Here is a 57,671-nt window from a genome sequence, read left to right as displayed (position 1 = left end):
AGTTCGGTGACTTTGATCTTGCGCACCTCTACATCAATACCATCTGCCTTGGCAATATCGATAATACTCTTTCTAGTAATACCATCTAGAATACGATCGCTCGTTGGTACCGTTAGTAAAGTATCGTTAATTCTTACAAAAATATTCATAGCGCCAGCTTCCTCAATATACTCATGCGTATTATCGTCGGTCCAGATGACTTGCTGATAACCTTTATCTTTAGCTAACTGTGTTGGGAAGAATTGCCCAGCATAATTACCACCTGCTTTTGCAAACCCAACACCGCCATTTGCAGATCGTGAGTATTTCTCTTCAATTAATACTTCGACACGTCCTGAGAAGTAAGGTCCTGAAGGAGCAAAAGCAATAACAAATTTATACGCATCTGCTGGTGAAGCATGGAAGCCTTGGCCAGTGGCTAGCATAAATGGTCTAATATATAAAGCACTACCTTCAGATGTAGGGATCCAGTCCTTTTCAACCTTTAGGAGCTCCTTAAGACCATTCATAAAGTACGCTTCTGGTATCTCTGGCATGGCTAAACGTTTCGCAGAAATATTCATACGTTTTATATTTTCATCTGGTCTAAAAAGGAATACACTACCATCAGCATCTTTGTAGGCTTTCATACCCTCAAAAATGGACTGGCCGTAGTGAAAAATCTTAGCAGAAGGATCTAGTACTATAGGCTGGTATGGAACGATCTTTGGCGTTTGCCATTTTCCATCTTCAAAATCACAAACAAACATGTGATCCGTGAAGACTTGTCCGAATGCTAAATTGTTGAAATCAACAGTATTTATCTTAGTTGATTCTGATTTTTCGATCTTTATTGCTTCTGTATAAGTAGTAGCCATTTTTCCGCCTTAATTTTGGGCAAAAATACGCAATCATAACCGTTAAAAAAAGGTAATATTTCCTTAAATTTCGTAAATTTGCAACTCCTTAAGAAATCAATTAAAATATCATAAATATGAAAAAATTAATCTGGCTTTTCGCACTAAGTTTAGCACTTGTATCCTGTAAAAATGAAACTAAAACTATTGAAACAGAAGTGGAGGCAGAAAGTGTTGCAGAGGACCTGGCTTATGCGTCGTTTGGTATGGAAATTAATGATGCCGATGCTTTAGAAACAGATCGTATGATGGAGCATTATAAAGGTCTAAAGGCTGGTGACACCGTAAACGCAAAAATGAGAGGTAAAATCGTTGATGTATGTTCTAAAAAAGGGTGTTGGATGACCTTAGACGCAGGTAATGACGAAACCATTATGGTACGATTTAAAGACTATGGATTTTTTATGCCATTAAATGCTGAAGGTGAAGTTGTTGTTAATGGTCTGGCTTTCGTTACAGAAACGTCTGTAGATGAGTTAAGACATTACGCGGAAGACGCAGGCAAGTCTAAAGAAGAAATCGAAGCGATTACAGAGCCAAAGTTTGAATATCGATTTGAAGCTGATGGTGTTCTATTACAACAGTAAACCGTTATTTGCTCTATTATTAGGAGCCTTATTTTTGGTTGGTTGTAAAAACAAAGAAGAGGTAAAAGCCCCTAAAAAAGAGAAAGTCGTTTATGAAATCTATCAGCCTTCTGAGATGGCTAATTTCATGAATGCTATGTACGCTTATAATGTGCAATTAAAACAACAAATTATCGAAGGGGAAACACCAACAATGATGCCCTTGGATTTAATGAAATTGCACAGTGCAGAAATGAGCAACGGACATGAGCGTAGTGCAGTTTGGAATAGTTTTGTCAACGTGTTTATCGAATCGCAGCAGTCGATAGCAGACACCTTATCTAATGTTGATTTGAAAGCACGATACAATGAGGCCATCAATAACTGTTTGGCCTGTCATAAGACAGAATGTACTGGTCCTATTCCAAAGATTAAGAAACTGCTGATTCAATAGGATTTGAAGCGTAAGATCATCACAACGTCAGACGGTTCAAAAACCATTCAGATCGAAGATTGGAATGAACAATACCATTCTATTCATGGTGCAATAAATGAAGCAAACCATGTTTTTATAAAGCATGGTTTGCTTTTTTTTAGTGAGCACAATATTGATGTCAGTCCGATTTCAATTTTAGAAATTGGTTTCGGAACAGGCTTAAATGCTTTTTTAACCTTCCTCAAGGCGGAAGATTTAAAATTAGCAATTGATTATGTTGGCGTGGAGGCCTATCCTATTTCTGAGGCTGAAGTAGATGCACTAAACTATACAGATTTAATTTCTAAAAATCACGAATCGCTTTTTAAAAACATGCATGCTTCAGACTGGAATATACCGCATGCCCTTTCTCCCAATTTTAATCTTGATAAACAACAGAAATACTTTAAGGATATTAAGGATCAATCTGCATTTGATATCATTTATTTTGATGCTTTCGGTGCTCGTGTACAACCAGAATTATGGACTGAAGGGATCTTTAAAATTATGATTAAAGCTCTAAAACCTAAGGGTGTTTTAGTAACCTATGCTGCAAAAGGGAGTGTAAGGCGTGCTATGCAAGCTGTTGATTTTGAAGTGGAACGTTTACCAGGACCTCCAGGAAAACGAGAAATGCTAAGAGCCATAAAACCTTAATAGGTATTTTAAGGGATTCACCAAGGTAAACTTCATTCTTTAAACGTTAAATCGAGATTAAAGTCCATTAGTTAGGCTTAGGCCTTTCGTACCTTTGTTAAAAATAGCAAGATGACGATTTTAATTACAGGTGCAACAGGATTAATAGGGAAGGAGATTGTAAAGCAATGTCATGCCGAGGGCCATAATGTTCATTATTTGACGACTTCAAAATCTAAGCTTGCTAATGAGCACAATTATAACGGGTTCTATTGGAATCCTGATGCTAAGGACATAGATCATACATGTTTTGAAGGCGTTTCAACAATCATCAATCTTGTAGGTGCCTCAATTTCAAAACGCTGGACGACAGAATATAAACAAGAAATTTTAGAGAGTCGTACCAAAACGGCCCAATTACTCATAGATACGATTAAGGCCAATAAGTACTCGATTGATCATGTGATATCAGCAAGCGCAATTGGTATATATCCAAGTAGTCTTACAAATTATTACACAGAGGAAAATGACACGGTTTCCGACTCTTTTTTAGGAGAGGTTGTGGAGCAATGGGAACAGGCTGTGGATGAATTTAAAACCTTAGGATGTAAACTTGCCAAGATTAGAATTGGCTTGGTATTATCTGATGATGGTGGTGCCTTACCAGAAATCGTAAAACCTGTAAAATTTGGTGCAGGTGCTGCTTTTGGTCATGGTAAGCAATGGCAAAGCTGGATTCATATCCAAGATTTAGCAGGAATCTTTCTGTATACCCTAAAATATAAGCTCGAAGGGATTTATAATGGTGTTGCACCGAATGCCGTTACCAATACGGAGTTGACAAAAATGGTGGCAAAAGTTATTGAGAGACCATTAATCTTACCAAATATTCCAAAGTTGGCTATGAAGCTTATGCTTGGAGAAATGCATATTTTACTTTTTGAAAGCCAACGCGTTAGTTCTCAGAAGATAGAAACTAAAGGCTATCATTTTAAGTTTGCAAATTTAAGGCCAGCACTTCAAGACCTTTTGCAGTAATTATAAGAGCTAATTTAGATGATGCTCGGCGACATAATCGCCCCAAGTTGCAATAGATTTTATTAAGGGTACGACGGTTTCACCAAAAGGTGTTAGTGAATATTCAACCTTTAAGGGTGGTTTACTAGTATATACTTCTCTTTTTATGAGGCCATCGGTTTCTAGGGACTTAAGTTGTAGGCTTAAAGTTCTTTCCGTTACAGTAGGCATTTCTTTTCTCAATTCATTGTAACGTAATTTTTTTTCAATTAAATGATAGAGAATTACTGTTTTCCACTTTCCACCAATAATACCCATAGTTAGGCTGGTACAGCAGGGATATTCATTACCTCGGAACTTTAAAGTTTTTGATTTTTTATCATTCATTTTATACTATCATTTTTGACCGTTATTGCAAAGGTAAATAACTATACTTAAGTTTGCAACTATAAAAAGTATAGTATAAAAATTTAAAAATATGAAATCAGTAAAAATTGATAAAAAAGAAATTCTAGATGCGTTTCAATTTAGACACGCTTGTAAAGAATTTGATGCAACTAAGTCGGTATCTGAGGAAGACATCAACTTTATTTTAAAAACAGCTAATTTATCACCAAGCTCGTTTGGATTTGAGCCATGGCATTTTGTAGTTGTGCAAAATAAAGAACTAAGAGAGCTCTTAAAACCTGTAGCTTGGGGTGCGCCATTAAAGTTAGATACTGCAAGCCATTTTGTTTTAGGATTAAGTATGAAAGCACCAATGGTTAAATGGGATGCTGACTACATTATGCGAATGATGAAAGATGTAAAGCAATTTCCAGAAGATGTAATTGAAATGTATTCTAAATTCTATCGCGAGTTTCAGGAAAGCGATTTTAATCTAGACACTGATAAAAAGTTATTTGACTGGTCATCCAAGCAGACCTATATTGCTTTAGCGAATATGATGACTTCAGCTGCACTTATTGGTATAGATAGTTGTCCTATCGAAGGATTTCATCAAGAAAAGGTGGAAGCGCTTTTAAAAGACCAATTTGATATTGATACCGATAAATATGGATTATCCTATATGGTAGCCTTCGGTTATAGAAAAGGTGAGCCAGCACATCCTAAATCAAGACGGCCTATTAATGAAATAATAACTTGGAAAAAATAAGATAAAATAGTTTCTGAAATTGCTAATGGAAGCGATACGGAATAATTATTACAATCATTCAGATGCAAGCTAATATTATTTAGATTAACCTCCTGGAGAAATCTAGGAGGTTTTTATTTTAAATAAACATTAGTGACCAACCGTGAAACTGTTGGATGTTCGCTACCACCTGAAGGCTCAATAGTGATATTTAAGGATTCTGCATGATCAATGTAGTTCATAGCCATTAATTGAGATGACTTAGAAATCACACCCATATTAATCATTTCACCCTCAACATCAGCCCACATTTGATAATCCTCATCATTGTTTAATTTTGGAAGTCTTTCAGTATTTACAACAACAGATTTTGTGGTGTGGTTAACATAACTAAGCATTTTTCCTTCTGGCATTAAGGCATTACCTTCAAGCACATATTGTTCAGTGTCTGGGTGCGATAATGTAGCGAATAACGTCTCTTTGGTATTTAAGGAATTATTTAATTTTTCGATGGTTCGGTTTAATTCTTCGTTACTACCCTCAACCGTATTTAACTGTTGCTGTACCTCATTAAGTTGGGTATACATCCAAAAACTACCTAGAAGTAATAAGCCTGCGATACTAGCGGCAACACCAAACAGATACTTCATTTTATTTTGAGATTTTAAGGTAATTACGGCATTATCACCTTTAGCATAAGCCATTAAGTTCGCCTTTACCTCGGTTGGAGGTGCAATTGCATTTTCTTGACCAATACGTTCAAAGTCTTTTTCTAGAGCTTCTAATTCTGCTTTTAAATCGTCATTCGTTGCTAAAAGATTTTCGAGCACAGTAGTTTGGTCAACATCGAGTTCACCAAGCAAATACTGCTCTAATAATCCATTTTCTAATATCGTCTTCTTATCCATCTTCACAACGCATTTAGTATTAGTGCTATTAACCCTATTATTTTAGAATAAGACTTTCGCAATTGCATTAAAGCTTGCCTCACATAAGATTTAAACGTACCAAGAGGCACATCCATAACTTGGTGTGCTTCACGGTGTGTTAAACCTTTAAAATAAACGAGCTCAATAGCATTTCTGTGGTGTGTCTCTAATTGAGATAGCGCACCTTTGAGTTCTAAAAATTCAGGGTCTATACCAATAGCCTCGTCTTCTTTTTCTTTATATACACTTAAATCCTCAGTTTGGATGAGTAAATCGGATTTTCTAAGCGCGTTTAACACTTTATTCTTTGCAATTCTATAAATCCAGGTATAAAACCTTCCTTTTTCTGGGTCATACTGACTCGATTTACCCCAAACGGTAATGAAGGTTTCTTGCAATAGATCTTGAGCCTTACCTTCATCTTTAACCATTTTTAAAATGACGCTATAAATAGCACCAGAATATTTGTCGTATAGTAGAGACAATGCATGCTCATCCTTCTTTTGTAGATTCTGAATAAGCAGTGTGTCGTTTTGCATGTGTGTTAAAGATTTCCCAAAAATAAGGGCATACTCATCTGTAGGCGATTGACTACTGTAAATATAATCGAAAGCACTTCAATAAAAGAATATAAGTGCACTTAATTGTATAACCAATAATTTAAAATTATGAAAAAGTTAGTTTTTATTTTAACAACGTTTGTAGCTTTATCGTTTAACCAAACTGCTACAGCACAAAACACAATTGTTGACGCTGCCGTTAGCAACGAAAATTTCACAACCTTAGTAGCCGCATTAAAAGCAGCAGATTTAGTTGGCGCTTTACAAGGAGATGGTCCTTTTACAGTATTTGCTCCAACAAATGATGCCTTCGCTAAAATTGATAAAAACGCATTAGCTAACCTATTAAAACCAGAAAACAAAAAAGCACTTACAGATATCTTAACTTATCATGTTGTACCTGCAAATTTAATGGCTAGCGATGTTGTTGCTGCACTTAAGAAAGGAAACGGTAAAGTTGAGGTAAAAGCCTTAAACGGAACGACGTTAACAGTAATGCAAAAAGATGGTAAGATTTGGTTGAAAGATCAAGCTGGTAATTATAGTGAAATTGTTGCGACTGATGTAAAAGGAAGCAATGGTGTAATCCACGTAATTGATACTGTAGTAATGCCTAGATAGTGAGTTTTAGTGTATTAATGGTTAGAATCATTACTACAGTGCTGTTAATCGACATTTTGGTTGATGTTGGTCGATTAATAGGGATAGCAATAAGATAAATATTGCTGTCGACATCCTCTTTCATAAATCAATTTTGATATAATGATTTAGGATGACCTCTCTGACATGAAAAGAAAAATTGCTATGATCAGAGAAAAAAGAAAAGCACTTACCGATTGGTAAGTGCTTTTTATATGAAGAACATTGAAGTCTTAAGCCTTATTCGCAACAAGTGTTACTTTTAATTCAATATCATCATTGATAAAGCTATCGCCTAGATTATCAAAGAATGATTTAGATCCATATTGAACGTTCCATTTAGAACGGTCGATGGTGAAAGTTTCGCTAGTTAATTTCATAATATCACCTTCCATTGCTGTTGTAACAGGGATACTAATGTTATTAGTCTTTTCTTTCATTGTAAGATTCCCAGAAAGCATAGTTTTTCCTTCAACAGTTGAGATTCCAGTTACTTCAAATTTTGCAGTTGGAAATTTTTCAACGTCAAAAAAGTCAGCACTCGTTAAGTGACCTCTTAATTTAGCGTTTCCTTCTTCCTCTGCAGGAATGTCTGTTACAACGATACTGCTCATGTCAATAGTGAAGTTTCCACTCTCTATCGCTCCATTATTAACACTAACGGATCCTTCAGATATTGAAATAGTACCATTGTGAGAACCTGTTGGTTTAAAGCCTTTCCACTCAATCATTGAGCTTTCAGTATTGGCGTTAAATGTAACTGCTGTAGCTTCTGCTACTGCGGCTTCAGTGGCCTCTGTTGTTTCTGCTTCTTTTGCTTTGTCGTTACCACAATTAGTAAATGTAACTAAGGCTACGACTGCAAAGATTTTTAAAAATGATGTTTTCATGTTAATGTGTTTTTGTTAAAAACGCAAAGTTAGGTATAAGTTATGCCTCAGAATGATAAAAAAATGTTAATGACATTTTGACATTATTTACAGAATGGCAGTACTTTTGCCAACACTAAATCGAAGATTTAAAAACACAACTCAAATGAGTAAAAAAGATAAAGCGAAAAAGGACGAAACTATAGATGTAAAAGATACGGCAACAGCTACTGCTGAGGCTGAGCAACAAGAAGAGGTTAAATCACCTGAAGAACAACTTCAGGATGAATTGGCTGCAGAGAAAGATAAATTTATGCGATTGTTTGCTGAGTTTGAAAACTACAAAAAGCGAACATCAAAAGAACGTATAGACCTTTTTAAAACTGCGAGTCAGGACGTCATGGTAGCCATGTTACCTGTGCTTGACGATTTTGAAAGAGCTTTAATGCATATTGAAGAAGACAAAGAAGCAGAGGAGTTAAGAAAAGGTGTATTACTTATTTATAATAAGCTCATAACAACTTTAGAGCAAAAAGGCCTTTCTAAAATAGAAGTGAATAAAGGTGATGCTTTTAATGCCGACGACCATGAAGCGGTAACACAAATACCAGCGCCTAGTGAGGATTTAAAAGGAAAGATTATTGATGTTGTAGAACGCGGTTACAAACTTGGTGAAAAGGTCATTCGTTTTCCAAAAGTGGTTATAGGACAATAAGAATTAAGAGATTTTCTCAATTTAGAATTTAAAAAGATTCCCGTTTTGGGATTTAAGTATGAAAGAAGATTATTACGATATATTAGGAATAAGTAAAGGCGCTTCAGAGTCTGAAATTAAGAAAGCTTATCGTAAAATGGCTTTAAAATATCATCCTGATAAGAATCCAGATGATAAGGATGCTGAAGAGAAGTTTAAAAAGGCAGCCGAAGCTTATGAAGTTTTGAGCAATCCTGATAAACGTTCGAGATACGATCAGTTTGGTCATCAAGCCTTCGAAGGTGGAGGTTTCGGTGGCGGTGGCATGAATATGGATGATATATTCAGTCAGTTTGGCGATATCTTTGGAGGTGCTTTTGGTGGTGGATTCAGTGGTTTTGGAGGTAGCCGTCAACGTGTAGTAAAAGGTAGTAATCTGCGTATTAGAGTTTCTCTTTCTTTAGAAGAAGTAGCGAATGGTGTTGAGAAGAAGATAAAAGTTAAACGCAAAAAGCATGCGCCTGGTACGACATATAAAACATGTACAACGTGTAATGGTACAGGACAGGTTACTAGAGTAACCAATACCATCTTGGGTCGTATGCAAACAGCAACGACATGTCAGACATGTAATGGCGCAGGCCAGATTATAGATAAAAAACCAGCTGATGCTGATGCACAGGGTTTAATTGTTTCTGAAGAAACTGTTTCTGTAAAAATACCAGCAGGTGTTGTAGATGGTATGCAACTTAAAGTTAACAGCAAGGGTAATGACGCTCCTGGTAATGGTATTTCTGGAGATCTACTGGTGTTGATTCAAGAAGAAGAGCATCCTACTTTAAAGCGTGAAGGTGATAATTTACATTACGATATGTATGTGAGCCTACCAGATGCAGTACTCGGGACGTCTAAAGAAATTGATACCGTAACTGGTAAAGTAAGAATAAAGATTGAAGCAGGTGTGCAATCTGGGAAGATATTAAGACTAAGAGGGAAAGGTATTCCAAGCATTAATGGTTATGGTAAAGGTGACTTACTAGTGCATGTAAATGTTTGGACGCCAAAGACTTTAAGTAAAAAACAAAAAGAGTTTTTTGAAGAGATGAAAAATGATGAACATTTTGAGCCGAAACCAGAAAGTTCAGATAAGTCATTTTTTGAAAAGGTTAAAGATATGTTCTCGTAAAAGACCCTCGTTAAATAAAAAATACTATCTTTGAATTATCGCTAATGCTAATTAGCGGTAATTTTTCTTTTTCATAGCAATTTTTTCCCATCCTTATTTCATTATAAGGGTGGGTTTTGTTTTTTAAGTCAAAGGTCAATAAATCTCTGTTTTTAAAGACTTTTTTGTCATCGATTTTTAGCTTAAAACTCTCCAACATTTAATATATTTACATTCTAACCTATTTTTAAAAACATTACTAAATGAACGACTTATTAGTTGCCAATTCAGTCTCAAAAAACTTTGGGAATTTTAAGGCACTAAATGAAGTATCTATTGCTGTACCTAAAGGCAGTATCTTCGGACTATTAGGGCCAAATGGTGCAGGTAAAACAACTTTGATAAGAATTATAAACCAGATTACTATGCCTGATGAAGGTGAGGTGCGCTTAGATGGTGAATTATTAAAGCCTGAACATATTAGGGATATTGGATACTTGCCAGAAGAAAGAGGATTGTATAAGTCGATGAAAGTAGGGGAGCAAGCATTGTATTTGGCACAACTTAAAGGGATGCAAAAAGCTGAAGCAAAGGAGCGTCTTAAGTACTGGTTTGAAAAACTAGAAATCGGAGATTGGTGGAATAAGAAAATACAAGAACTTAGTAAAGGCCAGGCTCAGAAAATTCAATTTATTGTGACGGTGTTGCACCGACCTAAGTTGCTCATATTTGACGAGCCCTTTTCGGGATTTGATCCTATTAATGCTAATTTAATTAAAGATGAGATTTTAAAATTAAGAGACGAAGGCGCAACTGTTATTTTCTCAACCCATAGAATGGAATCTGTAGAAGAGTTGTGTGATCACATTGCTTTAATACATAAGTCAAACAAGATTTTGGATGGTAAATTAAATGATATAAAGCGGAATTATAAATCGAATACATTCGAAGTTGGACTTCAATCTGGTAATAGCAAACAAGTACTCTCTGAGATAGAGCAAAGCTTTAACGTGTTACCAGCAACTTTCAAGAATCTGCACGACGATATTAAATTGAATATAAAAATAGATGAATCTACCTCGCCTAACGAGTTACTGTCGTTTCTAACTTCGAAGGCTGAAGTTCATCATTTTGTTGAGGTCATCCCTACAGCAAATGATATTTTTATTCAAACTGTAAAAAACAACTAAGAAATGAATCATTTACCCCTCATAATTAAGCGCGAATACTTAACGAAAGTTAAGAATAAGTCATTTATTATTATGACGTTTTTGAGTCCTTTGATAATGATTGCATTAATCGCTGTTGTTTCTTACCTGAGCCAGATTAACAGCAATAAAAAACGTACCATTTCAGTATTGGATGAAACCGGTTACCTCACGGACATTTTTGAAAGCACTGAAAATACAACCTATCTTAAGCTAAATGGTTTAAGCTTGGAGGACGCCAAGGAGCTCGTAAAAGAAAAAGAAGATTATGGCTTATTGCACATAGCTAAAGTTACATCTCTTGAAGCGATAAACGACAATGTAAAATTCTACTCTGAGGAATCTCCTTCATTAACTATTATTTCAGGCTTAGAACGTAAGATTGAAAAACGCTTACGAGAAATGAAATTGCAAAAGGATGGGGTTTCCTTAGATCAGATTGAAGCTTCAAAAACTAATATTGATATTGCACAAGAGAGTTTTGATGGTGAAAAGAGTTCTAAAGTGGACAATGTTGTGAAATTGGCTTTTGGTGGTATTGCAGGTTATTTACTATTCATGTTTATCATCATATATGGTAATATGATTATGCGCAGTGTCATTGAAGAAAAGACTAGCAGAATCATAGAGGTTATCATCTCTTCGGTAAAACCTATTCAATTGATGATGGGTAAAATAATAGGGACTTCATTAGCAGGTGTAACGCAGTTTGCTATTTGGGTAGTATTAGGTGGTGTTATGCTAACGGTAGTTTCGGCTATTTTTGGTATCGATATGTCTCAAGTGAATACACCACAACAAGATTTAATGAACCAGGCAATGACCCAGCAAGGTGCAGACCAAGCGCAGATGATGGCTGAAAATATAGTTTCTGCGATTACCAATTTACCTTTAGCAAATCTTGTAGTTGCTTTTATGTTCTTCTTTATAGGAGGTTATTTACTGTATAGTTCATTATACGCTGCAATTGGTGCAGCTGTTGATAACGAGACAGATACACAGCAGTTTATGTTGCCAATTCTTATGCCTTTAATTTTAGCAGTTTACGTTGGTGTATTTACAGTTATAGAAGATCCTCATGGAACGGTCTCAACAGTATTCTCGTTTATACCATTAACATCACCTGTAGTCATGTTGATGCGAATTCCTTTCGGCGTACCACTTTGGCAACAAGGCTTATCATTATTATTATTAATTGGCACCTTTATTTTTGCTGTATGGTTTGCGGCAAAGATATATAGGGTTGGGATACTTATGTATGGTAAAAAAGCCACCTATAAAGAACTGTTTAAGTGGTTAAAGTATTAGACTATTAGAAATGAAGGATATCCTTAATTACAAGCTGTCATTTTCAGACGATATTTCCATTACCGTAAAGGGAATATTGTTTGTCATACTTGTTATTGTTCTTACATCAATACTTCTAAAGATTATAAAACGGATTTTAACCAGAAACTTACCAAAAGAAGATCAACCTAAATTCGATACGGTCTTTTCCTATGGTAAGTGGATTGTCTATTTAGTTTTCTTGCTAATAACCTTGCATATTATTGGCTTTAATGTTACTGGAATTTTTGCAGCATCAGCAGCACTATTAATAGGTGTTGGTTTAGCTTTACAGACACTATTCCAAGATATCATTTCAGGAATATTTATTCTTATAGATCAGACCGTTCATGTTGGAGATATTATAGAACTAGACGGAAAAGTTGGTCGTGTTGAAGAAATTAAATTACGGACAACTAGAGCCGTAACTATAGATAATAAGGTTCTAGTAATACCAAACCACTTGTATCTGACCAATTCACTCTATAATTGGACTCAGAATGGTACGCTCACAAGAGAAAGTGTTGAGGTTGGTGTTGCTTATGGAAGTGACACGCAATTGGTTAAAAAGCTCTTATTAGAAGTTGCGAATTCGCATCCTGAAGTAATTCAAATACCTGAACCTGTCGTAGTCTTTACAGAGTTTGCAGATAGTGCACTAAACTTCAAACTCATTTTTACATTGAATGATAGTTTTAAAGCGACTTTTCCAAAAAGTGATATAAGATTTGAAATCGATCGTCTTTTTAGGGAAAATAATATTACGATTCCATTTCCGCAACGTGATGTTCATATTAAAAACCAATAATTGTTAAATGACTAATTGGCTTTCAAGATTTATACTTCTTACAGGTGTCTTTACCTTTAGCTGTATACATTTTGCCCAAGCCCAATTAACAGACCTCGCCAAATTAGAGTATTCTTTCATACCAAGCAGTAAATCAGAAGATCAATATACCAGATTAAGAGCTTCATTAAACTTTCCCATTAGAATTAAGGATAAAGATTATTTAATTGTTGGCGGTGAATACAATAGAATAATTCTAAACCTTGAAGACGAATATCCCTTCAATACTAATGAAATTAAAACCCTTCATATAATTGATTTTAGTTTAGGTTACACCTTTAAGTGTAAAAATGACTGGCGTTTGGGACTCAATATAAACCCAAGGATTGCCTCCACTTTAACGACTTCGATAACAGGTAATGACTTATTTTTAAATGGTGGTATATTTGCAATAAAGGATAGAACCTCTGCTACCGATATTGATCGTCCTTATCGTTTAGTTTTAGGTTTAACTTACAATACAACTGCAGGATTGCCCTTTCCATTGCCCTTTGTAAGTTACTATAGAAGAGTTAACAAGAATTGGTCTTTTAACTTAGGTGTACCAAAATCTAATTTGAAGTATTTTTTTGATGAAAAGAGCATGCTTCAGGTCTTTGCAGCACTAGATGGTTATTTTGCTAATATTCAACAACCTTTTGATGTCAATGGTCAACTCGTAGATAATATCTCACTTTCTCTTGCAGTTGCAGGAGTTGGGTACGAATATTGTTTTACAAAACATCTAGTGGCTTATACCTATTTAGGTTATACCTTTAGATTAAATAACGTATTAAGAAATGGTGATCGTGATGAAATATTTGGTTTAAATGAGCTGAATGCTTTTTATTTAAGATCAGGAATAAAATTTAAAATATAATTATGTCAAAAATATTAATAATTGAAGATGAGGCGGCTATAAGGCGTGTTTTAGTAAAGATACTATCTGAAGAAAACGATGCTTATGCTGTTGATGAAGCCGAAGATGGTTTGGCAGGTATAGAGAAAATTAAGAAAGACGATTTTGATCTCGTCCTCTGTGATATTAAAATGCCAAAAATGGATGGTGTAGAAGTTTTAGAGGCGATTAAGAAGTTAAAACCAGAAACTCCAGTGGTAATGATTTCTGGTCATGGAGATTTAGATACTGCGGTAAATACCATGCGTTTAGGTGCCTTTGATTATATATCAAAACCACCAGACCTTAACCGACTTTTAAATACGGTTAGAATTGCATTAGACCGTAAAGAGCTTGTTGTAGAGAACAAACGACTTAAAAAGAAAGTTAGCAAAAACTATGAAATGATTGGCGAAAGTGATGCTATCGATCGCATAAAAGATATGATCGATAAGGTGGCGCCTACAGATGCACGCGTGTTGATTACAGGTCCAAATGGAACTGGTAAGGAACTAGTTGCACATTGGCTTCATCAAAAGAGTGATCGTTCTAAAGGGCCAATGATAGAAGTTAATTGTGCTGCAATACCTTCAGAATTAATTGAAAGTGAATTATTCGGTCATGTTAAAGGAGCCTTTACGTCTGCAAATAAGGATAGAGCAGGTAAGTTCGAAGCTGCTAATGGAGGTACAATATTTTTGGATGAAATAGGAGATATGAGCCTATCGGCTCAAGCCAAGGTGTTACGAGCATTGCAGGAAAGTCGAATTCAGCGCGTAGGAAGTGACAAGGATATCAAAGTTGATGTTCGTGTTGTTGCTGCAACAAATAAAAATCTTAAGAAAGAGATTGAAGATGGTAAATTTAGGGAAGATTTATACCATCGACTTGCAGTAATATTAATCCAAGTGCCTGCCTTAAATGATCGTAGAGAAGATATTCCATTACTTATCGATTATTTTGCAAATAAAATTTCACAAGAACAAGGGACGGCAAAAAAATCATTTTCTGCAAAAGCCATTAAATTATTACAGAATTATGATTGGACAGGAAATATCAGAGAATTAAGAAATGTGGTAGAACGTTTAATCATATTAGGTGGAAAGGAAGTAAGCGAATCTGATGTAAAATCCTTCGCTTCAAAATAAATTAGACTATGGAACATATTAAAATAGGCGACTATAAAATTACGTCTCAGGTTAGTATTAAAGATTTACCAACTGCGGTGGACTTAGGTGCTGGGAAAAAGGAAATTGAAAAGGAACTTAGACAGGTTAGTGAAGATTTAGCCGAGATCCAGAATACCATGTACGCGCATGGAAAATATTCTGTTTTAATGTGTATACAAGGTATGGATACTGCCGGGAAAGACAGTCTTATACGAGAAGTCTTTAAAGAATTTAATGTAAGAGGAATAGTAGCACATAGTTTTAAAAAACCTACAGATTTAGAATTAAAACATGATTATTTATGGCGTCATTATTTGGCATTACCAGCTCGAGGAAAGTTTGGAATTTTTAATAGAACACATTACGAAAATGTCCTCGTTACGCGTGTTCATCCAAATTACCTTATTTATGAAAACATGCCAGATATCAATTCGGTTGATGACGTAACTGATGCTTTCTGGGATAGACGTTTTGAGGAAATAAATAATTTCGAAAAACATATCTCTGATAATGGAACGATTATCTTCAAATTCTTTTTAAATATTTCTAAAGATGAACAAAAAAATCGTCTATTAAGACGACTGAATAAGCCTAATAAGAACTGGAAATTTTCTGCAGATGATTTAAAAGAACGTAAGCTTTGGGATAAATATCAGGCGTGTTATGAAGATGTATTAAACCGCAGTTCTAAAGATCATGCGCCATGGTTTAATATCCCAGCAGATGATAAGCCGACGGCCAGATATATTGTAGCAAAGATTTTATATGATACCTTAAAAAACTACAGCGATATTAAGGAGCCAGAACTACCGGCAAAAGAAAAAGCAAATATCAGCTTATACAAACAACAACTTGAAAACGAATAACCATGCGAATTTTAAAATTCCTATTAGTATTTTTTCTTATTGGAACATATAGTCACGGACAAAGTGACGAAGATGTTGTAAGGACCATATATAGTACCTCCTTAACTAATGGTAAAAGTTATGATTGGTTAGATTACTTGTCGAATACAATTGGTGGACGATTATCAGGTTCTACTAATGCACAGCTTGCAGTAGAATATACCAAAGCGGAACTTGAAAAATTAGGTTTGGATAAAGTTTGGTTACAGCCCGTAATGGTACCAAAATGGGTAAGAGGTGAGAAGGAGCAAGCCTATTTTCAGACATCTAATTCGTTTGAGAGGGTTAATATTTGTGCTCTAGGTGGTTCAATTGCAACGCCAACTGGTGGTACAAAAGCTCAAGTTATTGAAGTTGGTACTTATAAGAATATTGAGGCACTAGGTGAAGAAAAGGTCAAAGGAAAGATTGTGTTTATTAATCGACCATTACAACCTGAGTTGATAAATACTTTTGAGGCTTATGGTGGTTGCTCCTCAGAACGGTATCGAGGGGCAGCAGAAGCCGCCAAGTATGGAGCTGTTGGTACTATAGTACGTTCTTTAAGTTCTCGACAAGACGATTATCCGCATACCGGAAGTATGAGTTACGGAGATTTACCTCTTGAGGATCGTATTCCTTCAGCTGCGATTAGCACAAATGATGCGGTTAAATTGAGCAGTGCCTTAAAACAATCGCCAGATTTATTGTTCTATTTTGAGCAGAGTTGCGAACAATTTGAGGATGCCTTGTCTTACAATGTCATTGGTGAGATTACAGGTTCTGAGTATCCAAATGAATATATTTTAGTAGGAGGACATCTTGACTCTTGGGATTTAGGCGATGGTGCTCATGACGATGGTGCTGGTGTAGTACAATCAATGGATGTTCTCCGATTGTTAAAAGAAAGTGGAATCAAACCCAAACGTAGTATTAGAGTGGTGCTTTTTATGAACGAAGAGAATGGATTGCGAGGAGCACGTAAATACGCAGAGGTTGCAAAGGAAAAAGGAGAGAATCATATTTTCGCGTTAGAAAGTGATGCAGGTGGATTTACACCACGTGGTTTTTCTTTTAATGCCAATGAAGCAAATTTTAATCAGGTCCTAAATTGGAAACCACTTTTTAAACCCTATTTCATACATTATTTTGAAATAGGAGGAAGTGGTGCGGACGTTAGACCGCTTCAAACTGAAAGTAATGTAGTTGCGGGATTAAGACCAGATTCTCAACGCTATTTTGATCATCACCATGCATCAAACGATACGTTTGAGCATGTTAATAAACGCGAACTTGAATTAGGTGCAGCGACTATGACCTCATTGGTTTATTTGTATGACAAGTATGGTGTCAATCCATTACCGGAACCAAGTAAAATTAAAGATTAATTCCATGAAATTTGTTTTCTCTCTAGTCTTCATTGTATGTGTAGCCCTTGGTTTTTCGCAAGAAGATAAGACATCATTACCGTATTATGAGATACCTGAATATTCTGAGACCTATACTGCAGGCACTGTCGCTTCTAGGATGATAGACGCCTTAGGATTTAGATTTTATTGGGCAACACATGAGCTTTCCGACGCGGACCTATCATACCAACCTAATAAAGAGGGCCGTACGACGTTAGAAACCATGATACATATTTTTGAACTTTCAAATGTGATTGTCAATTCTACCTTAAAGCAACCCAATAAAAGTTTAATGGATTCACTATCCTATGAAGAATTGCGCCAAAAAACGCTATTAAATTTAAAAACAGCTTCAGATATCTTAAAAAAGAGTGATGATATATCACAGTATAAAATAATTTTTGGGGAGCAAGAAATTCCTTTTTGGAATCAGATTAATGGGCCTATAGCGGATGCTATTTGGCATTGTGGACAGATTGTTATTTACAGACGGTCTTCAGGAAACCCTATTAATCCAAAGGTTAATCATTTTACAGGCAAGATCAGATCTTAGTCTTACTTTTTACGTGTGTAGTACTTGCCAGGTTTAAGTTTCTTCGTTTTTTGATTTTTAAAGTAAAATGGGATTGAGATACCATTTGACTTGTATAGTACTAAATGAAGATGTGGTATTGTCGTAAAACCAGTCATTCCTGAAATAGCAATAGGTTCACCAACCTTTACTTCATCTCCAACATCGACTAAAGCACCGTTTAAATTTAAATGTACGTAATGTGCCATAGTACCATCCTTATGTAGGATGTAGACTTTATTTCCCTTATCGACGCATTTTCTTGTTTTACAATATTCATCGGAATCTTCTTTTACAAAAAATACAATACCATCCCTAACTGCGGTTATGGTGTCTCCAATTTTAGTCCCGAAATCAATTGCGTATCTAGAATGTGGCTGGTTATGAGAAAACTTACCTCCAAAGGATTGAATAATCTTATAGCGCTTACCCTTAGGATAGGGTAAGGTGTATTTGTAATCTTGATCTATAATTGAGTTAGGATCACCAAAGCTCCCTTTAAAGGCAATATATTTTTTACTACTGATAGAACTTGTATCAGCAACTTTAGATGAGGGGATGACGACAGCACTGAAGAGTGTATCTCGATGTTTTAATAGTGCTCCAGATTTAGTTCTAATGTAATTCTTTGTGCTATCTAAGGCTGTAATCTTAATCTCAATTGGCGCGTAAAATGGATTGATATAATCAAGATAAACAGAATCATTTTCAAAACGCTTATTCATTTCAATAGTCTGTGCACCCAAATAGTAAATTGGAAGTGATAAAAAAATGAAGAAGAATAAAAGTTTCATAACCTAAAGAGTTCAGAAATAATATTTTGTTACATTTATTGAACTAAGTTAATCAATTTTATGCTTGGATTTTTAAAAGCCATTCATCCTGTTTTACCCGTTAAGCATATAGATAAGGCAATTGAATATTATTGCCAAAAATTAGGGTTTGAAATTGCGTTTAAAGATCCAACCGATCCTAACGGTTATGCTGGTTTAATTAGGGATGCTATTGAAATTCATATACAATGGCATGATGAACAATCATGGGAAAATGGCTTAGATAAACCAATGATTAGAATTTATGTTGAGAATATCGAAGCCCTTTATAAAGAATATAGTACCAAAGCGGTTTTTCATGATAGAACAGAGCTCAGAGAAATGCCTTGGGGCACTAAGGAATTTGCTTTTTATGACCTTTTCGGTAATGGACTTACTTTTTATAGAGATTTATAAACTAAGGTATTAATCTGATTTGAGTGTAGTGTCAATCCTATTTATTAATTCTACAGCACCGTTTTTATGAGCACTCACAAATCGGCTGTGGTTAGAACTTGCTAAAATTAAATTAGAGGCGACTCTATTGCGATAGTCTGTAGATTCTCCAAAAAATTCTCGCATTTCATCAGTAAACTGGCCTTGCATCCAATTAACAAACCAATCTTTAGATTTTAAATAATCGAGATTTTTCAATGTTTCGGATTTTATAAATTCATTACTCTGTTCAATTATTGTTGAACTTGATTTATAATATTGTATGATTACCAATTGTAGGCTATCTGCTTCATTCATATCAAATTGGTTGAATGATTTAAGCATTAAATACCCTTTATCTTGAATAGTTAAGGGCTGATATAATGTGGTTAGGCTACGGCATAGCAGGCATTCTTCAATGTTTGACTTAGAATATTCCTTATTTATAATTTTGTTACTGTATTTATTAATAGAATCATAGAACTTTATGATCTCAGTAGCAACTAATGTATCTGTTACCAAATCCGCGCGGACGGTTTTTAGAATGGTCTTAAGCTGTTTATCTTGTTTTTTTTCTTCGTTAAGGTTGTTTACATAAAGTGCAAGAAGGATACCCACCATTACCAAGAAAATTTCACCAAGGGCATAGAAAAAATATGACGTTACTTTATTGTCAAACAAGTTCTTTCGTATTTTTCTAAAAAGATTAATCATGGTTTTGGTTACTATCGTTGTTTTCCTTTTTTATTTTTAAATACTGCGTAATTAGTCGTACTCCAAGTCTTGCGAACAGGATTATTGCGATGACCAGAACAACATCAAAACCATCCATTACTCTCTAATTACTCTAATACCAACATAATTGCTTTTTACCATATCCTCAGAATTTTGGTCTGCGTGATCGTATGCACTGTAACCAAAAATACCATTTTGGAAATATTCAGCTACATTCCCACCAAGGTCATAAACTAATGCCTCACCTATTTTCGAAGCTTTAAAAGAACCAACTTCTTTAATTAGGTTAGGGTCATGCGTTGCAAGTTTTGATTTTAATTTTTCGAAGTCACTTTTAATTAAGTCATAACCTGCCCAATAGTTCAATGTATTTTCATTTTTAGCCACTTTACGAGCAGTTTTATGGAATGATTGACCTTCTTTTTGATTTGGTAAACGATACTTGTCACCAGTAAGATTTGAAAGCCAAGCCAAGTAATTTTGTGCTTCTTCTAAAGAAACGATGACAGGATAATTGGCATGGCTAGCATCATACTTATGGTCTTCTTTGAAGGATTTGTATTGAGCATTTGTGATCTCAAAACGACCTATCGCGATAGAATCTTTACCTACTGAAACGGTTTCAGGTATTAATTTACCATTAATTATTTCTCCATATAGGCCATCGGTTTTTTTAACGTCTTGTAACTTAATGATGTGTTCTAATGGACTGCCTTTTTTAAAGGCCTCATTGGTAGTGTTAGGTTTATTGAGTAAATAGGTTTCAATCCAAGTTATTTCTTCCTTCATTTTACGAAGTTGATGCGTTATTTTTCCTAGACCATGTGGTTGCCCAGGAAACCATAAGAAGCGCACTGGTGCTTTTCCTACTTGCTGTAAACCTCTATAATATTCCCAGCCTTGATCTCTAGGAACTGCTCTATCTGCACTACCATGAAAAATAATAGTTGGAGTTTTTATTTTTTCAATCTCAAATAAAGGTGATTTTAAAATATAATTTTCATTGTAGGATTTGCCATTAACGTCATCCCAAGGTGCACCACCGAAATAATGCTGATCAAAACTTACACCAAATCTACAGGTCCCATAATCTGATGTCCAATTCACATCACCAGCACCTGGTGCTGCAACTTTAAACAGATCTGGATAACGTACGGTAAGCATCGTGGTAATAATAGCACCGTTAGACCAGCCCATTGTACCCAATTTACTCTTGTCTATTTTTCCTTCTTCGTGCAATACCTCAATACCTTTAATGATATCTTCCAATTCTGGTTCGTAGTAATTTTCTTTTATGCTTTCTACATAAGACAGACCATGATTTGCGGAACCATGATAATTTGGTTTTAATACAAACATATCACGTTGCGCTAAGAGATTGGGATATGTACTCCACCTTTCTGACCATGAATCTAGATCTTGGCTGGCAGGACCACCATGTATAGAAAGCATTAAAGGATAACGCTTACCTTCCTCATAATTTTCAGGGTAATATAGAATTCCGGTTACTTCCTCATTTTTGTAACCTTTCCAAACCATAACTTCACTCTTAGTAATGCTCTTTTTTGAGAGATTTTTATTGAGTTGAATCAGGGCACTCTCGTTCGAAAATTTGTTTTCCTTAAGATCTGCAATGTGGTAGCTTGGTAGACGAGAAGCCGTAGAGTAATTGTATACGACTTTAGATCCGTCCATTGAAACAGCTCCAATAGAAACGTGATCATTTTTTTCGCCTAGATCAATTTTCTTTCGCGTCCATTTGGATCCATTTTTTTTATAATAAGCTAATCGTCTTGTAGCTCTATTTGCTAGTGATACCAATACATCGTTATTGACCACTTGATATCCTCCTGCATGTCCTAAGTCCCAATCGAGGTTAACCTTAGTAAAACTCATGTTACCAAGATCAAAATAGTACAATTCGTTGATTCCGGAACCATTATATTCTGGATTGGATCCATATTCTGAAGAAAAGTAAAATCCTTCGTTATCCTCTGTGAAGCGAAAACCATATGTAGGATAACCAAAATTAGATAAGATTCTTTTCGTTTCTCCTGTTTCCAAATTTTTCAGATACTGATACGGATCGTGTTGGGCGTCCGAAGCATAACTAATATTGCGCTGTTCACCATAAATGAGCCATTTACCATCTCTTGAAATTTGATATCCAGAAAGTGGTTTTTCATTATTTGTTAATCTTATATTCGATTTGTCTTTCAAATTATAAGCGTATACATGATTTGGTTTCCAGTGTAGCGTATCTTCCACTACCACAACGTTATCCTTTTTCTCTTCTAATTTAGTTTCGTACAGTGTTTTGCCGTCATTAGATTGGTAAAGCAATACTTCATTGGTCTTCCATTGTAGATTTGAAATTCCATTTTTAAATGTTTTAACTTCCTTGGCTTCACCACCATATATGCTCAGCTTCCATAATTTTTTTCCTTTATCTCTTGATGATAAAAAGTAAATATGCTCACCATCTCTTGAGAAAATGGGACTGTAATCATTTTCATTACCATTAGTAAGTTGCACAGTTTTAAATTGGTCATCTTCCTTAAGATTAAGTCGTGTCAAATAGATATCAGAAACAAAACGATCCTTTTCTTTGACACCCTTACGTTTGGTCCAGACCACCATTGAGTTATCAGGAGAGATGGAAATAGATCTCGCAGATTCGGTGTTTATGATATCTTCGGGTGTCCATCGTGATGGATCGGTAGTATTTTGAGATTGTACGAGATAACTAAAAGTCAAGAAGACTGTTAAAAATAAAGTGTTCAATTTGAGCATATTATCTTAAAATTGATTAGGATTTCGAAAGTTGTAAAGTTACAAATAAGTCAACCACCATTTATCTTTATTTGATAGTTTATATATCATATATTTTTTACAAATCGGATAAAGTATGGTAACAATAAGAATCCAAATTATATAAACGCTTAAGAGAGAATAACCATAGCCTTGTAATGCACCAGACATCATAGTTTCATTATCTAGAATCATGAGTTTCCAATCCTTTCCAGTTATTAATAATCCCAATATAGCTCCTAGGTGAATGATTAAGATATGCAGTATGTAATAAAAGAAGGGTACCCTTCCGAAAACAATTAATATTACTGTCGCTTTAGATTTAACGGATTCAATAACTTTAAGAAAAATAAATGCTGGTCCCAAGGTCATCAATAGATATATTAATGATGGCGGATATTTTGTAGCATTGAAAAAAGAAATTATTGTTTTTTCTGTGGATTCTTGTATCGACCAAGGTGCTATATCTCCATAAACATTTATACCTCTTAAAATGAAAAAGAGTAAAATTGAACCAAAGCCGAGATATGTCAACCATTTTTTTCTTTTTTCTGAGTCGAACCCTTTTTGATACAGTTGCCCAAAACAGTACCCTAGAGCCATTACACCTATCCATGCTAAAACAGGATATGAAAACCAAATCATCCGATTTTCGGGGATACTAATTCCGTTGTTTTGATGCAATATGTACCAAATAACTGAACCAATGCTAGAGCCTTCTCTTGTAATACTGTCCAGTGAATTATGTCCTAGGACAATTAAAAGTCCTATTATTAAAACCACTTTTTTAGGTAGCTGAATGAGTAGCCCTAAGGCAATCATACAAATCCCAATTGCCCAAATAACTTGAAGGTTTGTAAAACCGAATGAAGGATCGAACCACCATAAAAAATTGTTGATGAAAATTTCAACAACTATAAGCCAAATTCCCCTTGTTACGAGGAATTTTGATAGGTGTCCTTTTGATTTACTCTGACCATACAAAAACGCTGAGGTACCCGCTAAGAATACAAAAACTGGCGCACAAAAATGGGTAACAAATCGGGTTGCGAATAATACTATATTGGTGGATTCCATATTTTCAGGATAATTACCTGTAAAGGCATTTATATGAAAATAGTCACGTACATGGTCTAAGGCCATGAGGACCATGACCAAGCCACGTAAAATATCGATTGAATTAATTCGGTTGGATTTGATAGATGTCATATCTAAAAATTGAAAGCTTTAGTCATTAATAAAAGTATGAAAAAAGCGCTACCATAAGTAACGCTTTTAAAATTAGCGGTTGAATTGATAACTTAATTAACACTAGGCTTTGGTCGAATACTCAACTTTATTAAGTCAAATTAATGAGACCAAAACTATTTGTAGGATAACATAATACCGCTAAACTTGAATATATTTAATGTTAGTCAGCTTTTGACATATCATTATTCTTGGTGTAGATATAAGACCAAGATCCATCTACAGCAGCATTAAATTTTGCACGCATTTCAGCTGTTTTTTCTTCACCATGTGCCTTAGAATATACAGTCCATACACCATCACGATCTTCATCTAGGTCAGCAAATTTTTCGAAAGGCCAAGCAACAAGATAGTCAGCATCTTTTTCACTACCGCCTTGAACTTGGTACCAGTAAGCACGCTCATCACCTTCGGCTTTTTTCACCTCACCGGAAACAGCTTTAACTACTGACATAAAATCTGCACCATTGCTTACTCTAAAATATGTAACCCAAACTTTTGAAACAGGTTCATTAGAGTCATTGCTAACTTCTGGCATACTGGTGGTAATCATGTAGTTGACATCGGTCATGTGTGGCATAATAGATTCCATCATAATTGATCTACATTTTCCACTTGCTTCGTCTGGTCCTTCGTCCATACCAGCCCAATTTTCCATTATGTCGGTCACCGCATATACAGAGTTAGTTCCTTGTACACGATCCCAGAAATTCCAGGTGTCAGTACCGCCATTTTCGGCATAGCATTTTTTGTAGTTTTTAACGCCTTCAATAAATTGTGCATCATGACCCATTTTAACCTTAATGTGGGTTACATTGTTAATCATTGATGTGTTTTCGTCTTGTCCCATAAGAAAGAATGGAACAACAAGTAATAGAATACTTAGTTTTTTCATAATGTGAATGATTTAGTTGATTAAATTATAGTCAACCAAAACATAAATACTCTAATAGCATACAGGAAATCTATTAGAAATTAGGCACATGTAGTTAGGGTACGATTTATGTGATTTTTCTTACTAAGTAATTGAATTCTAAGGAAATAACTAATAGGAATATAGGGATATTTTCAATTTTAATATGAAATATCCGACGAAAGCGAATAAAAATCTTACAAATGGTAACTTTTAAAGTGCAATTTCAACTTGATTATGTAGAATATCATCAAATGATTCCCGCTTTCTTATGAGCTGAGCTTTTCCATTATGGAATAAAACTTCTGCTGGACGATAACGAGAATTATAATTACTAGCCATGGTAAAACAGTAGGCACCAGCATTTTTAAAGCATAGTATATCACCTTCATTAATCTCATTAATTCTACGGTTATTGGCAAAGGTGTCTGTTTCGCATATATAACCCACGACTGAATAAAACCGCTCGCGACCTTCTGGATTAGAAATATTTATGATTTCGTGTTGCGACCCATAAAGCATTGGTCTAATTAAGTGATTAAAACCTGAATCTATTTGTGCAAACACTGTTGAGGTAGTTTGTTTAACAACATTCACTTTAGCTAGAAATACGCCAGCTTCACTCACTAAGAACTTACCTGGCTCAAATGCTAATGTTAAGCTTCTTCCATAATCTTCACAAAATTCATTAAATCGTTGAGAAAGCTTTTGTCCCAATTCTTCAATATTGGTTTCTATATCGCCTTGCTTATAAGGGACTTTAAAACCAGAACCAAAATCTATAAAATCGAGATTTTTGAATTGTTTGGCGGTCTCAAATAAAATCTCACTGGCATATAGGAACACATCAATATCCAAAATATCACTACCTGTGTGCATATGGATGCCATTAATAGTCATTTTTGTATTTTCTACGATACGAAGTAATAAAGGTATTTGATGTATCGATATTCCGAATTTACTATCGATATGACCTACAGATATGTTAGTATTACCACCTGCCATAACATGGGGATTGATACGAATACATACAGGTATGTTTGGATGTTTGGTACCAAATTGTTCTAAAATTGAAAGATTATCTATGTTTATTTGAACACCCAATTCTGCTACCGCTTCTATTTCTTCGAGTGAAACACCATTTGGCGTATATATGATTTCATGGGGTTCGAAACCTGCACGCAATCCTAACTGTACTTCTTGAATCGAAACTGTATCCAAACCTGATCCTAGTGTTTTAAATAATTTTAAAACAGAAAGATTTGACAATGCTTTAACAGCATAGTTAATTCTAAGATTATCTACAGAATCAAATGCGTTTGTTAATCGGTTATATTGTTTTATAATCGTGGATGAATCGTATACATATAAAGGGCTACCAAATTGAGATGAGATGTCTAAAAGTTGTTGGGTCATAAGTTTTTTTTTCAAAGATATTTTATTGCGTATTCAAACTGATAAAAGTAATTATAAATATCATATTTTAAACATATTGTTAAATATATAACATTAACTATGTGTTTTACTTCGCTTGAAATTAATTGGAATTGGAAATATTAAACATTGTTAAATATAATTTGAGAAACGTTTTTGGTTATGTATTTTTGTGCTCCAAATAAATATCTGATAACAAATGAATTTACACGAATATCAAGGTAAAGAATTACTTAGTAGTTTCGGAGTACGCATACAAAGAGGTATCGTTGCAAAAAGTGCTAAAGAAGCTGTTGATGCGGCTAAAGAATTAACTGCAGAAACTGGTACGTCTTGGCACGTTATTAAGGCTCAAGTACATGCAGGTGGTCGCGGAAAAGGTGGCGGTGTCAAACTTGCAAAAAATCTTAATGAAGTTGAAGAGCTTGCTGGCCAAATCATAGGTATGAACCTAATAACGCCTCAAACATCAGCCGAAGGAAAAAAAGTACATCAAGTTCTAATTGCAGAGGATGTTTATTATCCTGGAGACAATGAACCAGAAGAATATTATATGTCTGTACTTTTAAATCGTGGTACAGGTAGAAATATGATTATGTATTCTACCGAAGGTGGTATGGATATAGAACAAGTTGCTGAAGAAACACCACATTTAATCTTTACTGAGGAAATAGATCCTGCAGTGGGTGTCTTGCCTTTTCAAGCAAGAAGAGTAGCTTTTAACTTAGGGCTTTCTGGAACTGCGTTTAAAGAAATGACCAAATTTGTTACATCATTATATACTGCTTATGTAAAATCAGATGCATCGTTATTTGAGATAAATCCTGTTCTTAAGACAAGTGATGATAAAATCATGGCTGTGGATTCAAAAGTAACTTTAGATGACAATGCATTATACAGACACAGAGGTTTGGCAGAGCTTAGAGATTTACGTGAAGAAAATCCAATTGAAGTCGAAGCTGGCTCTTTAGGGTTAAACTACGTTGATTTAGATGGTAATGTTGGTTGTATGGTTAATGGTGCTGGACTTGCTATGGCTACAATGGACTTAATTAAGCAAGCTGGTGGTGAACCTGCAAATTTCCTTGATGTAGGAGGTACGGCAGATGCTGCTAGAGTAGAGGCTGCATTTAAGATCATCCTTAAGGATCCAAATGTACAAGCGATTTTAATAAATATATTTGGTGGAATTGTAAGATGTGATAGAGTGGCGCAAGGTGTGATCGATGCTTATAAAAATATGGGTAATATTAATGTACCGATCATTGTAAGGTTACAAGGAACCAATGCGGATATTGCAAAAGACTTAATTGATAATTCTGGCCTAGATGTATTAAGTGCTACAGAATTTCAAGAAGCTGCAGATAAAGTGCAAGAAGTACTGTCATAGCCTATAAATACTGATATTACAGGCGCCTTTTTTAAGGCGCCTTTTTTTTGCTCTAATGTTAATTATCTGCTAATCAACGTTAAACAGTGTTAATACATGTAACATTTTTTTGTAACAACAGTCTATTAGGTATCAATCTTATAAAACGAAAAATTATGAAAACACTAAAAATGAGTGTGCTAGCCGTAGCAATTGCGTTTAGCTCTGTACTTTCAGCAAGTACAAACCCGATCAAAAAAGCAGAACCAAAATCAGTTTCTGAATCTGTTGGAGAATTTTTAAAGAACCCAGACTTACAGTTGAGTTCTGATGTTAGTGCCATTGTCGACATTATAATTAATGAAAATGACGAGATGGTTGTATTAAATGTAGAGACAGATAATGAATCAGTCGAAAATTACATTAAAGGTCGTTTAAACTATAAGAAGTTATCTAAAGAGACTATTGGCTATAATAAGTCATTCAAAGTTCCTGTAAAACTTATAGAGAACGATTAATAAGGAAAACAAAACTTATAATTAATTAAAAGCGTCTTTTATAAAGGCGCTTTTTTTTATAGATGTAACCCACATTCTGTTTTGGGGTTATTGTTCCATCGTCCACTTCTGTCTTCACCTGGGACTGTACAATGCTTGCAACCTATGGAATGGTAACCTTTTGCAACTAAAGGGTGAAATGGTAAATCGTGCTCTTTAATATAGGCATCTCTTTTTTCTTTAGAAATGTCTAAAAGAGGATAGAATTTTAAAATATTGCCACGTTGCTCAAAAATATTTAGAGTAGAACGATAATCACTTTGCCACTCCATTAAACCAGACATCCAAATATTATATTCTGCCTTAATTCGATCTAGTGGTCTTACCTTGTTAATAGAGCAACAAAAATCTGGATTTTTACGCCAGGTCTCATCCTTGGTTGTAAATGCATGTTCTTCTTTTAAGGCTGATACCGAAATGACATTGAGGTTATACTTGTCTTCTAAGGTCTTTTTATAGTTAAGCGTATCTTCAAAATGATATCCAGTATCAATAAAAAATACCTCTTGAGTAGTATTGACTTCCGACACGAGTTTGAGTAAAAAAGCTGAAGTTGCTGCGAAAGAACTCGTTAGCATAACATCTGTTGTCTGAAAGTCTTTGTATAATTGTCTTATCCGTTCTTTTGCAGTAAGAGATTCATACTTTTTATTGAGATTTTCAATTTCCTCTTCTGAAAAAATTTGCTTTGGGGCAATATTACCAGTTGTTTCAAACATCTATTAATCTTGGTTAAGGGAACCGCAAGTTATTGGCTTATTTTGGAAGAAGAAAATTGAACGAGGATTTTTGCGGACTTCATAATTTAAGACTTGTTTTTTTGCTTTTTTGGCATTGGACCCCTCAAATGAATGATTAATCCATTGAGGAAATTTCGAAGAATTTGATCACCACACTCCATATACTTTGGATGATCCTCTCGTCGGAAGAACGCATTTAGTTCACTTTTTGAAATTCTAAAATCTACTAGTGCTAATATTTTTACAATATCATCATCTCTAAGTTGATGTGCGACTCTTAGTTTTTTAAATATATCGTTGTTTGTCATTTTTGGAAATTGTTTTATTTGTCGAGTTAAAAGATACTAAATTACGTTTCTAGAATTTTAGAACATCTTCATTCAACAAGTTATGTTTTCATTAAAAAGTATCCATTTCTATTATGATCTTTAAAGTGCTGTAACTTCTTTAGCTATAGTGTTTTGCACATAATTTTATGACCGAATATTAGAACTAAATCATAAGATAAAAAGGCTCCAATACCATGCTATTATTGGGTTGTCGGTTGATGAACGTGTCAAAAACACGACCAATTACATCCTATTTTTCGACAAGATACACTATTAGTACGACAAGAAATTAATGCACCTACTTACCTTTACAGTGTTAATTTAATCCCTCACCCATGATTAACCGAGCTGAAAAATTAAGTCTACTATCTGAGATGATTGCATTTGCTCAGACAGATGATAATATTAAGACCATTGAATATAATTTCTTATTGAGTATTGCCAAGCAATTGGATATTTCAAAGGAAGATTTCGAGTATTTATTTAAGCATCCCGTGAATTATGTGCATTTAAAGACACATAGTGAACGCATTGTGCAGTTTCATCGCTTGGTACTACTTATGAATTTAGACCATAAGGTCTCCGACAAGCAATTGGTCAAAATACATAATTTTGGTTTAAGAATGGGTTTAAGTCATGAGTCAATCAACCGTGTACTTGATTTAATGGATAGTTTCCCAAACAAAATCGTACCACCAGATTTTTTAATTGATATTTTTAAGGTGCAGTATAACTAAGACTACTTTACTTTTAATTTCTCTAATTTTTCTTGGTAAGCGGTAATCTCATCTCTGTAACGCGCAGCTTCCATAAAGTCTAAGGATTTAGCTGCTTGTTCCATTTGTTTCCGTTTTTCTCTGATTTTCTTCTCTAACTGACCTTTTGTAAGATATTCACTTTCAGGTTCAGCAGCCAATTTAGCTTCAAGTTCGGTTTTATAGGTACTCACAGAATTTTTAGCCAATGCACTGTCTAAGCTTTTGTTAAGTGCTTTTGGAGTAATATTATTCTCAGTGTTATAAGCAATTTGCTTTTCTCTTCTATAGTTTGTCTCATCAATGGTTTTTTGCATACTTTGAGTTATTGTATCTGCATACATAATTGCCATACCATTAAGATTACGAGCAGCGCGGCCAACGGTCTGTGTAAGGGATCGATTAGAACGTAAAAAGCCTTCCTTATCCGCATCCAAAATAGCTACCAAAGACACTTCGGGTAGGTCAAGTCCTTCCCTTAACAAGTTAACACCAACGAGCACATCAAATAGTCCTTTTCGTAAGTCCTGCATGATTTCAACACGTTCTAATGTGTCTACATCACTATGAATATATCGACACCTAATCGATATTCTAGTGAGATATTTTACCAATTCTTCGGCCATTCGCTTGGTGAGTGTCGTAACTAAAGTTCGCTCATCTTTTTCTACTCTCGCCTGAATTTCTTCTATTAAATTATCTATTTGATTAAGACTAGGTCGAACTTCGATAATAGGGTCTAATAACCCAGTGGGTCTAATGACTTGTTCTACATAGATTCCACCTGTTTTTTGCATTTCATAATCTGCTGGAGTAGCACTTACATAAATAACTTGATTTTGTAAAGCTTCGAACTCTTCAAACTTTAATGGTCTATTATCCATAGCCGCAGGTAATCTAAATCCGTATTCTACTAAATTCTCTTTTCGACTTCGGTCACCTCCATACATAGCATGAACTTGAGAAATCGTAACATGACTTTCATCAACCACCATTAAATAGTCATCTGGAAAATAGTCTAATAAGCAGAAAGGGCGAGTACCTGGTGCTCTGCCGTCTAAGTAACGAGAATAGTTTTCTATACCAGAGCAGTAGCCTAGTTCGCGGATCATTTCTAAGTCAAACTCTGTTCGTTCTTTCAGTCTTTTTGCTTCTAAATGTTTACCAATATCTTTAAAATAATCGTGCTGTTTTACTAAGTCATCCTGTATCTCAATAATTGCATTTTGAAGAACATCAGGTGAAGTAACAAACATATTAGCAGGATAAATATTTAGTCTGTCATAGCGTTCCAAAACTTCATTGGTTAAGACATCAAAGGCTTCAATTTCTTCAATTTCATCTCCAAAGAAATGTATCCTAAAAGCATTATTTGAATAGCCTGGAAAAACATCTACAGTGTCCCCTTTTATTCTAAAATTTCCATTTTTAAAATCTGCCTCTGTACGAGAATATAGACTTTGGACGAGTTGATGTAGTAATTTTGTCCTAGAAATGACTTGATCTCTTTCGAGGGTGATAACATTTTTTTGAAACTCCACTGGATTACCAATACCATATAAACAAGATACAGAGGCTACTACCAATACGTCACGACGCCCAGAAAGTAATGAAGACGTGGTGCTTAGACGCATCTTTTCAATCTCTTCGTTTATAGATAGGTCTTTCTCGATGTATACTCCGGAAACTGGTATATAAGCTTCAGGTTGATAGTAATCATAGTAGGACACAAAGTACTCTACTGCATTACTTGGAAAAAACTGCTTAAATTCTGAATACAATTGTGCTGCTAGTGTTTTATTATGAGCTAGTACTAAAGTTGGGCGTTGCACCTCTTCAATGACATTGGCAACCGTAAAGGTTTTCCCAGAACCAGTAACGCCTAATAGTGTTTGATATTTTTCGTTCTGTTCAATCCCATTGGCAAGTTGTGAAATAGCTTGTGGCTGATCTCCAGTTGGGCTAAAATCCGATTCAATTTTAAAACGCATAGAGCAAATTTACGATAAAGAAGACTCTAAATCAATTAACGTCTTAGGGCAAAGTGGCCTTTTATTTGGAAGAATTCTCCATCCTTAACAACATCTGCGATATACCAATAATCACCTGCTGGTAAAGGAGAGCCGTTGTATGTTCCATCCCATCCTCTTGTATTATGATTTAATTCAGCTAATACTTTTCCAAACCGATCAAATATGCGTACGACTGTTCCTGGTAGGGTTTGGACACCTGTTATATGCCAAGTATCAAAATCACCATCATTATTGGGTGTTAAATGTTTTGGTGTATCAATCACTAATACTTCTCTTGTAGTTCTGTCACAACCGTTACGATCAATGACCGTAATCGTATTATACCCAATAGGGACATTATTAAAAATATTAGAAAATTGAGGTGGACCATCGTTAAGGCTATATAGATAATCACCAATACCATCGATAGTGATTCTAATATTATTTGGATCTGAAAAATCTACAGTTTCTACAAACTCAATTATTGCTGATTCAGATTCAATAACATTGAATGTACTTGTTGATGAACATCCAAATGCATTAGTTACAGTTACTGAATATGTGCCAATAGTATTTATTTCTATTTCTGGGTTGGTTTCATCTGTAGACCACAAGTAGCTGTCATCAGAATTACCAGTTTCTGCAGAAACAATTAATGGTAGATTATTTAAACATAAGACCTGATCTGGTATGAAGATATCTGGTAATGGATTAATAACTATTTCAAAATTTGTAAGGTCAAAACAGCCTGTGTCTAAATGTTCAACTCGTGCAAAAATAATTTCGTTTGACGCGCTTGTATGATTTGATGGGAGCGGATTAATCCCCTCGAAGGCCTCAATTTCTGAACCATGATAAGTGACAAAATAATCCACTGGATTTTGGCCGTTTAAAATAGTATTAGTTTGTTCGTTCAAATTTATAGATAAGATCCCATCATCATCATCGTCACAATATTCGACTTCCATTGGTTGAAAAGCAATTGGATTAGGTGCTATGTTTAATTGAAATGCGTGCACCGTATAACATTTTGTTGTGCTAAAAGCGATCCTAGCAAAAATAGCTATGTTATTAGCATTGTACGCGTAATTATTATCTAAGGGGTTAATATTCGCATCTGCATCTGCCTCACTAAGATGATAACTTATTTCTGCATTTAAGTTTAGTCCAACCAATTCATAATTGATATCACCTAGATCGATAGTATTGGTTTCGGTTTCACAAGTTGTATAGTTTTCAATCTCATTAACTTCTGGAGGTAGATTTATATTTAAATCAAACGGTACAATAATGAAGCATCCAGTAGTTAAATTTCGAACAAATGTATAGATTGTTTCATTTAATTCTTCATTAATGTAATCTTCAGGATTTGCTATTGGATTAATTTCATTTTCGGCATCTGATAAGGCGGTGTAGTAAGTGAAATCCACATTATACTGTCTACCATCTAGAATATCTAATTCGATGTCGGTTAGGTCCCATTGTATACTAGTTTCAAAATAGTTACCGCATTGGGTGAGTGACTGGTCGAAATTTACATCAGGTAAATCGAGAATATTAATGCTAAATGTTTCAATACCAAAGCATCCAGATTCACTATTTTCAATTCGGACATATAATTTTTCTGGATTGCTAGTACTTGTATAATTGATATTTACTGGGTTGGTTCCAAGACTTGCGTTGAGTTCAGTGGCATGAAAACTAACGTTTAATTCCATTGGGTTTCCGGCAGAAATTTCATCAATTTTTTGATTTAAGTCTATACTATACGGCCCACTGCCGTTGGTACCACAGATTGGAATATCTGTAGGAAGATTATATACAGGTGCTTGTCGCACTTCTATCTGCATAGGCGCAAGGGCGACACAACTATCTTCGTTACTATTTTCTATTCTTACGTAGATTGTTTGTGGATTAGAAATATTCTGATAGGCTACAGTTTTATCAATAGGATTTATTTTATTGATGGCATCTTCTTCAGATTCATGGTAATAAACCACCATATATGGTTGATTATTGATTATTAAATCGTCTCTAGTTTCAAAAAGAAAATTGCCGTCTTCCGTTGCGTCTATTTGGCATAAAATATAGTCAGGTAAAGCCTCGATTTGAGGATTAGCAAAAACTCTAACTTCAAAATCAATTATGGCAAAGCAGTTTAATTCGGCTCTCTCTAATCGCACAAAAATCTCCTGAGATTCTGAGTCGAAATTTTCGGGATTAGTAATGGCATTTCGATCTGCAAATGCATCATCAAAAGATGTGTAGAATTGGGTTGTAAATTCTTCGAGCTCTGTAGAAATTGTGGGTAGGACACTATATAAATTTATCGTAGAAATCCCGTCTTGATCGTTGTCACAAATTATTAAAGGCTCTGGAGACTCAAAATCTAAACTTTCAACAACATTAATATCTAAAGTGGTTATAGAGTAGCACTCGGTTATACTATTTTCAACACGCGCATAAAATTGTTGATTTGTTCCCAATATATTGTAGGTCTGCTCTATTTCATTTTCATCGTTGTCAGCGTCCTCATAACTTTCATAAAATTTTACAGAAGGAGTAGGTGTATTTTGTACCATTAGATCTCTGTAATATCTCAAGTTAATAGCAGTAGTGCCATCTTCTGCGTTAAAATTTCCACAGGCATCAGCAGATCGAGGCTCAAGAGTTGGGACCTCATTGACTCGAAGTATTATTGAGGTGAAGTCCTGGCATTCGTCATTATATTGAACTTTAAGGAAAAGTTCTGTATTTGCTTCATTCACCGTAAATATTTGGTCAACATCTAAAGGATTTTCATCATTAATTTGATCCTCCTCAGTTAAATAATATGTTAGAGATAAGCCTCTATAACCGCCAATTAATTCCTCAGTTACGGCATTTAAATCAAAATCAAAAATAGAGTCATTGGAAGGATCGTCACAGCGATTAACAATTGTTCCTTCGCCGATGACATTATTAGTAACATTTTTGTGTAATTCTAAGGGGACAATCGATGTACAGTAACCGCCTTGTTCTGCGATAGTCATGTAAATCGTTAACTGATTATTAGTTAATGTTAATATAGGATCACCAACAAATAAGAACGCATTGGTTTGGGCCAAGGCATCTTCAGCAGAAGCAAAATAATTTACTCTTGGTTCTGGAATCCACTCCGTGATTTGTTCAACAGCGTCATTCAGATTATAAGATTCTTCTGCTTCATCGTAGAATTCATCAATGGGTGTACATTTATTGATGATAAACCGATCAGTACCTACGAAAGGACTTTCATTAAACTCCATGGTGAAAGGGACAACAGAATGACATCCATTAAAATCGTCAACTACCCTTGCATAAAGTGTCTCAGTTTGCTCCGGATATGGATAAGGTGAAGGAATAGCATTTATGGCCATCTCAGCTTCCTCCTCAGTGTAGTGAAACGTTACAGTTCTATTAAATTCAAAATTAGCTACCCAAAAGTCATAAAAATCAAAATCCACACTAGAGAATGATGGTATATAAAGCTCCTCACATACAATTATGGGATCTATTATTCTTGTGTTAGGAGCAGGTAAAATGATAATATCAAACATGCCGATTTGAAGACAACTATCATCTAGACTTTCTATTCTGTAATAAATAGTTTCAAAATCCTCAGTGTTTTGATAAATGCCATTTATTGGATTATTATTTTGTTCTGCATCGTCAATAGATGTAAAATAAGATATGATGTAATCTTCTGATGGCAGAGTGTCAAATATTTCGTCATTTCTTAAGGTGAAATCAAAATCATAAATTCCATCACTAGGTTGTGGATCACAAACCGTTAGTTCTGGTATTGGTGTTGCACTTTCGAAACCTAGTACTTCTATTTCTATGGTGTCTTGTAACGTACATGTGCCTCCAGCAATGGGAAGAATAATCTCTACGTCATAAATGCCACTTTCTGTGACTTGAAGCGTAGGGCCATTTTCATTATTAATTTGAACCCCATCTTGATACCAGTTATAATCCGCTTGGTTGTTATTTATATTAGCATCAAGAGTTAGTGCATTACCACATACTGCCTGGTCAGGTCCAAGATCGATGGCATCTCCAAAACTATCTGCCTCAATAAAAACTGCAGAATCGAATCTTTGATCAATGTGATCTGCTATAACAAATTTTACATTGTATGTTGTGCCAGGAATAACTTCTGCAGATGCTGTTAACACATTAGTACTCGCATTAAAGTTTGTCCCTATTGGATCATAGCCTTGGAAATAGGGTAAATTCTGGGCATCACAAAAACCTTCTATATCGGGTCTTATACTACTCGTTGTAATTTCTGTTTCTGTATTTGGTACTAAAGCTATATTGATATAAGGTGTATTTGTACCTGCAGGACGGATTAGTATCCCAAATACGTCTTGAAAGTTACAAGGATATTCTTGTTGATACTCATCAGAAGCAAAAAGATATTTAAAGGCAATAAAATTGTTTGACGCAACCAAATCAAATTCTATAGATGTGGCATTAAGGGTTTGATCAATGCCAATAGTATTTAAGATTTCTGGATCTGTTGCCCATGATATTTCACCTTCGCTTAAGGATTGAGGAATAAATGTGTTACCAGCAGAATTAATGCTACCAGTTGATAAAACTAGACCACTGGCTAAAGGGAAATTTGAATCAGCACGTTGAAAAAAACCATAACTATTTATATTATTCGTTTGGCCATTAAAATTTGAGGTCGCGTTATTAGCTAAAATGCAACTTTCTCCAACCAGATTGTCAATTAATTCTTGTGGCTGTAAGGTATCATCAGTAATTATTTGTTGCGCTGTTAAAACATACAGATGCGCAAGAATGAAGAGAAATATGAAGATACTTTTCTTTTCCATTTTTTGATACCAAAAAAACAATAGCAATAAGGTGAATTCCCTTAGATTTCTTTTTTGGTATTAAAGATAACAAAAATGATGCTAAAAGCTCATAAATTGGCCCTTGATAAACGTATTAACTAACACTATTAGTGTTAACGCCTCAGGGTGAAGTGACCTTTAACTTCAAATGCTTCACTTCCCTGTTGAATTTTAGCAACATACCAATAATCTGTTGCTGGCATCTTATGTCCATTATACGTACCATCCCATCCTGGTGTGCTCGACCCTAATTGTTTGAGCAATTTACCATACCGATCAAAGATGTACACAATACTACCTGGTAAGGTTTCAATTCCGATAATATGCCATGTGTCGAAGTCTCCATCATTGTTTGGTGTCATATGCTTAGGAGCATCAATAACGATAACTTCTGTCGTCACTTCGGCACAGCCGTTGAGGTCGATGATGGTAATCGTATGGTAGCCCAATGCTACATTTTCAAATATATTAGATTCTTGTGGCTCAAAATCATCTAATTGATATAAGTAATCACCAATTCCAGATACCGTTATAGTAATATTATTTGGATCAGAAAAGTCCACGGTTTCTGTGAATTCTATCATGGCAGCTTCAGATTCAGAAACATTGAAAACGTGTGTATTTTCGCAACCAAACTCGGTCGTAACCGTTACCCAATAGGTTCCAATTTCATCAATCTGTATTTCTGGAGATGTTGCGCCAGTAGACCATAGATATTCATCATTTCCTACGTTAGTATTCGCCGATACAATTAGAGGCAAGTTATCTAAGCAAATTACTTGGTCAGGAATGTCAATTATTGGCAGAGGATGAATAATTACCGAAAACTCAACAAGATCAAAACAATCTGTAATATTGTTTTCTAACCTTGCTATGATTGTTTCGTTATTATAGGCATTATAGTTGGTTAAATTTTCAATGTAATTAACACCATCTGTGGCTTCCTCAACCGAGTTAAAATAGGTGACTGTATAGCTTGTGTTGTCTAGTACTCCTAATATTGATGCTGTTTGTTGCGAAATGTCCGCATCTAAAAACCCATCAAAATCATCATCACAATATTCAATATTTTGAGGCTGATTTGCAATTGGATTTGGTAAAATGATTAACTCAAAAGGATAGACATAATAACAATGCGTTGTGCTAAATTCTACACGGACATAAATAATATCATTATCACTGCTGTACGTGTAGTCTGTATTTAGACTATTCATATTGGCTTCAGCATCAGATGCCGTCTCAAAATAACTAAAAAGTACATTAAAATCTACATCAACAATCACATCGTTAATGGTATTTAGATCGAAGAAATTATTTTCATTTTCACAGATTTCATAAAATTGAAAATCATTTATTGCTGGTGGCAAGAATACGTTTAATTCTAATGGCACATGTGTAAAGCAGTTGGCCACTGTATTAAATACTTTTATATATACTGTTTGAGGATACGTAAGATTTGTATAATTGGCAGGATCTACAATAGGATTTAAGTCATTTTCTAATTCATCTAATGATTCGAAATAAGTGATGATATTATTAGGGTTGTCTATTTCAAATAAATCACCCTCTGCCAAGGTTAGATCGAATGTTGTGATACCATCATAGTCATCATCACAGTTTATTAATGGTTGTGGTTCAAACGGATGTGGATTAATGATGAGTAGAAAATCTGTTAAGCTGAAACATCCTGTTTCGTTGTTTTCAATTCTTGCTACAATTTGCTGATTTGATGAGGCACTATAATTCGTGCTGATAGCATTTTCGTCGTTTATAGCATCTGTTTCATTGGAGTGGTAGGAAACAGTAAACATATTTGGATCTTGATCACCTAATAATATTGGCGTCTGAGGACTTAAGTTGAAAATTTCCACATTATCGTTAGAGCTGTCATCGCAGACTTCAATGTTTTCTAATGGATTTGCTATTGGTAATGGATTTATCTGTAAAGTAAAATCATAGATATAGAAACAGCTTGTATTTGCGTCCTCAATTTTAATAAAAATGATGTCATTTATAGTTGTATAAGTATAATCTGTACCTATGGCATTTATGTTGTTTTCTGCATCAACATAAGAATTGAAATAGGTGAAAATGACGTTAGTTGTATCATCACTTATAACTGTCTCAATTTCATTAAGATCGAAATAGCTATCTGGATTGTCACATATTTCATAAATCTCAAATTCATTAATTGGAGGCGGTAAGGTAGTATTCAATTCAAGGTCAACAACAGTATAACAATTTGCAGATGTATTGAGTACTTTTAAATAGACTGTTTGAGGATTTGAGGTATTGGTATAATTTTCTGGTGTATTAATGGGATTAGTATCCGACTCTAGATTTTCTATAGATACGAAATAACTTATTAAAACATTATCAGGTATACTTGGGTAAAGTTCGCTTTCTGATTGTGTTAGATTAAAAGTATTAAGCCCATCATAATCATTATCACAAATGGTTATTGGACTAACACTCGAAGGTGCAGGATACACAATGGTATCGAATTGTGTAATGTCGTAACACCCTGTTATTGAGTTGGTGACTCTAACAAATATAGTTTCGTTGTTTTCAGAATTATAGTTATCCTCGAGTGCACTAACTCCATTATTAGCGTCTTCAAACGTGCTATGGTAAGACACCGTAAAAATTGATGGATCTTGATTTTGGAGTACAAACTGATTTTGCGATAACAAATCAAATATTTCAAACTCATCATTAGACACATCGTCACATGTCTCGAGATTACTCACTGGATGTGCAGTTGGTAATGGATTAATAATTAACTGAAAAGGGTAGGTCACAAAACATCCTGTTGTTTGGTATTCTACTCTAATTATTATGGTATGTGTGAATTGCGAGTAGATGTAATTTAAATCTAGTGGATTGAGATCATTATCGGCATCTGATTGATTATTGTGATAACTGATATTAATGTCGTTGAAGTCATCAATTACTAAGTCGTCAATGGTGCTTAAATCAAAGGACTGATCTACATTGTCACATATTTCTACAAATTCAAAGTCATTTATTACTGGTAATGGATTAACCGTTATTTCTAGTGGCAGGGTGACAAAACAATTGCTAATGGTATTGTTTACTTTAACGTAGACTGTCTGCGGACTAGTGGTATTGTCAAAATTTTCTGGATCAGCAATAGCATTGAGATCTGCTTCCGCATCTTCTAATGACGTGAAATAAGAAACCTCAATATTATCTTGTCTTACATCTAAAATTTCGATTTCTGATATGGTTAAATCCCATGTTAAGATACCATCATAGTCATCGTCACAACGTTCAACAGGGTTTGGCATGTTTACAATTGGAGCAGAGATAATATTAATAGCAAAAGCTGAAACGCCATAACAGTAGTTCCCATTATCAACTCTTGCAAAAAGTTGCTGTGGATTTACTGAATTTGTATACTCTAGTGGAACTTCATTTATGCTATTATCTGCGTCATATTGCGAAGTGTAGAATGTTATTTCAAGAATTTCTGGACTCCCTAATACCATTTCTTCAATAGTTGCATTAAGATCCACGGTCACAAAACCATCATTACTAATGTCATCACATACAAATATGTCTGATGCAGGGTTAAAAATGGGTAGTGAGCCAACCTCTAGTTCAAATGACGAAGTGCCATAACATGTTGAATCTGTTAAATTTTCAACCCTTACATAAATGGTTTGAGGGCTAGAGGTATTTTGGTATGGTGCATATTTGTTGATTGGATTTGTACCTGCTTCAGCATCCTCTTCAGTTTCATAATATAGAACCTGTTTATTGGGTTGCCCATTTAAGATTTCAGCATCCTTAAGGTAAAAATAGAAATCTGCAACACCACTTATGTCTGCCTCACAATTTTCAAAATTGGTGATTGGTATAAATTCAGGAAGTGTATTGATATAAATGTAAAATCCGGAAAGACTGTAACACCCTGTAGATTCATTTTCAATTCTGGCATAAATGTATGTCGAGGCTGTTTCATAATCCACAAGATTAGTCAATTCATTCTCACCATTTACAGCATTCCAATAATCTGAATAAAATGTGATATTTGAGGTGTCAACTTCGGGTGTTAATTCAGGAATTTTCTCTTCTAAGTTTACAATTGATATACCATCGTTGTCATCATCACAGACGATAATTGGGTTTGGATACGTGATCTGAGGCGCACTCACAATATTAACTGTAAGTGTAGTGACATCATAACATCCGGATTGCGTGTTAGTAACTCTTATGTAAAAAAGTTGTGGATTTGCAGAATTATAAACATAATCTGGTAAATCATTTACATCGTTTAGTGCATCCTCTTCAGTATAATAGTATTTTACATTTGCAGCTTGAACCCCTTGAGCCGAAACAGTGTTAAAGGTGTCCATGATTAAGGTGGTGAATCCATCAGTATTTTCATCACAATAATCTGCTGTTTGTGGTTCTAATATTAGGGCAGGAGCAATTTCTAAGGTTACAGTCACATATTCAATACATACATCGCTAACAACTGTTGCAAATATTTCCGTACCATTATCAGTAACGACAAAAGGAACGGTTTCATCAATTGCATTTACTTCATTGTCTCTATCGTCTTCTGTTAGGTAGAAAGTGGTCTCAAATTCACTGTAGCCATCTTCCAATTCGGTTTCTACGGCTTCTAAATCAAATTCTTCAATACCATCATTAGATGGGTCATCACAAACAATAAAGGCCTCTAAATCAAACGTGGTTTGTATAATATTAGAATGTAGTTCTATTTGAGTGATCGTAAAGCATCCTGTAGTCGGATCAAAAACCCTAACATATATAATTTGAAAATTTGGGACAATGTTGGCATAATTCTCTGGATCGGTAATTTCATTCACACCTGTTAAAGCATCATTATAATACTCGTGAAAGGATAATTCTAAGCCGGTTAGGCCTTGTAAAATGTTATCAATTACAGAGGTGAGATCAAATGTTTCAAAGCCATCAAAATCTTGTTCGCAGGCATTTATCCATTGATTTTCTGTGTTTATCGCAGGAGTTTCTTGGAACTGAACGTCTATTGTTGTCGTTGAAAAACATCCCGTTGTGGCATCATAAACACGTACAAATAAAGTCTCAGAAGTATTGTAGTTTAGATAAGGAGAAAAAATAGGATTCCATCCATTATCCGCTTCTGGTTGTGAGTAGTGGTAAGTTACATACTGGTTGGCATTACCATTAGTAATCTGATCATTTGCTACAGTTAAATCAATAAAAGTATAACCATCTAACGTAGGATCTGGACAAGCAATTATAGGATCTGGTTCAGTAGCTTCAGGCTTTGCATTAACTATTAAATTGAATGAGGAAAAAGCAAGACAACCATTAACGGTATCTTCAATTCTTACAAAGATCTGTTGAGGTGATGACGTATTATCATAAGGACTAGCAACAGGATTCTGATTATTTTGCGCATCATCTTCACTGAGATGATAGGATATGCTATAGCTTGAAGGAGGAACTGTTGTTAAGACCTCATAATTTTTAGACTCAAGATTAAAGGCTTCAACTCCATCATTAGAGTCATCGTCACATAGAATGAAATCGGAAATGTTACTTACTTCTTGCTCAGAACTCAGAGCAATTTCAATTTCATCGCTAATAACACAGGAGGTTTGATTAAGTTGAATGGTAATCACTACATCATAAGTACCACTTTCAACAGCCTCATAAGTTGGGTTTGATGCACCATCAATTAAGAGCCCATCTTGGTACCATTCGTAGCTTGCTTGAGGATTATTAATATTACCATTTAATAATACTGAATCTCCACAGGTTGTAATATCTGGCCCTAAGTCTACTGAAGCATTAAAACTATTACCTTCGATAAAAACAGCAGAATCAAAGTTCTCATCCGTTTGATCTGCAATTACTAATTTGATTTCATACTCTACGTTAGGAATGATTGTGGCAGTTGCGGTAAGTACAACGGTCCTTCCATTGTAGTTAGTGTCACCAACATTATAGCCTTCGAAGTATTGCTCGTTTTCTGCTGGACATCCAGCAGCACCTAAAATTTGTTCATGTATAGTACTAGTATTTACAGGAATATTTGTCCCTGGTATTAAAGCAATATTTGTAAATTCTTCGTTTGTACCAGCCTGTCTAATTAAAAATGCAAAACCATCAGAATAATAACATGGATATTCTTGCTGATACTCTTCTGAAGCAAGGATGTAATTAAACTCAATTTGATTTGCAACAGACACAAAATTGAAATCAATAGATGTTGCATTTAAAGTTTCTGATATACCAAGTGCATTTTCTAAATCTATATCAGTGCCCCAATCATCATCACCTTCATTTAAGGGGTTGGTGTTTATTGAATTTCCAGCAGAAAGCACATTACCTGTGGTAAGAACTATACCATTTTCGAAAGGGAAATTAGAATTACCACGTTCAAAAAAACCAAAACTTGAAAACCCGTTGACATTGCCATTTACAGAGGATGAAATATTCGAAATTTCAACACAATTTTGACCAAAGTTGTTTTCGATTAATTGTTCTAGCGGTAATGAATCATCTGTAGAAATTTGTTGCGCATGACTAAAAAGCACGCAAAGCGCACCCATTAGAAATGGTAGAATTCGTTTTTTTAACATGACGTGATTAATAGCTAATTGTTGTATTCTGCTTTTATTCAGCAAATTACACTCTGAGAAAGTATAAAAAAATACCTAGTTGTAGGTATTTTCTATATTTTTTATCGGCAGAATTGGATAAACTGCACTTTTTTTGGATGTATGTAAATAGGGATCTTATCTACGAAGTGTAAAATGACCTTTTACTTCAAACGATTCGTTACCTTGTTGAATTTGAGCAACATACCAATAATCACTTGATGGCATTTTGTTTCCATTGAACGTGCCGTCCCAACCAGATGTATTAGAACCAAGTTGTTTTAGGAGTTTACCATACCTGTCAAAAATATATACAATACTTCCTGGTAAGGTCTCAATCCCTACTATGTGCCAAGTATCAAAATCTCCATCATTATTAGGGGTCATATGTTTTGGAGCGTCAATTACAATGACCTCTTCAGTAACTTCCGAACATCCATTTAAATCTATCACCGTTATAGTATGGTATCCTAGACCTACATTTTCAAAGACATTAGATTCTTGAGGTTCGAAGTCATCAAGCTGATATAAATAATCTCCAATACCACTAACTGTAATTGTAATATTATTTGGATCTGAAAAGTCCACTGTTTCAGTAATTTCAATTATAGCAGCCTCAGATTCTGAAACATTAAATACACGTGTATTTTCGCATCCAAATGATGTGGTCACGGTAACCCAATAGGTACCAATTTCGTCAATTTGTATTTCTGGTGTAGTTGCTCCAGTAGACCATAAATATTGATCATTACCAACATTGGTATTTGCTGAAACAATTAAAGGTAAATCGTCTAAACAGATAACTTGGTCTGGGATATCAATTTCTGGGAGAGGGTTAATATTTATTGAGAATTGATTGACACTAAAACAAGACGTATTATTATTTTCTAGTCGCACAAAAATGATTTCTTCATCAAATGCGATATAACTTGATTCTATAATATTATCGCCATTAATGGCGTCATTTTCTGTGTTATGATAACTTATTGAATAATTCTGTGGATTAAGTCCATTTAAGATATCATTATTTTGTACACTCAGATCAAATTCTAAAAGTCCATCAAAGTCATCATCACAAGCTATTAAATCGTTTAGTGGATTTACTGGAGGCATCATATTTACATTTAAACTAAAATCGTAAATAGAATAACAATGTGTTGTAGTATAAGCTACCCTCGCAAAAAGAGTATCGGAATTGGTTTGATAGGTGTAGTTTGTATTAAGTGCGTTTGTATCAGATTCAGCATCTGCTAAATTTGTGTAATAGTTAATCTCGATGTTGATTAATGAATCCGTAATAACAGTGTCTATCTCTGAAAGATCAAAACTGTTACTATTATTTTCACATATGTCATAGAGTTGAAAATCATTTATAGAAGGAGGTAGAAATACTTCTAAATCAATTGGAACAGCCACATGGCAATTCGATATTGTATTGGTAACTTTTAGGTAGACTACTTCTGGATTTGAGGTGTTTTGATAATTTTCAGGGTCAGAAATCTGATTGGTGTTATTCTCAACATCTGCTAAGTTTCTAAAATAAGCAATCTCAATATTATCTTGTCTTACATCTAATATGTTGAATTCAGCAACCGTGAGGTCAAAAATTACAATACCATCATCGTCAGTATCGCATTGTGTTAGAGGCTGAGATGGATTTACTTCAGGAACTTGAATGACATTTAATTCAAATGATGTAATGGAATTACAGATAGTTCCGTTATCTATTTGTACATAGATCTGTTGAGGATTTACAGTATTTGTAAAACTCAATGGTAAAGGATTAATACTATTTTCAGCATTAAACTGAGAAGTATAAAAAGTAACATTTAAATTATCAGGTATACCTTGTGTGATCTCAGTGATTTTATCGGTGAAATCAAAAGTTTCAAAGCCATCATTTGAAATATCATCACATACAAACCAATCAATTGGAATATTAAAGGCTGGGTTAGTACCAACTTCAATAATGAAGTCTGATGTACCATAGCAATCTTGATCAGTTATGTTTTCAACACGTGCATAAATAGTCTGTGGATTGCTAATATTTTGGTAATTAGCATTCTTATTAATGGCATTAATTCTATTATCCGCATCACTTTGACTTAAATAATAAAGCACCTGTTTTCCTGATTGACCATTGAGAATCTCATTATCCTTTGTGTTGAACATAAATTCTGCAACACCATCACTACTATCTTCACATATTCTATAATTACTTATTTCTGCAAAAACAGGTAGTGTATTAACAATAATTTCTAGGTTTTCAATAGAGTAACATCCAGTGATTGTATTATTTACACGTACGTATACAGTTTCGGTTTCAGCATTATAGTTAGTAGTATCTATGATTGGGTTGACACCATTCTCAGCATTTTGTAATGTGTTGTAAAAATTTATTGATCTATTTGTTGTATCTGTGATGACTTCTGGTGATGAATTTTCCAAATTCACTATAAAAAATCCATCCTGGTCGATATCGCATATAACTATTGAACTAGGAGTGGAGGTAACAGGTGCTTCTAAAACAGTAATCTCAAATGAGTTAACATCATGACACCCTGTATCTAAAGATTGTATTCTAGGGTAAACCGTAAACGGATTTGTTGTATTTGTATAGAAATTTGGTAAGGCATTAGTATTTGAATCTGCATCACTTTCTGATAAATAATAGGATACAGAAAAACTAGGTTGTCCTTGTGTAACCAAATCATCAAATTGAGAGAGTTCAATTGTTGAAAAACCATCTTGATCCTCATCACAAACAGTTTGGTCATCAATCGGATCAAATTCTTGAACAGGAATCATGATCAAGGAAATCTCTGCTTCGTCTTGACATGTCGAACTTTCTAATGCTAAGAATAGAGTCTGTGGGTTTGACGTTGGTATATAGGACTGAGTAGGACTTATTGGATTAACTTGATTGTCCCTATCTTCCTCAGACTCATAAAATACGACAGTAACATTATCTAGATCATTTATTATTCCGTCAGCGATATTAAACAAGTCAAATTCTTCATAATTATCATTGTCAACGTCACATTGCGATACATCTCGAATATTTGTTCCTGTCAATAAAAGATTGGTGTGAATTTCTAATGGTACTACTGTTCCACAACCAGATATGTTACTTTCTACACGGATAAAAACGGTTTGAACATCTGGATTTATATTACTATAATTTAAACTATCACCAATTGAATTTGAACCAATTAGTGCGTCGTCATAAGTTTCATGGAATGTTACTGTGACATCTGTCAACCCTTGAATCACGTCTGGTATGACAGTGGTTAGGTCAAAATCTGCAAATCCGTCATGATCTAAATCACAAGCATCTATCTGTTGTAATTCACTATTTACAACCGGATTATCCAAGACACTAATATCTAAAGTGGTTGTAGTATTACATCCTGTTATACTGTTTTGTACATTAACAAAAACAGTTTCATTAGTACTAGTGTTTACATAAGGCATTGGTATAGGGTTACTTCCTGTTTGCGCCTCTGTTAAAGTATAATGATATGTAACATCGAGATTGGGTTGTCCATTTGTTATCTCTGTATCCTTTACGCTCAGGTCTATAGTTGTAAATCCATCTGCAATTTGATCATCACACACTTCTAAAGGTGTTGGATTAGTAATGTTAGGCATTTCATTAACAACCAAATCAAAGGATGTAAATGCTAAACAACCGTTATCTACATTTTCTATTCTCACATATATAGTCTGAGGGTTTGCTATATTCTGAATAGGAGCTGTTATTGGATTACTTCCGCTTGATGCGTCGCTGAGGTTTGCGTGATAACTAATCACATAATTAGCCGTTGGAACCGCATTAAACACTTCAGCGTCTTTGGTTGATAAATCAAAAGACTCTACACCATCGTTACTACTATCATCACATACTTCATAATTAGAAATCGCATTAGCAGGCTGTGTAGAGCTTAAGGTAATAGTTACATCATCTTCTATGGTGCAAATTCCATTTGGTAAGGGTATTTCAATGACCACTCTGTAAGTTCCAGATTGTACAGCATCAAACGTAGCATTCGTTTCACCAGGTATAAGGGCATTGTTAAAGTACCATGTATATGAGGCTTGAGGATTCTGAATATTACCATCTAATAGTACACTACTGGCACAGGTTTGAATATCTTCCCCTAAGTCAACGCTGGCATTAAAACTACTACCTTCAATAAAAACTGCGGAATCATAATTCTGATCAGTCTGATCGGCAATGACCAGTTTAACCTGGTATTGAACATTTGGTTGAATAGAAGCTATAGCTGTTAATACTGATGTTCTACCATTATAGTTAGTATCTCCGATATTATAGCCTTCGAAGTATTGACCATTTGAAGCATCACAAAATCCTACAATTTCATCATGAACGGTATTGGTATTTACTGGAGTTGATGTTCCTGGAACAAGCGCAATATTAGTGTAGGGATCACCACTTCCTGCTTGCCTAATTAGTAGAGCGAATCCATCAGAATACTGACAAGGGAAGTTGCCAGAGTATTCTTCAGAAGCCAGTATGTAGTTAAACTGTATTTGGTTTGATATTGATACAAAATCAAATTCTATTGATGTAGCATTTAAAGTTCCGGTTATACCAAGGGCCGTTTCTAAATCAGTATCTGTAGACCAAGTGTTATCACCTTCATTTAAGATGGAATTGTTTTGTCCATTCCCAGCAGATAGGGCATTACCTGTAGTAAGTACAATACCGTTTTCAAATGGGAAGGATGAATTTGCCCGCTCAAAATATCCAAAACTCCCTAAGCCAGAGATAGATCCATTGATTGGTGACGAGATATTTGATACTTCCACACAGCCTTGTATCAAGGTATTCTCAACAAGATCTTGAGGCGAAACAGAATTATCTACTGTTATTTGCTGTGCTGTGATAAAAGTACTGAGCAAGCAAAAGATGCCCAAAAGTATGCGGTTAATACTAAACATAGGTTTCGGTTAAGTTTAAAAAGTGAATTTTGAGATGTTTGGGGCAGTCACAAATTAGCACTTATAATGTGCTGTAAAGTAGAATTAAATAGGATTAAGAACAAAAAAATACGATGAAATACATAAAATGTTAACAACTGAAGCGATATAGGTGCCATTTTCAATCATTAATCGTTCTAATTTAGCCGAAGTTTAAAATATTTTCATCGTTAAGAAAAGCGCTGAAATTCAGTAATTAGTAGTTTACATATACCCATCCTACCAGTGGTTCGTAATTTGGGTCATTTAGATTTAACACGTAAAAATAGGTCCCTACTGGAACGATATTTCCGTTTGCATTAATGCCTTTATTTACAGTACCGTCCCAAAATTTATTATTATTTCCAATAAAAATTAAATCACCATAACGGTTATAGATTAATAATTCGTGATTTGTGAATATATCATATAAGCCTTGTATGTTAAACCAGTCATTAGAATTATCATTATTTGGTGAAAATCCACTTGGAACAACAGGCGGGCAATTTTCAATAACTAAATTGAATTGATAGATTTCGTAACAAGGTGGCACAGAAACCCTGACGAATATAGTCTCAGGTTGGGACGAATTATTGTATGAAGTGGGAATTAGAATTTCATTGGATTCATTTTCTAAATCTGTTAAGGATAGATAAAATGAAATATCAGCTTCATCAATATTTAAGGAAGAAACACCATCAAATAAGTTGAAGGTAGAAGTTTCAAAACCTTCATTACAGCCGATGAGCTCAGGTAAAATGATAATGTCTGGAATTAATAGTAATTCTACATCTTCAAAGGTAATATTATTATCCTCATTTGTTTCTATTACCGTCCCATTCATGTTACCATCATCGTCAACAATCCCAATCACTGTTAAATTTGCACCAGATCCTTCAGGTATGCTTACAATAGTAGATGAACTTTCTGAGCCATTAATAGGAATATCATTTATGGTTGCACTTTGCCCAATTAAAATACCATCAAGATAAAAAGCGATTGGTGTATTCGCAGGAAGTAGTGCCGTACTGTTGAAATTGTTAACAGTGTAAAATAATTCAACACTATTATCGCCACAATTAACCAAGTTCCCATCTATACTCAAGGTTGCATCTGGTAATTGACTGTTAAGTACGGTTATAATGTTATTAATCATAACAAAATCTTGTCCAGATGTAAGGGTTATTGATGCTGAGGTATCACCAATATTTATGTTGTTTTGGATATTATAGACATCAATATCCATATTGTATAAATCTACAGCACCAGTAAATGAATTGGTACCATTAAAAGCATTGTTTGCTGGGTTTAATGGGAGGTTACTTATTACATTACCATTTATGGTTAATTGCTCATTTACAGCAAGTGATCTGTCACCTTCCCAGGCGATAAAACCTATTTTTGCATCCTCATTATCAAGGACATTAAGGTTATCTAAAGTTATGTTTAGAATTGTAGGGACACTTTGAAGCCCATCATAAACATTTAATTGGTTAAGAGGTAAATCTTCATCTTGATAGATAACCGTTATAGCCCAACCGCCAAAATTAGTGCCAGTTGGACAATAAGGATCTATGATGGACGAAAGATCAAAATTTGAAATGTTATAGTCTCCATTGCCGTTACTAATTATTAAATCTGTGACATCGGCAAATGCAGCAAAAAAAACGCGTGTCTCGTCTAAAGCATCATTAAAGGTCCTTGTAGCAGTAATATTATTGTCGTTAAGTGTGATATCAAAATCTCCGTTGCCCGAACCTGCCCAGTAAAGATAAGCTGCAATTACATTTTGGTTTGGCGTTAGACTTAAGCTTGCTGTTGATGAGGATTGAATGGTACAAGGTGTTCCTGGTCCATTTTCAAAAACATTCATTGTATTTCCAATAGCAGTATAGTCGTATCTACCATTAAATTGTTGATATAACGTAACATCTTGTGCAATTAGAGGGATACTTACACCAAACAGCAGTAAATAGATTATGTAACGAAGTAGTTTCAACACTCTGGTTTGGTAAACTAAGTTACATTTTTTTTATCGCTTTAATGTGAAGTGTTCTGTAAAGGTTCTACCGTCTTGGAGATTGACTTTAAACCAGTAGTCAGAAGTTGGCATTTTATTACCGTTATAGGTACCATCCCAACCAGGTCCTATAGGATCTAGTTCTTTTAGGAGCTTTCCGTATCTATCGAAGATGAGGATTGAGGTATTAGGCTGAAACTGTTCGGTAATTCCATAGACTTGCCAGAAGTCGTTATTATCATCACCATTAGGTGTAAAAAATTTAGGGAATCCAATAACAGAAACAAGTTCCTCAGTAATACCACAGTTGTTTCTATCTCTTACATAAACGGTGTATAGTCCTGGTTGTACATCACTAAAGACATTACTCTCCTGATAGGGACCGTTAGGATTATCTAAGGCATATTCATAGTCACCTTCTCCCGAGACCAATATTGTTATTGAATTATTTCTTGTAGCATCTATGACTTCAATATCCGTAATAGTTGCAATATTTGAAGGTACTACAGTAATCGTTCTGTCTTTAAAACAACCGTTGGTGTTTGTAACACGTACAGTATAAGTACCTGGTTCGTTAATCTCTATGGTTGTTGTATTTTCACCTGTAGACCAGTCATAACTATAATTGCTAGGAGAATCATTGATGACACCTCCGTCTAAAACAATGGTCTCAGGGAAGAAATTGAGGCAGTAGAGCGTTTCATCTTGCGTTTCGATATTTGGTAATTCAAAAACAGTAAGTTCTACTTCACTGATACCAAAACAGGCATTATCGTTTTCTACCCTTGCATATATAGTCTGATTGTAGGCAACTGTATTGGTAAATGTGCTTCCAAGTGGTTGATTCTCTATCAGAGCATCGTCGTAGGTTTCGTAGTAAACCACATCAAGTCCTACCGGAGCACCAGCTAGTACAATACCATCAGCATCAGTAAGCTGGAAACTAGCAAAACCATCTTCCTCACCATCATCGTCACATACCTGTAGGGTTGCGTTGTTGGTAGCTGTAGCACTGACTTCAAGTGAGATTTCACTAAAGTTGAAACAGCCAGTTACTGGATTAGTCACTCGGGCTACCACAGTTTGAGGATTAATAAAGTTTTCAAAGGCATCTCCGTTAATTGGATTGGTTTCAGCATCAGCATCAGCCTGTGAGAGGTAATAGTCTACTTGTACTTGTGGATTTCCACCTGTAATATCATCTAATAGCTGGTTGATGTTAAAGACTGTAAAGCCCTCAGGAATACCATCTTCGTCACACTGCAATACTGAAACATCATTAGCTTCTGGGATAGGAGCAACTTCAATTCTAAAACTTGTGAAACCTATGCAACCAGAATCGTTATCTACAATTCGGGCATAAATATCTGTGGGAGCCGGTACCGTATTATTATATAATAGTGGTAAAGGAGCATTAGCACTTTCAGCATCAGCAAGACTAGAATAATAAGAAATATCATAGTTTACTGGACCAATATTTTCCGTAATTTCTTGAGATTTAATATTAAAATCAAAAGTTGCTAGTCCATTGGTCTCATCACCGTCAGAATCGTCATCACAAACTATAAATAAATCAGGCTGATTAAAGTTGGTTAAGGCAGATACATTAATATCGAATTCATTTAAAATAAAACAGCCAGTGGTTGTATTCTCAATTCTAATGAATACTGTTTGAGTTAATGGAAAACTATTAAATATATCTCCTAATGGGTTAATATTAATATTAGCATCATTTTCTGTTGTATGATAGCTTACGGCTATATCACTTTCGCCATTAATAATATCCTGAGTCATTGTACTTAAGTCAATTTCCGTAATAAAATCATTGTATGGTGGTTGACCGTCACAAACGTCTAAATCTGGAAGTTCGGTAACAAACGGACTACTTAATAATGGATTTGTTGGATTATCAGGAAATGTTGCTGTACCTGTCCATTCTAGTGAAAAAGGGCTATTACCTATCGGTCTATCAATTACGATAAAATAAGACTCGCCAGCGAGCGCATCAATAGCACTAACAAAACTATTACCGTTTGGACCAGGACCTTCAGCAGTATCCACTTCATTGGTGCTTAGACCTGTTAAATTATTACCTTGGTTTGCAGCAGACGGATTAGTTGTAGAACAACGAATTGCCTGCCCAATATTTCCGCAAGTTACATTTGGTCCAAAAATGAAAAAATCATAATCCTCATTAATATTGGTGCTACCAGGAGTGAGGGTAAATGCAAGTGTACCGTCGTTAGCAATATTTACTTGTAACCAAATACTATTATTTTCTTGACTTGAGCATGTGTTAGATCCAGATAGTTCTTGCGTTCCAATACCACTTACATCCAAACTTAAACTTGAATTACCACAAATGGTAATTATATTTTGACAATCATTAGGTTCTTGTGCAATGCTACTAGTTATAACAAAGGCACATAGCAAAAAGAATATAAAATACTTTAATGGGACTTTTAAAATCATCTTTTAAGTGTAAAATGGCTTGTAAAGGTTCTACCGTCTTGGAGATTGACTTTAAACCAGTAGTCAGAAGTTGGCATTTTATTACCGTTATAGGTACCATCCCAACCAGGTCCTATAGGATCTAGTTCTTTTAGGAGCTTTCCGTATCTATCGAAGATGAGGATTGAGGTATTAGGCTGAAACTGTTCGGTAATTCCATAGACTTGCCAGAAGTCGTTATTATCATCACCATTAGGTGTAAAAAATTTAGGGAATCCAATAACAGAAACAAGTTCCTCAGTAATACCACAGTTGTTTCTATCTCTTACATAAACGGTGTATAGTCCTGGTTGTACATCACTAAAGACATTACTCTCCTGATAGGGACCGTTAGGATTATCTAAGGCATATTCATAGTCACCTTCTCCCGAGACCAATATTGTTATTGAATTATTTCTTGTAGCATCTATGACTTCAATATCCGTAATAGTTGCAATATTTGAAGGTACTACAGTAATCGTTCTGTCTTTAAAACAACCGTTGGTGTTTGTAACACGTACAGTATAAGTACCTGGTTCGTTAATCTCTATGGTTGTTGTATTTTCACCTGTAGACCAGTCATAACTATAATTGCTAGGAGAATCATTGATGACACCTCCGTCTAAAACAATGGTCTCAGGGAAGAAATTGAGGCAGTAGAGCGTTTCATCTTGCGTTTCGATATTTGGTAATTCAAAAACAGTAAGTTCTACTTCACTGATACCAAAACAGGCATTATCGTTTTCTACCCTTGCATATATAGTCTGATTGTAGGCAACTGTATTGGTAAATGTGCTTCCAAGTGGTTGATTCTCTATCAGAGCATCGTCGTAGGTTTCGTAGTAAACCACATCAAGTCCTACCGGAGCACCAGCTAGTACAATACCATCAGCATCAGTAAGCTGGAAACTAGCAAAACCATCTTCCTCACCATCATCGTCACATACCTGTAGGGTTGCGTTGTTGGTAGCTGTAGCACTGACTTCAAGTGAGATTTCACTAAAGTTGAAACAGCCAGTTACTGGATTAGTCACTCGGGCTACCACAGTTTGAGGATTAATAAAGTTTTCAAAGGCATCTCCGTTAATTGGATTGGTTTCAGCATCAGCATCAGCCTGTGAGAGGTAATAGTCTACTTGTACTTGTGGATTTCCACCTGTAATATCATCTAATAGCTGGTTGATGTTAAAGACTGTAAAGCCCTCAGGAATACCATCTTCGTCACACTGCAATACTGAAACATCATTAGCTTCTGGGATAGGATTAATTATTAAATTAAAACTCCTTGTACTGAAACATGTTGTGTTTAGAGTATTCTCAGCTCTTATAAAAATAGTTTCATTAAAAGGTGTAGTATTTGTATAGTCAACAGGTAAAGGTGCATTATTCATCTCAGCATCTTCAGCTGTAGTGTGAAACGTTACATCAATCTCAGATGCATTTTGAGATCCTAGTAATATAGGTAACAATGAATTTAGGTCTATCTCGGCAATACCATCGGTTGGATCACCAAAGCTATCACAAAATATTTCATCATCGATAGTAGCTATCTGAGGTGTATTAAAAACTTGTAGTTCAAATGAGTTTAGATCATAACAATTTGGGTTGTCCACATTGTCAACTCTAACGATAATTGTTTGAGGGTTTGATGTATTAACAAATGGAAAAGTAATCTCGTTTTCACGTGCAACAGCATTCTCTGGAGTAGTATAGTAACTGACGAAAAATTGATTTGGGTCTTGACTCTGTAAAGCCTCCTGATCTTTATCATTGAAGGTGAATGTCGCAAAACCATCATTTCCTACATCATCACAAGCAGATACATCCAATAAGGAATTTGCGATTGGGACTTCAAAAATTCCAACTACAGCACTACCTTCGATGGGACATTCTCCATTATTTGGTTCAATAAAAACTTCATAAAAACCAGGTGTATCCACAAACAATTCATGTTGATTGCTATCTGGAATTGGAACGCCATCGAAAGACCAAACATAATCAGCTCCAGGTATTTCATCGGCTTGAAGCGTGTAACTTTCTCCAGTACAAAGTCTCAATTCTGTTGTACTTATTCCATTTCTAATGATATCTGTTTGAGAATTGAATAAGGATTGGATGAATGGAGGTAATCCTATGCGACTAGTATTTAATCCTATCGGATTAGTACTTAGAAATACACCTTGTTCATTATAAATAATATCACTTCCATCTGCCTCAGGATTTTCTATTACACCTAAGTATCTAGACACATTGTTATCACCGTTAAAACTAAATTGAGCTCTGTAAATACGACGATCTATACCAAGTTGAAGAGCACCTGCACTTATGGTATTTGAAGAATGAACAACTTGTAATGAATTAGGAATATCCGCACTTTCTAAATCCCACTGTAAAACTTGGCTAGGTCCTCCACCCATTGCACCAGCTCCAACGGTTGCATAGACCTTTCTGTTTTCGGCAGAAAACTCAACACCATAAGGACTATTATTGTTTTGAGCACTATATAATTCTGTAGGATTAGATACAATACCAGTATCATTATTAAAATCGAAAAGATAAATTCCTCCACCAGCATCTTCACCAAGTAATGTAGATTCACCAAAATTTGCTGATACCAGTTTGGTACCATCAGGAGAAGCTTTTAGATAGCCTAGAGCATTTCGGCGATAACCTTCCACTGGAATATCTGGTCCTACGGTTGAGGTTACAGGCGTTGTATTAACACCATTTTCATCAATTTTAAAGGCATAAAACGTATCACCAAAATGGGTTAAAACCCAAAATGATGAACAATCGTCAGCCCGAACGGCCGTGATTTTTTCAGAACATTTTAATTGACTTTCTAAAGGATCGGAGGTATCATAAGTAACTAAGGCCACATTCTTTTCAACAGCATCAACAGCACCCAGACCACCATCATCTAAAATGTTAATTCTGGAGTACATAAAGCCATCATTCACACCATCGTTAGCACTCATATTAGGAAAAGATGAAGTATTAAAATGATGTGGCTCATCAACCGTAAACAGGTAATAAAAATCTGGATCTTGTGGTTTTGGTACGATAAGTCCTGATGATGTACTAGAATCATCGCCTCTTAATCCAGTACCATTGAGCATAATTTGATGATTACGATTCCATATCGTACTGCCATCTGAATAAAAAAGAAGATTTCCGTCTTCGTCAGAAATTGAAGTACAGCCTTCTAAGGTATTAAGCTGACCATCGGTTACTGCAGTAACGGTTCCTTGATCTGCATCAAATCGTACACCAGCATTTTGTCCAAAATACCAATAAGAAGCTTCATTTTGTGCCTCTAAGTGCAATGACAAAACTAATAAAACAATAAAACAGATTATTCTTTTCATAACATCTTTGGTGCACAAGACACAACAACATACTTCAGAACATAAAACTCAAAAGCTTTAGTCTTAGTATGTTGGGTTTTTTTTAATAGCAATGGCTATCAAAGATATTATAAATCTCTCTTTTTTAATAATCGATAAGATAAAAAGATGAAAAGAGCGGTCCATCCTAGGACAATCAAAATTTCATACCAGTGCACAGCGTAGTCATATGCGATATCTGTTTTCTCTGGAAATTTAGTCATTACGATACGTTGGATAGGCTGATCTATTAATTTGTACATGGATTCTAAAGGTAAAAAGTTTTTAACTTTAAACGCACTATCGGCATTTCCAAAAGCCTCATACGCACCCCAAAATATCAGCCATTCAAATATGTAAAGTACAAATAGGAATCCTAAGGCAAACGCAGAACGCTTTAGAAGCATTCCAAAGAATAGACATAAACTGAAAAAACCAACAAGCTTTACAAAATAGGCTAACAAAAATTCAACTTCTCTGAAGATAATTGCAGCCTCTGTATAGCTAGAATAGTAAAGTCCAATAATGAATGTTGCAAAACCAATTAATACTGTGGCACAAAGAGAAAAGAAAACAATGGTGTAGAATTTAGATAGAATAAATTCCTTTTTACTTAGACCATCAATTAAGTTCTGTTTTAGTGTTTTATTACTGTATTCATTACCAATCATACTCACCACGACAATGGCAAAGAAAAACTTAAAGTATGAAGCGAAGAAGGTCGTAATATGCCATATAATTGGGAAATTAAAAATCCCCAATTCACCTAACTCTAAAGTAAAAAATCCAAAGAAATTAATTTTTATCGATGATAAAACGAGTACTGTGAATGGCAATATAAATGACACAAAAATTAATATACGACTCACTTTATTAAGCCATAATTTTTGTAATTCTAATTTGATAAGACGTAGCATAGGTTTTGATTGGTTTTGTTTCAATATAAGAACTATTGAAACTGTTTTTTAATTGATTATTGATTATCGGTTAGCTGTAAGAATTGTTCTTCGAGACTTTCTTTTCGTTTTACTAAGTGTGATAAAACAATTCCTTTATTAAACATTAATTGATTAAAATCTGAAGCTGACATTGGCTCATTTAAGAATCCTGTTATTAGATCTTCTTCAACTTTTACATTTCCAAAACTTTCATGGTTTTCTAAAATGGAGATTAATTCCTCTTTTTTATCAGATTTCAATTCAAAAAATCCGTGACTGCTTATCATTTCATCGACTCT

General features: G+C 34.8%; 42 protein-coding genes (2 of these 42 only partly in view). 20 read left to right on the top strand and 22 right to left on the bottom strand.

Annotation, left to right across the window (positions count from 1 at the left end):
- Nucleotides 1-857, bottom strand: partial view of a branched-chain amino acid aminotransferase gene (locus ACRHOC_RS11320; RefSeq protein WP_431158753.1) — the 5' portion only. It extends 214 nt beyond the left edge of the window; the window shows 857 of its 1,071 coding nt (coding positions 1-857); its start codon is at nt 855-857; its stop codon lies beyond the left edge, outside the window.
- A 116-nt stretch (nt 858-973) separates the two neighbouring features.
- On the opposite strand from ACRHOC_RS11320, the gene ACRHOC_RS11315 reads away from it, so the two are divergent.
- From ACRHOC_RS11315 to ACRHOC_RS11300, 4 genes are all read left to right on the top strand, one after another.
- Nucleotides 974-1,483 carry a DUF4920 domain-containing protein gene (locus ACRHOC_RS11315; protein WP_431158752.1) on the top strand — a complete coding sequence of 170 codons (510 nt, stop codon included), beginning with the start codon at nt 974-976 and terminating at the stop codon, nt 1,481-1,483.
- Nucleotides 1,461-1,916 (top strand): hypothetical protein, encoded by a 456-nt coding sequence (locus tag ACRHOC_RS11310; protein WP_431158751.1) that lies wholly within the window; start codon nt 1,461-1,463, stop codon nt 1,914-1,916. Before ACRHOC_RS11315 ends, ACRHOC_RS11310 begins: the two co-directional genes overlap by 23 nt.
- 3 nt (nt 1,917-1,919) lie before the next feature.
- Nucleotides 1,920-2,594: a tRNA (5-methylaminomethyl-2-thiouridine)(34)-methyltransferase MnmD gene (mnmD, locus tag ACRHOC_RS11305; RefSeq protein WP_431158750.1), complete on the top strand. Its 675-nt coding sequence runs from the start codon at nt 1,920-1,922 to the stop codon at nt 2,592-2,594.
- Between the two features lie 111 nt (nt 2,595-2,705).
- On the top strand, nt 2,706-3,611 hold the full coding sequence (locus ACRHOC_RS11300) for a TIGR01777 family oxidoreductase (protein ID WP_431158749.1): 906 nt from the start codon (nt 2,706-2,708) through the stop codon (nt 3,609-3,611).
- A gap of 9 nt (nt 3,612-3,620) precedes the next feature.
- Here the strand turns inward: ACRHOC_RS11300 and ACRHOC_RS11295 are convergent, their stop codons facing one another.
- Entirely contained in the window at nt 3,621-3,977 is a 357-nt protein-coding gene (locus tag ACRHOC_RS11295; RefSeq protein WP_431158748.1) for a winged helix-turn-helix transcriptional regulator, read from the bottom strand.
- 91 nt (nt 3,978-4,068) lie between these two features.
- Here ACRHOC_RS11295 and ACRHOC_RS11290 point away from each other — a divergent pair, with 91 nt between their 5' ends.
- Complete coding sequence (locus ACRHOC_RS11290) at nt 4,069-4,746, top strand: NAD(P)H-dependent oxidoreductase (RefSeq protein WP_431158747.1); 678 nt, start codon at nt 4,069-4,071, stop codon at nt 4,744-4,746.
- Nucleotides 4,747-4,859: 113 nt separating this feature from the next.
- Here ACRHOC_RS11290 and ACRHOC_RS11285 read toward each other — a convergent pair whose 3' ends face one another.
- Together ACRHOC_RS11285 and ACRHOC_RS11280 are read right to left on the bottom strand one after the other, a co-directional pair.
- On the bottom strand, nt 4,860-5,633 hold the full coding sequence (locus ACRHOC_RS11285; protein WP_431158746.1) for an anti-sigma factor domain-containing protein: 774 nt from the start codon (nt 5,631-5,633) through the stop codon (nt 4,860-4,862).
- A 2-nt stretch (nt 5,634-5,635) separates the two neighbouring features.
- Nucleotides 5,636-6,193, bottom strand: a complete 558-nt coding sequence (locus ACRHOC_RS11280; RefSeq protein ID WP_431158745.1) for an RNA polymerase sigma factor — start codon at nt 6,191-6,193, stop codon at nt 5,636-5,638.
- A 129-nt stretch (nt 6,194-6,322) separates the two neighbouring features.
- On the opposite strand from ACRHOC_RS11280, the gene ACRHOC_RS11275 reads away from it, so the two are divergent.
- On the top strand, nt 6,323-6,835 hold the full coding sequence (locus ACRHOC_RS11275) for a fasciclin domain-containing protein (RefSeq protein ID WP_431158744.1): 513 nt from the start codon (nt 6,323-6,325) through the stop codon (nt 6,833-6,835).
- 251 nt (nt 6,836-7,086) lie between these two features.
- On the opposite strand, the gene ACRHOC_RS11270 is transcribed toward ACRHOC_RS11275, so the two are convergent.
- Nucleotides 7,087-7,743: a YceI family protein gene (locus tag ACRHOC_RS11270; RefSeq protein ID WP_431158743.1), complete on the bottom strand. Its 657-nt coding sequence runs from the start codon at nt 7,741-7,743 to the stop codon at nt 7,087-7,089.
- Between the two features lie 145 nt (nt 7,744-7,888).
- Here ACRHOC_RS11270 and ACRHOC_RS11265 point away from each other — a divergent pair, with 145 nt between their 5' ends.
- From ACRHOC_RS11265 to ACRHOC_RS11220, 10 genes are all read left to right on the top strand, one after another.
- The gene (locus tag ACRHOC_RS11265) at nt 7,889-8,437 is read left to right on the top strand and encodes a nucleotide exchange factor GrpE (RefSeq protein WP_431158742.1); all 549 of its coding nucleotides are present in this window, start codon (nt 7,889-7,891) and stop codon (nt 8,435-8,437) included.
- A 58-nt stretch (nt 8,438-8,495) separates the two neighbouring features.
- Nucleotides 8,496-9,602 carry a molecular chaperone DnaJ gene (dnaJ, locus tag ACRHOC_RS11260; RefSeq protein WP_431158741.1) on the top strand — a complete coding sequence of 369 codons (1,107 nt, stop codon included), beginning with the start codon at nt 8,496-8,498 and terminating at the stop codon, nt 9,600-9,602.
- 242 nt (nt 9,603-9,844) lie between these two features.
- Nucleotides 9,845-10,771, top strand: a complete 927-nt coding sequence (locus tag ACRHOC_RS11255) for an ABC transporter ATP-binding protein (protein WP_431158740.1) — start codon at nt 9,845-9,847, stop codon at nt 10,769-10,771.
- 3 nt (nt 10,772-10,774) lie between these two features.
- Entirely contained in the window at nt 10,775-12,097 is a 1,323-nt protein-coding gene (locus ACRHOC_RS11250) for an ABC transporter permease (RefSeq protein WP_431158739.1), read from the top strand.
- A 10-nt stretch (nt 12,098-12,107) separates the two neighbouring features.
- On the top strand, nt 12,108-12,923 hold the full coding sequence (locus ACRHOC_RS11245; RefSeq protein ID WP_431158738.1) for a mechanosensitive ion channel family protein: 816 nt from the start codon (nt 12,108-12,110) through the stop codon (nt 12,921-12,923).
- A 7-nt stretch (nt 12,924-12,930) separates the two neighbouring features.
- On the top strand, nt 12,931-13,821 hold the full coding sequence (locus tag ACRHOC_RS11240; RefSeq protein WP_431158737.1) for a DUF6268 family outer membrane beta-barrel protein: 891 nt from the start codon (nt 12,931-12,933) through the stop codon (nt 13,819-13,821).
- Nucleotides 13,822-13,823: 2 nt separating this feature from the next.
- Nucleotides 13,824-14,987: a sigma-54-dependent transcriptional regulator gene (locus ACRHOC_RS11235; RefSeq protein WP_431158736.1), complete on the top strand. Its 1,164-nt coding sequence runs from the start codon at nt 13,824-13,826 to the stop codon at nt 14,985-14,987.
- An 8-nt stretch (nt 14,988-14,995) separates the two neighbouring features.
- On the top strand, nt 14,996-15,874 hold the full coding sequence (locus tag ACRHOC_RS11230; protein WP_431158735.1) for a PPK2 family polyphosphate kinase: 879 nt from the start codon (nt 14,996-14,998) through the stop codon (nt 15,872-15,874).
- Between the two features lie 2 nt (nt 15,875-15,876).
- A complete protein-coding gene (locus ACRHOC_RS11225) occupies nt 15,877-17,280 on the top strand; it encodes a M20/M25/M40 family metallo-hydrolase (protein WP_431158734.1) in 1,404 nt (467 codons plus the stop codon).
- Nucleotides 17,281-17,284: 4 nt separating this feature from the next.
- Entirely contained in the window at nt 17,285-17,854 is a 570-nt protein-coding gene (locus tag ACRHOC_RS11220) for a hypothetical protein (protein WP_431158733.1), read from the top strand.
- 2 nt (nt 17,855-17,856) lie between these two features.
- Here ACRHOC_RS11220 and ACRHOC_RS11215 read toward each other — a convergent pair whose 3' ends face one another.
- Nucleotides 17,857-18,666, bottom strand: coding sequence for a M23 family metallopeptidase (locus ACRHOC_RS11215; RefSeq protein WP_431158732.1), 810 nt, complete (start codon nt 18,664-18,666; stop codon nt 17,857-17,859).
- A 60-nt stretch (nt 18,667-18,726) separates the two neighbouring features.
- On the opposite strand from ACRHOC_RS11215, the gene ACRHOC_RS11210 reads away from it, so the two are divergent.
- A complete protein-coding gene (locus ACRHOC_RS11210; RefSeq protein ID WP_431158731.1) occupies nt 18,727-19,101 on the top strand; it encodes a bleomycin resistance protein in 375 nt (124 codons plus the stop codon).
- Between the two features lie 9 nt (nt 19,102-19,110).
- On the opposite strand, the gene ACRHOC_RS11205 is transcribed toward ACRHOC_RS11210, so the two are convergent.
- The 5 genes from ACRHOC_RS11205 to lysA form a co-directional block, all read right to left on the bottom strand.
- A complete protein-coding gene (locus ACRHOC_RS11205) occupies nt 19,111-19,833 on the bottom strand; it encodes a hypothetical protein (RefSeq protein WP_431158730.1) in 723 nt (240 codons plus the stop codon).
- Between the two features lie 117 nt (nt 19,834-19,950).
- A complete protein-coding gene (locus ACRHOC_RS11200) occupies nt 19,951-22,647 on the bottom strand; it encodes a S9 family peptidase (RefSeq protein WP_431158729.1) in 2,697 nt (898 codons plus the stop codon).
- 39 nt (nt 22,648-22,686) lie between these two features.
- Nucleotides 22,687-23,874 carry a DUF1624 domain-containing protein gene (locus ACRHOC_RS11195; RefSeq protein ID WP_431158728.1) on the bottom strand — a complete coding sequence of 396 codons (1,188 nt, stop codon included), beginning with the start codon at nt 23,872-23,874 and terminating at the stop codon, nt 22,687-22,689.
- 202 nt (nt 23,875-24,076) lie between these two features.
- On the bottom strand, nt 24,077-24,808 hold the full coding sequence (locus tag ACRHOC_RS11190) for a hypothetical protein (protein WP_431158727.1): 732 nt from the start codon (nt 24,806-24,808) through the stop codon (nt 24,077-24,079).
- A 231-nt stretch (nt 24,809-25,039) separates the two neighbouring features.
- Nucleotides 25,040-26,242 (bottom strand): diaminopimelate decarboxylase, encoded by a 1,203-nt coding sequence (gene lysA / locus ACRHOC_RS11185; protein WP_431158726.1) that lies wholly within the window; start codon nt 26,240-26,242, stop codon nt 25,040-25,042.
- A 217-nt stretch (nt 26,243-26,459) separates the two neighbouring features.
- Here lysA and sucC point away from each other — a divergent pair, with 217 nt between their 5' ends.
- Nucleotides 26,460-27,650 carry an ADP-forming succinate--CoA ligase subunit beta gene (gene sucC, locus ACRHOC_RS11180; RefSeq protein ID WP_431158725.1) on the top strand — a complete coding sequence of 397 codons (1,191 nt, stop codon included), beginning with the start codon at nt 26,460-26,462 and terminating at the stop codon, nt 27,648-27,650.
- 155 nt (nt 27,651-27,805) lie between these two features.
- Complete coding sequence (locus ACRHOC_RS11175) at nt 27,806-28,147, top strand: hypothetical protein (RefSeq protein ID WP_431158724.1); 342 nt, start codon at nt 27,806-27,808, stop codon at nt 28,145-28,147.
- 56 nt (nt 28,148-28,203) lie between these two features.
- Here the strand turns inward: ACRHOC_RS11175 and ACRHOC_RS11170 are convergent, their stop codons facing one another.
- Together ACRHOC_RS11170 and ACRHOC_RS11165 are read right to left on the bottom strand one after the other, a co-directional pair.
- On the bottom strand, nt 28,204-28,905 hold the full coding sequence (locus tag ACRHOC_RS11170) for a phosphoadenylyl-sulfate reductase (protein WP_431158723.1): 702 nt from the start codon (nt 28,903-28,905) through the stop codon (nt 28,204-28,206).
- 86 nt (nt 28,906-28,991) lie between these two features.
- On the bottom strand, nt 28,992-29,234 hold the full coding sequence (locus ACRHOC_RS11165; RefSeq protein ID WP_431158722.1) for a DUF1456 family protein: 243 nt from the start codon (nt 29,232-29,234) through the stop codon (nt 28,992-28,994).
- 356 nt (nt 29,235-29,590) lie between these two features.
- Here ACRHOC_RS11165 and ACRHOC_RS11160 point away from each other — a divergent pair, with 356 nt between their 5' ends.
- Nucleotides 29,591-29,992, top strand: a complete 402-nt coding sequence (locus ACRHOC_RS11160) for a TerB family tellurite resistance protein (protein WP_431158721.1) — start codon at nt 29,591-29,593, stop codon at nt 29,990-29,992.
- 2 nt (nt 29,993-29,994) lie between these two features.
- Here ACRHOC_RS11160 and uvrB read toward each other — a convergent pair whose 3' ends face one another.
- The 9 genes from uvrB to ACRHOC_RS11115 form a co-directional block, all read right to left on the bottom strand.
- On the bottom strand, nt 29,995-32,001 hold the full coding sequence (uvrB, locus tag ACRHOC_RS11155; RefSeq protein WP_431158720.1) for an excinuclease ABC subunit UvrB: 2,007 nt from the start codon (nt 31,999-32,001) through the stop codon (nt 29,995-29,997).
- Nucleotides 32,002-32,036: 35 nt separating this feature from the next.
- Nucleotides 32,037-36,890: a choice-of-anchor L domain-containing protein gene (locus tag ACRHOC_RS11150; protein WP_431158719.1), complete on the bottom strand. Its 4,854-nt coding sequence runs from the start codon at nt 36,888-36,890 to the stop codon at nt 32,037-32,039.
- Nucleotides 36,891-37,024: 134 nt separating this feature from the next.
- The gene (locus ACRHOC_RS11145; protein WP_431158718.1) at nt 37,025-43,537 is read right to left on the bottom strand and encodes a choice-of-anchor L domain-containing protein; all 6,513 of its coding nucleotides are present in this window, start codon (nt 43,535-43,537) and stop codon (nt 37,025-37,027) included.
- 156 nt (nt 43,538-43,693) lie between these two features.
- On the bottom strand, nt 43,694-48,520 hold the full coding sequence (locus tag ACRHOC_RS11140) for a choice-of-anchor L domain-containing protein (RefSeq protein ID WP_431158717.1): 4,827 nt from the start codon (nt 48,518-48,520) through the stop codon (nt 43,694-43,696).
- A 235-nt stretch (nt 48,521-48,755) separates the two neighbouring features.
- Nucleotides 48,756-50,537, bottom strand: a complete 1,782-nt coding sequence (locus ACRHOC_RS11135; protein ID WP_431158716.1) for a gliding motility-associated C-terminal domain-containing protein — start codon at nt 50,535-50,537, stop codon at nt 48,756-48,758.
- Nucleotides 50,538-50,570: 33 nt separating this feature from the next.
- Nucleotides 50,571-53,030, bottom strand: coding sequence for a T9SS type B sorting domain-containing protein (locus ACRHOC_RS11130; RefSeq protein ID WP_431158715.1), 2,460 nt, complete (start codon nt 53,028-53,030; stop codon nt 50,571-50,573).
- The gene (locus ACRHOC_RS11125; protein WP_431158714.1) at nt 53,027-56,416 is read right to left on the bottom strand and encodes a T9SS type B sorting domain-containing protein; all 3,390 of its coding nucleotides are present in this window, start codon (nt 56,414-56,416) and stop codon (nt 53,027-53,029) included. Before ACRHOC_RS11125 ends, ACRHOC_RS11130 begins: the two co-directional genes overlap by 4 nt.
- Nucleotides 56,417-56,523: 107 nt before the next feature.
- Entirely contained in the window at nt 56,524-57,351 is an 828-nt protein-coding gene (locus ACRHOC_RS11120) for an ABC transporter permease (RefSeq protein WP_431158713.1), read from the bottom strand.
- 56 nt (nt 57,352-57,407) lie between these two features.
- Nucleotides 57,408-57,671 carry the final stretch of an ABC transporter ATP-binding protein gene (locus ACRHOC_RS11115; RefSeq protein WP_431158712.1) on the bottom strand. It continues 636 nt past the right edge of the window, so the window shows 264 of its 900 coding nt (coding positions 637-900); its start codon lies beyond the right edge, outside the window; its stop codon occupies nt 57,408-57,410.

The organism is Winogradskyella poriferorum, from assembly GCF_050618035.1.
Classification (GTDB): domain Bacteria; phylum Bacteroidota; class Bacteroidia; order Flavobacteriales; family Flavobacteriaceae; genus Winogradskyella; species Winogradskyella poriferorum_A.
Note: the sequence above shows the minus strand (reverse complement) of the source record. Positions and strands in the feature narration are given on the sequence as shown.

Coding starts and splice junctions, on each gene's coding strand:
- ACRHOC_RS11120 (WP_431158713.1), bottom strand. CDS start 57,351: ATGCTACGTCTTATCAAATTAGAATTACAAAAATTATGGCTTAATAAA.
- ACRHOC_RS11250 (WP_431158739.1), top strand. CDS start 10,775: ATGAATCATTTACCCCTCATAATTAAGCGCGAATACTTAACGAAAGTT.
- sucC (WP_431158725.1), top strand. CDS start 26,460: ATGAATTTACACGAATATCAAGGTAAAGAATTACTTAGTAGTTTCGGA.
- dnaJ (WP_431158741.1), top strand. CDS start 8,496: ATGAAAGAAGATTATTACGATATATTAGGAATAAGTAAAGGCGCTTCA.
- ACRHOC_RS11195 (WP_431158728.1), bottom strand. CDS start 23,874: ATGACATCTATCAAATCCAACCGAATTAATTCAATCGATATTTTACGT.
- ACRHOC_RS11160 (WP_431158721.1), top strand. CDS start 29,591: ATGATTAACCGAGCTGAAAAATTAAGTCTACTATCTGAGATGATTGCA.
- ACRHOC_RS11295 (WP_431158748.1), bottom strand. CDS start 3,977: ATGAATGATAAAAAATCAAAAACTTTAAAGTTCCGAGGTAATGAATAT.
- ACRHOC_RS11310 (WP_431158751.1), top strand. CDS start 1,461: ATGGTGTTCTATTACAACAGTAAACCGTTATTTGCTCTATTATTAGGA.
- ACRHOC_RS11315 (WP_431158752.1), top strand. CDS start 974: ATGAAAAAATTAATCTGGCTTTTCGCACTAAGTTTAGCACTTGTATCC.
- ACRHOC_RS11215 (WP_431158732.1), bottom strand. CDS start 18,666: ATGAAACTTTTATTCTTCTTCATTTTTTTATCACTTCCAATTTACTAT.
- ACRHOC_RS11265 (WP_431158742.1), top strand. CDS start 7,889: ATGAGTAAAAAAGATAAAGCGAAAAAGGACGAAACTATAGATGTAAAA.
- ACRHOC_RS11245 (WP_431158738.1), top strand. CDS start 12,108: ATGAAGGATATCCTTAATTACAAGCTGTCATTTTCAGACGATATTTCC.
- ACRHOC_RS11165 (WP_431158722.1), bottom strand. CDS start 29,234: ATGACAAACAACGATATATTTAAAAAACTAAGAGTCGCACATCAACTT.
- ACRHOC_RS11200 (WP_431158729.1), bottom strand. CDS start 22,647: ATGCTCAAATTGAACACTTTATTTTTAACAGTCTTCTTGACTTTTAGT.
- ACRHOC_RS11270 (WP_431158743.1), bottom strand. CDS start 7,743: ATGAAAACATCATTTTTAAAAATCTTTGCAGTCGTAGCCTTAGTTACA.
- ACRHOC_RS11235 (WP_431158736.1), top strand. CDS start 13,824: ATGTCAAAAATATTAATAATTGAAGATGAGGCGGCTATAAGGCGTGTT.
- ACRHOC_RS11210 (WP_431158731.1), top strand. CDS start 18,727: ATGCTTGGATTTTTAAAAGCCATTCATCCTGTTTTACCCGTTAAGCAT.
- ACRHOC_RS11300 (WP_431158749.1), top strand. CDS start 2,706: ATGACGATTTTAATTACAGGTGCAACAGGATTAATAGGGAAGGAGATT.
- ACRHOC_RS11140 (WP_431158717.1), bottom strand. CDS start 48,520: ATGTTTAGTATTAACCGCATACTTTTGGGCATCTTTTGCTTGCTCAGT.
- ACRHOC_RS11125 (WP_431158714.1), bottom strand. CDS start 56,416: ATGAAAAGAATAATCTGTTTTATTGTTTTATTAGTTTTGTCATTGCAC.
- ACRHOC_RS11290 (WP_431158747.1), top strand. CDS start 4,069: ATGAAATCAGTAAAAATTGATAAAAAAGAAATTCTAGATGCGTTTCAA.
- ACRHOC_RS11190 (WP_431158727.1), bottom strand. CDS start 24,808: ATGAAAAAACTAAGTATTCTATTACTTGTTGTTCCATTCTTTCTTATG.
- ACRHOC_RS11225 (WP_431158734.1), top strand. CDS start 15,877: ATGCGAATTTTAAAATTCCTATTAGTATTTTTTCTTATTGGAACATAT.
- ACRHOC_RS11280 (WP_431158745.1), bottom strand. CDS start 6,193: ATGCAAAACGACACACTGCTTATTCAGAATCTACAAAAGAAGGATGAG.
- ACRHOC_RS11150 (WP_431158719.1), bottom strand. CDS start 36,890: ATGGAAAAGAAAAGTATCTTCATATTTCTCTTCATTCTTGCGCATCTG.
- ACRHOC_RS11130 (WP_431158715.1), bottom strand. CDS start 53,030: ATGATTTTAAAAGTCCCATTAAAGTATTTTATATTCTTTTTGCTATGT.
- ACRHOC_RS11230 (WP_431158735.1), top strand. CDS start 14,996: ATGGAACATATTAAAATAGGCGACTATAAAATTACGTCTCAGGTTAGT.
- ACRHOC_RS11220 (WP_431158733.1), top strand. CDS start 17,285: ATGAAATTTGTTTTCTCTCTAGTCTTCATTGTATGTGTAGCCCTTGGT.
- lysA (WP_431158726.1), bottom strand. CDS start 26,242: ATGACCCAACAACTTTTAGACATCTCATCTCAATTTGGTAGCCCTTTA.
- ACRHOC_RS11285 (WP_431158746.1), bottom strand. CDS start 5,633: ATGGATAAGAAGACGATATTAGAAAATGGATTATTAGAGCAGTATTTG.
- ACRHOC_RS11170 (WP_431158723.1), bottom strand. CDS start 28,905: ATGTTTGAAACAACTGGTAATATTGCCCCAAAGCAAATTTTTTCAGAA.
- ACRHOC_RS11205 (WP_431158730.1), bottom strand. CDS start 19,833: ATGATTAATCTTTTTAGAAAAATACGAAAGAACTTGTTTGACAATAAA.
- uvrB (WP_431158720.1), bottom strand. CDS start 32,001: ATGCGTTTTAAAATTGAATCGGATTTTAGCCCAACTGGAGATCAGCCA.
- ACRHOC_RS11175 (WP_431158724.1), top strand. CDS start 27,806: ATGAAAACACTAAAAATGAGTGTGCTAGCCGTAGCAATTGCGTTTAGC.
- ACRHOC_RS11240 (WP_431158737.1), top strand. CDS start 12,931: ATGACTAATTGGCTTTCAAGATTTATACTTCTTACAGGTGTCTTTACC.
- ACRHOC_RS11145 (WP_431158718.1), bottom strand. CDS start 43,537: ATGTTAAAAAAACGAATTCTACCATTTCTAATGGGTGCGCTTTGCGTG.
- ACRHOC_RS11275 (WP_431158744.1), top strand. CDS start 6,323: ATGAAAAAGTTAGTTTTTATTTTAACAACGTTTGTAGCTTTATCGTTT.
- ACRHOC_RS11255 (WP_431158740.1), top strand. CDS start 9,845: ATGAACGACTTATTAGTTGCCAATTCAGTCTCAAAAAACTTTGGGAAT.